Annotated in this window: 55 protein-coding genes (2 of these 55 cut by a window edge); 13 read left to right on the forward strand and 42 right to left on the reverse strand. The window is 56.1% G+C overall.

What is annotated here, in order from left to right; all coding sequences use genetic code 11:
- The 4 genes from aphA to dnaB form a co-directional block, all read right to left on the reverse strand.
- Nucleotides 1-259 carry the beginning of an acid phosphatase AphA gene (gene aphA / locus E3U32_RS00790; protein ID WP_134347311.1) on the reverse strand. Its footprint begins 455 nt before the window's first position, so only the first 259 of its 714 coding nucleotides appear in the window; its start codon is at nt 257-259; the stop codon falls past the left edge of the window.
- Between the two features lie 205 nt (nt 260-464).
- Nucleotides 465-1658 carry an aromatic amino acid transaminase gene (gene tyrB / locus E3U32_RS00795; protein WP_134347312.1) on the reverse strand — a complete coding sequence of 398 codons (1194 nt, stop codon included), beginning with the start codon at nt 1656-1658 and terminating at the stop codon, nt 465-467.
- 119 nt (nt 1659-1777) lie between these two features.
- On the reverse strand, nt 1778-2857 hold the full coding sequence (alr, locus tag E3U32_RS00800; protein WP_134347313.1) for an alanine racemase: 1080 nt from the start codon (nt 2855-2857) through the stop codon (nt 1778-1780).
- A gap of 16 nt (nt 2858-2873) precedes the next feature.
- Nucleotides 2874-4286, reverse strand: coding sequence for a replicative DNA helicase (gene dnaB / locus E3U32_RS00805; RefSeq protein ID WP_023310046.1), 1413 nt, complete (start codon nt 4284-4286; stop codon nt 2874-2876).
- 66 nt (nt 4287-4352) lie between these two features.
- Here dnaB and E3U32_RS00810 point away from each other — a divergent pair, with 66 nt between their 5' ends.
- The gene (locus E3U32_RS00810) at nt 4353-5336 is read left to right on the forward strand and encodes a quinone oxidoreductase (RefSeq protein WP_134347314.1); all 984 of its coding nucleotides are present in this window, start codon (nt 4353-4355) and stop codon (nt 5334-5336) included.
- Nucleotides 5337-5519: 183 nt separating this feature from the next.
- Here the strand turns inward: E3U32_RS00810 and pspG are convergent, their stop codons facing one another.
- The 4 genes from pspG to E3U32_RS00830 form a co-directional block, all read right to left on the reverse strand.
- Nucleotides 5520-5762 (reverse strand): envelope stress response protein PspG, encoded by a 243-nt coding sequence (gene pspG, locus E3U32_RS00815; protein ID WP_023310044.1) that lies wholly within the window; start codon nt 5760-5762, stop codon nt 5520-5522.
- A 136-nt stretch (nt 5763-5898) separates the two neighbouring features.
- On the reverse strand, nt 5899-6894 hold the full coding sequence (gene dusA / locus E3U32_RS00820) for a tRNA dihydrouridine(20/20a) synthase DusA (RefSeq protein WP_134347315.1): 996 nt from the start codon (nt 6892-6894) through the stop codon (nt 5899-5901).
- 82 nt (nt 6895-6976) lie between these two features.
- Nucleotides 6977-8287: a conjugal transfer protein TraF gene (locus E3U32_RS00825; RefSeq protein WP_134347316.1), complete on the reverse strand. Its 1311-nt coding sequence runs from the start codon at nt 8285-8287 to the stop codon at nt 6977-6979.
- A 172-nt stretch (nt 8288-8459) separates the two neighbouring features.
- Complete coding sequence (locus E3U32_RS00830) at nt 8460-8948, reverse strand: cupin domain-containing protein (RefSeq protein ID WP_134347317.1); 489 nt, start codon at nt 8946-8948, stop codon at nt 8460-8462.
- Between the two features lie 115 nt (nt 8949-9063).
- Between E3U32_RS00830 and zur the strand changes: the two genes are divergently transcribed.
- Nucleotides 9064-9576 (forward strand): zinc uptake transcriptional repressor Zur, encoded by a 513-nt coding sequence (gene zur / locus E3U32_RS00835; protein ID WP_134347318.1) that lies wholly within the window; start codon nt 9064-9066, stop codon nt 9574-9576.
- A gap of 67 nt (nt 9577-9643) precedes the next feature.
- Here the strand turns inward: zur and E3U32_RS00840 are convergent, their stop codons facing one another.
- The 4 genes from E3U32_RS00840 to E3U32_RS00855 all read right to left on the reverse strand — a co-directional run bounded on the left by E3U32_RS00840 (nt 9644) and on the right by E3U32_RS00855 (nt 12460).
- Nucleotides 9644-9853 (reverse strand): CsbD family protein, encoded by a 210-nt coding sequence (locus E3U32_RS00840; protein ID WP_014830284.1) that lies wholly within the window; start codon nt 9851-9853, stop codon nt 9644-9646.
- Nucleotides 9854-9973: 120 nt separating this feature from the next.
- Nucleotides 9974-11311, reverse strand: coding sequence for an MATE family efflux transporter DinF (gene dinF, locus E3U32_RS00845; RefSeq protein WP_134347319.1), 1338 nt, complete (start codon nt 11309-11311; stop codon nt 9974-9976).
- 63 nt (nt 11312-11374) lie between these two features.
- Nucleotides 11375-11983, reverse strand: coding sequence for a transcriptional repressor LexA (gene lexA / locus E3U32_RS00850; protein ID WP_024906710.1), 609 nt, complete (start codon nt 11981-11983; stop codon nt 11375-11377).
- A gap of 108 nt (nt 11984-12091) precedes the next feature.
- Nucleotides 12092-12460 (reverse strand): diacylglycerol kinase, encoded by a 369-nt coding sequence (locus E3U32_RS00855; protein ID WP_028017941.1) that lies wholly within the window; start codon nt 12458-12460, stop codon nt 12092-12094.
- Between the two features lie 154 nt (nt 12461-12614).
- On the opposite strand from E3U32_RS00855, the gene plsB reads away from it, so the two are divergent.
- The gene (plsB, locus tag E3U32_RS00860) at nt 12615-15035 is read left to right on the forward strand and encodes a glycerol-3-phosphate 1-O-acyltransferase PlsB (RefSeq protein ID WP_134347320.1); all 2421 of its coding nucleotides are present in this window, start codon (nt 12615-12617) and stop codon (nt 15033-15035) included.
- Nucleotides 15036-15153: 118 nt separating this feature from the next.
- Here the strand turns inward: plsB and gntU are convergent, their stop codons facing one another.
- From gntU to E3U32_RS00885, 5 genes are all read right to left on the reverse strand, one after another.
- Complete coding sequence (gene gntU / locus E3U32_RS00865) at nt 15154-16494, reverse strand: gluconate transporter (protein WP_023310036.1); 1341 nt, start codon at nt 16492-16494, stop codon at nt 15154-15156.
- 3 nt (nt 16495-16497) lie between these two features.
- Nucleotides 16498-17025: a gluconokinase gene (gene gntK, locus E3U32_RS00870; RefSeq protein WP_008503362.1), complete on the reverse strand. Its 528-nt coding sequence runs from the start codon at nt 17023-17025 to the stop codon at nt 16498-16500.
- Nucleotides 17026-17151: 126 nt separating this feature from the next.
- On the reverse strand, nt 17152-18147 hold the full coding sequence (gene gntR, locus E3U32_RS00875; RefSeq protein ID WP_021242747.1) for a gluconate operon transcriptional repressor GntR: 996 nt from the start codon (nt 18145-18147) through the stop codon (nt 17152-17154).
- A 101-nt stretch (nt 18148-18248) separates the two neighbouring features.
- Nucleotides 18249-18944, reverse strand: coding sequence for a pirin family protein (locus E3U32_RS00880; RefSeq protein WP_014171990.1), 696 nt, complete (start codon nt 18942-18944; stop codon nt 18249-18251).
- 123 nt (nt 18945-19067) lie between these two features.
- Nucleotides 19068-20105 carry an oxidoreductase gene (locus tag E3U32_RS00885; RefSeq protein ID WP_134347321.1) on the reverse strand — a complete coding sequence of 346 codons (1038 nt, stop codon included), beginning with the start codon at nt 20103-20105 and terminating at the stop codon, nt 19068-19070.
- 255 nt (nt 20106-20360) lie between these two features.
- Here E3U32_RS00885 and yhhY point away from each other — a divergent pair, with 255 nt between their 5' ends.
- On the forward strand, nt 20361-20849 hold the full coding sequence (gene yhhY / locus E3U32_RS00890) for an N-acetyltransferase (RefSeq protein WP_134347322.1): 489 nt from the start codon (nt 20361-20363) through the stop codon (nt 20847-20849).
- A gap of 86 nt (nt 20850-20935) precedes the next feature.
- Here the strand turns inward: yhhY and ggt are convergent, their stop codons facing one another.
- Nucleotides 20936-22678: a gamma-glutamyltransferase gene (gene ggt / locus E3U32_RS00895; RefSeq protein WP_134347362.1), complete on the reverse strand. Its 1743-nt coding sequence runs from the start codon at nt 22676-22678 to the stop codon at nt 20936-20938.
- A 126-nt stretch (nt 22679-22804) separates the two neighbouring features.
- Here ggt and E3U32_RS00900 point away from each other — a divergent pair, with 126 nt between their 5' ends.
- A complete protein-coding gene (locus tag E3U32_RS00900) occupies nt 22805-23182 on the forward strand; it encodes a DUF2756 family protein (protein ID WP_134347323.1) in 378 nt (125 codons plus the stop codon).
- Here E3U32_RS00900 and ugpQ read toward each other — a convergent pair.
- The 10 genes from ugpQ to livK all read right to left on the reverse strand — a co-directional run bounded on the left by ugpQ (nt 23166) and on the right by livK (nt 33233).
- The gene (ugpQ, locus tag E3U32_RS00905; protein ID WP_134347324.1) at nt 23166-23912 is read right to left on the reverse strand and encodes a glycerophosphodiester phosphodiesterase; all 747 of its coding nucleotides are present in this window, start codon (nt 23910-23912) and stop codon (nt 23166-23168) included. The two genes, E3U32_RS00900 and ugpQ, sit on opposite strands and share 17 nt — an antisense overlap.
- Entirely contained in the window at nt 23909-24979 is a 1071-nt protein-coding gene (locus tag E3U32_RS00910; RefSeq protein ID WP_134347325.1) for a sn-glycerol-3-phosphate import ATP-binding protein UgpC, read from the reverse strand. Before E3U32_RS00910 ends, ugpQ begins: the two co-directional genes overlap by 4 nt.
- Before the next feature lies 1 nt (nt 24980).
- On the reverse strand, nt 24981-25826 hold the full coding sequence (gene ugpE / locus E3U32_RS00915) for a sn-glycerol-3-phosphate ABC transporter permease UgpE (RefSeq protein ID WP_028015153.1): 846 nt from the start codon (nt 25824-25826) through the stop codon (nt 24981-24983).
- Nucleotides 25823-26710: a sn-glycerol-3-phosphate ABC transporter permease UgpA gene (gene ugpA / locus E3U32_RS00920; protein ID WP_134347326.1), complete on the reverse strand. Its 888-nt coding sequence runs from the start codon at nt 26708-26710 to the stop codon at nt 25823-25825. Before ugpA ends, ugpE begins: the two co-directional genes overlap by 4 nt.
- Before the next feature lie 102 nt (nt 26711-26812).
- On the reverse strand, nt 26813-28129 hold the full coding sequence (ugpB, locus tag E3U32_RS00925; RefSeq protein WP_134347327.1) for a sn-glycerol-3-phosphate ABC transporter substrate-binding protein UgpB: 1317 nt from the start codon (nt 28127-28129) through the stop codon (nt 26813-26815).
- A 268-nt stretch (nt 28130-28397) separates the two neighbouring features.
- Entirely contained in the window at nt 28398-29111 is a 714-nt protein-coding gene (livF, locus tag E3U32_RS00930) for a high-affinity branched-chain amino acid ABC transporter ATP-binding protein LivF (protein ID WP_134347328.1), read from the reverse strand.
- A 1-nt stretch (nt 29112) separates the two neighbouring features.
- On the reverse strand, nt 29113-29880 hold the full coding sequence (gene livG, locus E3U32_RS00935; RefSeq protein ID WP_134347329.1) for a high-affinity branched-chain amino acid ABC transporter ATP-binding protein LivG: 768 nt from the start codon (nt 29878-29880) through the stop codon (nt 29113-29115).
- On the reverse strand, nt 29877-31154 hold the full coding sequence (locus E3U32_RS00940) for a high-affinity branched-chain amino acid ABC transporter permease LivM (protein WP_134347330.1): 1278 nt from the start codon (nt 31152-31154) through the stop codon (nt 29877-29879). The genes livG and E3U32_RS00940 overlap by 4 nt, the downstream gene beginning before the upstream one ends.
- Nucleotides 31151-32077 carry a high-affinity branched-chain amino acid ABC transporter permease LivH gene (gene livH / locus E3U32_RS00945; RefSeq protein WP_134347331.1) on the reverse strand — a complete coding sequence of 309 codons (927 nt, stop codon included), beginning with the start codon at nt 32075-32077 and terminating at the stop codon, nt 31151-31153. The genes E3U32_RS00940 and livH overlap by 4 nt, the downstream gene beginning before the upstream one ends.
- A gap of 46 nt (nt 32078-32123) precedes the next feature.
- Nucleotides 32124-33233: a high-affinity branched-chain amino acid ABC transporter substrate-binding protein LivK gene (livK, locus tag E3U32_RS00950; RefSeq protein WP_024906696.1), complete on the reverse strand. Its 1110-nt coding sequence runs from the start codon at nt 33231-33233 to the stop codon at nt 32124-32126.
- Nucleotides 33234-33657: 424 nt separating this feature from the next.
- On the opposite strand from livK, the gene panM reads away from it, so the two are divergent.
- On the forward strand, nt 33658-34047 hold the full coding sequence (gene panM / locus E3U32_RS00960) for an aspartate 1-decarboxylase autocleavage activator PanM (protein ID WP_023310021.1): 390 nt from the start codon (nt 33658-33660) through the stop codon (nt 34045-34047).
- Nucleotides 34048-34123: 76 nt separating this feature from the next.
- Here the strand turns inward: panM and E3U32_RS00965 are convergent, their stop codons facing one another.
- The 6 genes from E3U32_RS00965 to ftsY all read right to left on the reverse strand — a co-directional run bounded on the left by E3U32_RS00965 (nt 34124) and on the right by ftsY (nt 41114).
- Entirely contained in the window at nt 34124-35224 is a 1101-nt protein-coding gene (locus E3U32_RS00965; protein ID WP_166790897.1) for a branched-chain amino acid ABC transporter substrate-binding protein, read from the reverse strand.
- Between the two features lie 196 nt (nt 35225-35420).
- Nucleotides 35421-36686 carry a 4-aminobutyrate--2-oxoglutarate transaminase gene (locus E3U32_RS00970; protein ID WP_134347333.1) on the reverse strand — a complete coding sequence of 422 codons (1266 nt, stop codon included), beginning with the start codon at nt 36684-36686 and terminating at the stop codon, nt 35421-35423.
- 136 nt (nt 36687-36822) lie between these two features.
- Complete coding sequence (gene rpoH, locus E3U32_RS00975) at nt 36823-37680, reverse strand: RNA polymerase sigma factor RpoH (RefSeq protein WP_010436497.1); 858 nt, start codon at nt 37678-37680, stop codon at nt 36823-36825.
- Nucleotides 37681-37931: 251 nt separating this feature from the next.
- A complete protein-coding gene (gene ftsX, locus E3U32_RS00980; RefSeq protein ID WP_023326488.1) occupies nt 37932-38987 on the reverse strand; it encodes a permease-like cell division protein FtsX in 1056 nt (351 codons plus the stop codon).
- Nucleotides 38980-39645 (reverse strand): cell division ATP-binding protein FtsE, encoded by a 666-nt coding sequence (gene ftsE / locus E3U32_RS00985; RefSeq protein ID WP_134347334.1) that lies wholly within the window; start codon nt 39643-39645, stop codon nt 38980-38982. The genes ftsX and ftsE overlap by 8 nt, the downstream gene beginning before the upstream one ends.
- 2 nt (nt 39646-39647) lie before the next feature.
- Nucleotides 39648-41114, reverse strand: a complete 1467-nt coding sequence (gene ftsY / locus E3U32_RS00990; protein WP_134347335.1) for a signal recognition particle-docking protein FtsY — start codon at nt 41112-41114, stop codon at nt 39648-39650.
- Between the two features lie 127 nt (nt 41115-41241).
- Between ftsY and rsmD the strand changes: the two genes are divergently transcribed.
- Nucleotides 41242-41844: a 16S rRNA (guanine(966)-N(2))-methyltransferase gene (gene rsmD / locus E3U32_RS00995; protein ID WP_134347336.1), complete on the forward strand. Its 603-nt coding sequence runs from the start codon at nt 41242-41244 to the stop codon at nt 41842-41844.
- Nucleotides 41828-42109, forward strand: a complete 282-nt coding sequence (locus E3U32_RS01000) for a DUF1145 family protein (protein ID WP_010436509.1) — start codon at nt 41828-41830, stop codon at nt 42107-42109. The genes rsmD and E3U32_RS01000 overlap by 17 nt, the downstream gene beginning before the upstream one ends.
- Nucleotides 42110-42166: 57 nt before the next feature.
- Here the strand turns inward: E3U32_RS01000 and E3U32_RS01005 are convergent, their stop codons facing one another.
- Nucleotides 42167-42523 (reverse strand): DUF2500 domain-containing protein, encoded by a 357-nt coding sequence (locus tag E3U32_RS01005; protein ID WP_134347337.1) that lies wholly within the window; start codon nt 42521-42523, stop codon nt 42167-42169.
- A gap of 129 nt (nt 42524-42652) precedes the next feature.
- Here E3U32_RS01005 and E3U32_RS01010 point away from each other — a divergent pair, with 129 nt between their 5' ends.
- Nucleotides 42653-43279 (forward strand): lysoplasmalogenase, encoded by a 627-nt coding sequence (locus tag E3U32_RS01010; RefSeq protein WP_045909154.1) that lies wholly within the window; start codon nt 42653-42655, stop codon nt 43277-43279.
- A gap of 76 nt (nt 43280-43355) precedes the next feature.
- On the forward strand, nt 43356-45527 hold the full coding sequence (gene zntA / locus E3U32_RS01015) for a Zn(II)/Cd(II)/Pb(II) translocating P-type ATPase ZntA (protein ID WP_134347338.1): 2172 nt from the start codon (nt 43356-43358) through the stop codon (nt 45525-45527).
- A gap of 87 nt (nt 45528-45614) precedes the next feature.
- On the opposite strand, the gene ubiA is transcribed toward zntA, so the two are convergent.
- From ubiA to malK, 5 genes are all read right to left on the reverse strand, one after another.
- Nucleotides 45615-46484, reverse strand: a complete 870-nt coding sequence (gene ubiA, locus E3U32_RS01020) for a 4-hydroxybenzoate octaprenyltransferase (RefSeq protein WP_134347339.1) — start codon at nt 46482-46484, stop codon at nt 45615-45617.
- A gap of 12 nt (nt 46485-46496) precedes the next feature.
- Nucleotides 46497-46994 carry a chorismate lyase gene (gene ubiC / locus E3U32_RS01025; protein ID WP_023334136.1) on the reverse strand — a complete coding sequence of 166 codons (498 nt, stop codon included), beginning with the start codon at nt 46992-46994 and terminating at the stop codon, nt 46497-46499.
- Between the two features lie 180 nt (nt 46995-47174).
- Entirely contained in the window at nt 47175-48128 is a 954-nt protein-coding gene (gene malM / locus E3U32_RS01030) for a maltose operon protein MalM (RefSeq protein ID WP_134347340.1), read from the reverse strand.
- 111 nt (nt 48129-48239) lie between these two features.
- Nucleotides 48240-49565 (reverse strand): maltoporin, encoded by a 1326-nt coding sequence (locus tag E3U32_RS01035; protein ID WP_134347341.1) that lies wholly within the window; start codon nt 49563-49565, stop codon nt 48240-48242.
- A 71-nt stretch (nt 49566-49636) separates the two neighbouring features.
- The gene (gene malK, locus E3U32_RS01040; protein WP_134347342.1) at nt 49637-50746 is read right to left on the reverse strand and encodes a maltose/maltodextrin ABC transporter ATP-binding protein MalK; all 1110 of its coding nucleotides are present in this window, start codon (nt 50744-50746) and stop codon (nt 49637-49639) included.
- A gap of 370 nt (nt 50747-51116) precedes the next feature.
- On the opposite strand from malK, the gene malE reads away from it, so the two are divergent.
- The 3 genes from malE (at nt 51117) to malG (ending at nt 54877) form a co-directional block, all read left to right on the forward strand.
- A complete protein-coding gene (malE, locus tag E3U32_RS01045) occupies nt 51117-52307 on the forward strand; it encodes a maltose/maltodextrin ABC transporter substrate-binding protein MalE (RefSeq protein WP_134347343.1) in 1191 nt (396 codons plus the stop codon).
- A gap of 120 nt (nt 52308-52427) precedes the next feature.
- On the forward strand, nt 52428-53972 hold the full coding sequence (gene malF / locus E3U32_RS01050) for a maltose ABC transporter permease MalF (RefSeq protein WP_134347344.1): 1545 nt from the start codon (nt 52428-52430) through the stop codon (nt 53970-53972).
- Nucleotides 53973-53986: 14 nt separating this feature from the next.
- Nucleotides 53987-54877, forward strand: coding sequence for a maltose ABC transporter permease MalG (gene malG, locus E3U32_RS01055; protein WP_134347345.1), 891 nt, complete (start codon nt 53987-53989; stop codon nt 54875-54877).
- Nucleotides 54878-54974: 97 nt separating this feature from the next.
- Here malG and psiE read toward each other — a convergent pair whose 3' ends face one another.
- On the reverse strand, nt 54975-55385 hold the full coding sequence (psiE, locus tag E3U32_RS01060) for a phosphate-starvation-inducible protein PsiE (protein ID WP_000202963.1): 411 nt from the start codon (nt 55383-55385) through the stop codon (nt 54975-54977).
- Nucleotides 55386-55547: 162 nt separating this feature from the next.
- A protein-coding gene (locus tag E3U32_RS01065; protein ID WP_134347346.1) for a YjbH domain-containing protein crosses the window boundary here: on the reverse strand, nt 55548-56731 show its 3' portion. 913 nt of this gene lie beyond the right edge of the window; 1184 of the gene's 2097 nt are visible here — the last part of the coding sequence; its start codon lies beyond the right edge, outside the window; it ends in the stop codon at nt 55548-55550.

A 56731-nucleotide genomic window follows, 5' to 3' on the forward strand; every position in this document is an offset into this window, starting at 1 on the left:
TTTTTTTGCCGCGCCAGAAACCCGGGCTGGAGAACAGAACGGTATCGTCAATGTCGAAGCCCACGGCCATTGGCGGGCGACCCATCAGGCTGTTTTCGATTTGGGCCACGGAAACCCAGTGAATGGGTGCCTGCTCGGCAAGAATCGCGGCGGTGGTGCCGGTGTAAAGCGGCGTGGGTGCGGAAGCACGCGCGACGACAGCACTGTTAAGCGAGAACAATAAGCAGGCGGCGCTGAGCGCCAGTGTGATCTTGCGCATATTTTCCCCTGAATATTCAGTTTGTTATCGTTTTATTTTGAGCGAATGGTCAAAAAACTCTCCGACCATAACCCCAGCGGAAGATGAAGGGAAGGAGTTTTTACTTATGAGGCTGAATAAAAAGAAGAAGATCACAAAGTACCGGGCAACGTTCTTGTGCGGCCTGATGCCCTCTCCCACAGGGAGAGGGCTGGTGAGTAAGCACTTACATTACAGCAGCAAACGCCTGCGCCACGCGATGAACGTTACCGGCATTCAGGCCCGCCACGCACATACGTCCGCTGGCAATCAGGTAGACGCCGAACTCTTCACGCAGGCGATCGACCTGAGCAGCGCTTAGGCCGGTGTAGCTAAACATGCCGCGCTGTTTAAGCAGATAGTCGAAGTTGTGTCCCGGTACGGCCTCTTTCAGCACGTTAACCAGCTCCTGACGCATGGACAGGATGCGTTTACGCATGGCCTCCACTTCCGCAAGCCAGTTAGCTTTCAGCTGTTCGTCACCGAGCACGGTCGCCACAACCTGCGCACCAAAGTTTGGCGGGCTGGAGTAGATGCGGCGCACCGTCGCCTTCAGCTGACCCAGCACGCGGCTGGCGGCTTCGGCGTCCTCACACACCACGGACAGCCCCCCGACGCGTTCACCGTACAGGGAGAAGATTTTAGAGAAAGAGTTACTCACCAGTGCAGGGAGCCCGGCGCTGGCAACGGCGCGAATCGCGTAGGCATCTTCTTCCATACCCGAGCCAAAGCCCTGATAGGCAATGTCGAGGAATGGGATCAGATTACGCGCCTTCAGAACCTCAATCACGGCATCCCATTGGGCATTCGTGAGGTCCGCACCGGTCGGGTTATGGCAGCACGGATGCAGCAGGACAATACTGCGCTCCGGCAGGGTATTCAGTTTTTCCAGCAGCGCTTCAACGCGCACGCCGTTGGTTTTGCTGTCGAACCACGGATAGGTCCCCACCTTAAAGCCTGCGCCTTCAAAAATCGCAACGTGGTTTTCCCACGTTGGGTCGCTGACCCACACGCCCGAATCCGGGAAATATTTCTTCAGGAAGTCTGCACCCACTTTTAGCGCACCCGAGCCACCTAACGTCTGGATGGTAGCCACGCGTTTTTGCGCGAGCACCGGGTGATCGGCGCCAAACAGAAGAGGCGCAATGGTGCTGCGGTAGGTATTTAATCCTTCCATCGGCAGGTAGAGCGATGCGCCGTGTGGAGCGGCGTTCAGGCGCGCTTCGGCTTCGGCAACGGCCTGCAGCTGGGGAATAAAACCTTCGTGGTTATAATACAAACCGATGCTGAGGTTCACTTTATCGCTGCGAGGATCTTCTTTGAAACGCTCCATTAAGGAGAGAATAGGGTCGCCGGCATAGGCGTCAACTTTCTGAAACACGCGATGAATCTCCGGAATTCGATGAGGCAGGAATTTCAACAATAAACCGGAAGTGGGAGAAGATCGAGAGGATGTTAATAAAGTTGAAGTGAGGTGAATGACCTCACTTCATTGGCGGTTCAATCTATGTACTTCATCGCCACCCGTGACGTCAGGCGCGTGATAAGTTCGTAAGCACTCACTTTTGTAATTTCAGCAATACGTTCAACAGGCAAACCCTCGCCCCACATCACCACATCGTCGCCGGGCTTATCCTGGGCTTCAGGTCCCAGATCGACGCAAATCATGTCCATCGCCACGCGGCCCACAATCTGCACCTCGCGACCGTTGACCAGAACCGGCGTACCCGACGGCGCTGCGCGCGGATAGCCGTCGCCATAGCCCATCGCCACTACGCCCAGGCGCGTATCGCGTTCACTGGTCCATGTGCCGCCGTAACCCACTGGCTCACCGGCTTTATGCTCGCGCACGGCGATCAGGTTAGAGACAAGGGACATCACCGGCTGGAAACCGAAATCTGGCCCCCAGGATTTGCCCTCCAGCGGCGACACGCCGTAAAGAATGATGCCCGGGCGAGCCCAGTCGAAGTGCGACTGAGGCCACAGTAAAATACCGCCGGATGCCGCAAGGGACCGCATCCCCGGCTTGCCTTCGCAGAAGGTAGTAAAGATATCCAGCTGCCGCTCGGTCTCTCCGCATTCGGGCTCATCGGCGCGGGCAAAGTGGCTGACAATATTCACCGGCTGGCGCACGTTTTTGCACTGGCACAAACGCTGATAAAACGCCTCCGCGTTTTCCGGACGCACGCCCAGACGGTGCATGCCCGTATCGAGCTTCATCCACACGGTTACCGGCTCGCTCAGCTCGGCGGTCTCGAGCGCGGCGAGCTGCTCTTCGTTATGCACCGCCGTGTGAAGATGCTGGTCAGCAATGGTCGGCAAATCTGTGGCTTCGAAAAAGCCTTCCAGCAGCAGAATGGGTTGAGTAATCCCCCCCGCGCGCAGGCGGAGAGCTTCTTCAAGACGGGCGACGCCAAAAGCGTCGGCATCGGGGAGCGTTCGCGCGGTCTCAAGAAGACCGTGTCCGTAAGCGTTCGCTTTCACGACTGCAACGAGCTTGCTGGCGGGTGCCAGTTCACGCAGACGTTGCAGGTTGTGTCGCAGAGCGCGGCGGTTGATAACTACTGTTGCCGCTTGCATTTGAATTCCTTAGAAATTACTCATCATCGTATTGAGGACCGGCATAGTTGTCGAAACGCGACCACTGTCCGTTAAAGGTCAGACGCACCGTCCCGATCGGGCCGTTACGTTGTTTACCAATAATAATTTCGGCGATCCCTTTCAGGTCGCTGTTCTCGTGATAAACCTCATCACGGTAGATAAACATGATTAAGTCGGCATCCTGCTCGATGGAGCCGGATTCACGCAGGTCGGAGTTGACCGGACGCTTGTCGGCACGTTGTTCCAGAGAGCGGTTGAGCTGCGATAGCGCCACCACCGGCACGTGCAGTTCTTTGGCTAACGCCTTGAGCGAGCGGGAAATCTCTGCGATCTCCAGCGTACGGTTGTCGGAGAGCGACGGCACGCGCATCAGCTGAAGGTAGTCGATCATGATAAGACCGATACCGCCGTGTTCACGGGCGATACGACGCGCGCGGGAACGAACCTCCGTCGGCGTCAGGCCCGAGGAGTCATCAATATAGATGTTACGTTTTTCCAGCAGAATACCCATGGTACCGGAGATGCGCGCCCAGTCTTCATCGTCCAGCTGCCCGGTACGAATGCGAGTCTGATCCACGCGGGACAACGATGCCAGAGAACGCATCATAATCTGCTCGGAGGGCATCTCGAGACTGAAGATTAAAACCGGCTTATCCTGCAACATCGCCGCGTTTTCAACGAGGTTCATCGCAAAAGTGGTCTTACCCATCGACGGACGCGCAGCGACGATAATCAAATCCGACGGCTGCAGGCCAGCGGTTTTCTTGTTCAAATCGTCATAGCCGGTGTTCACGCCGGTCACACCATCGTGCGGCTGCTGGAACAGCTGTTCGATACGGGCAACGGTGGCATCAAGGACATCGGCGATGTTTTTTGGGCCTTCGTCTTTATTGGCACGGCTTTCGGCGATTTTAAAGACGCGGGACTCGGCAAGGTCGAGCAGGTCTTCGCTGGTGCGACCCTGCGGATCGAACCCGGCTTCGGCGATCTCGTTCGCCACCGAAATCATCTCGCGGACAACGGCACGTTCGCGCACGATGTCGGCGTAAGCGCTGATGTTCGCCGCACTAGGCGTGTTTTTTGACAGTTCCGCCAGATAGGCAAATCCACCGCAGCTGTCGAGTTGCCCAAGACGTTCCAGCGATTCCGCGAGCGTGATCAGGTCGATTGGGCTGCCCGACTCCTGCAGACGCGCCATTTCGGTAAAGATATGGCGGTGCGGGCGGGTGTAGAAATCTTCCGCCACGACGCGCTCGGCGACGTCGTCCCAGCGTTCGTTATCCAGCATTAAACCGCCCAACACCGACTGTTCCGCTTCAATCGAGTGCGGCGGGACTTTTAACCCTGCGACCTGGAAATCACGCTCGCGAGGTTCAGTCTGTTTGTTGAAGGGTTTGTTTCCTGCCATAGTGAATGGAGTTACCGAGATAAAGAGTGGGTCGAAAGATTACCATATTTTTCTGACGGAGGGAGCATGGCAACGCGCATTGAATTCCAGAAACACGGTGGACCAGAGGTGCTTAAAGCGGTGGAGTTTACCCCCGCCGCACCTGGCGAAAATGAAATCCAGGTTGAAAACAAAGCGATTGGCATTAACTACATCGACACCTACATTCGCGGCGGTCTCTACCCACCTCCGTCGATGCCAAGCGGGCTGGGAACGGAGGCGGCTGGCGTGGTCATCAAAGTTGGCAGCGCCGTTAAACATATCAAAGAGGGCGACCGCGTGGTGTATGCGCAGTCTGCCCTGGGGGCTTACAGCTCCGTTCATAACGTCCCGGCGGACAAAGCCGCCCTTCTGCCTAATGCCATCTCTTTTGAACAGGCTGCCGCCTCATTCCTGAAAGGACTGACCGTCTTTTACCTGCTGCGCAAAACCTATGAAATCAAACCCGACGAGCAGTTCCTGTTCCATGCCGCTGCGGGTGGCGTGGGGCTGATCGCCTGCCAGTGGGCGAAGGCGCTGGGCGCGAAGCTTATCGGCACCGTAGGCAGCGCCCAGAAAGCACAGCGTGCGCTGCAGGCCGGTGCATGGCAGGTCATCAACTACCGTGAAGAGAGCATTGCTGAACGGCTAAAAGAGATCACGCACGGTCAAAAAGTGCGGGTCGTGTATGACTCGGTGGGGAAAGATACCTGGGAAGCCTCGCTGGACTGCCTGCAGCGCCGTGGTCTGATGGTGAGCTTCGGGAATGCGTCAGGCGCGGTAACCGGCGTTAACCTGGGCATTCTGAACCAGAAGGGTTCTCTGTATGTGACACGCCCTTCCCTGCAAGGATACATCACCAACCGGGAAGAACTGATTGAGGCCAGCAACGAGTTGTTCTCGCTGATCGCCAGCGGCGTCATTAAAGTGGATGTGGCTGATGCGCAGAAATACGCGCTAACCGATGCGCAGCGCGCGCATGAGGTGCTGGAGAGCCGGGCAACGCAGGGGTCGAGCTTGTTGATTCCATGAGCCCAAAAAGAAATTGGGCTTCCCTGAGGAAGCCCTTTCTTTTTTTAGTTCGGCTGTATGTAGGGTACAGCTCGATGAATTCTTTAACGGCAGTCATAGTGACAGATTCGATAAGTAAATCCTATTCTGTTCTAAGCCCCGCTGCCGGAAAAGTTACAAGTATGTGACGAACCCCTCAATACCTTAGTAACGAAAACGGTTATTGCGCTGATAACTGGGCACTTTTGGCGCTTTAATCGCCCGAATCACCCACACCACCGCAATGGCCAGCAGTAACCACGGCAGCAGCTTGATCGTCAGGGCAAACAATCCGCCAATAAACATAACCACCGTCGCCACAACGATAGCCGCCAGAATGCCGAGCAGCGAAACGCCTGTCGCTAACAGCATGACAAAGAAGCCAATCACAAAAAGTAGTTCCAGCATGATGCTCTCCCACGAGTTCCCGAGTAATGCAGTAAGCATTACAAGATCCATGCCAAAGCTAACATCTTGTTCTTAAAGAAAAACGCCCCGCGAGAATTCGCAGGGCGTGGTGAATTTGACGACTTTTTAGCGTAACTTATCGTTTATCCGCGACCAGACGCAGCGCGTGCTCCAGCACCTCAATATCGGCTCCGGCTTTATGAGCGTTCTCGCTTAGATAGCGACGCCACTGGCGCGCCCCGGGGATCCCCTGGAACAGGCCGAGCATATGGCGGGTGATATGGCCGAGATACGTACCGTTGCTCAACTCGCGCTCAATGTACGGATACATCGCTCTCACCACCGCAACCGGATCGCTGTCTGTCCCTTCAACGCCAAAGATTTCACGATCGACCGTCGCCAGAATACCTGGATTCTGATACGCCTCACGCCCGACCATGACGCCATCCATATGCGCCAGATGCGCTTTGGCCTCTTCCAGCGACTTGATGCCGCCGTTAATCGACATCGTCAGGTGCGGGAAATCACGCTTCAGCTGGTACACGCGAGGATAGTCCAGCGGCGGAATTTCACGGTTCTCTTTCGGGCTCAGGCCAGAAAGCCAGGCTTTGCGCGCGTGAATGATAAACATCTCGCATTCACCCTTGCCGGAAACCGTATTGATAAAATCGCACAGGAATTCGTAGCTGTCCTGGTCGTCAATGCCGATACGGGTTTTAACCGTCACCGGAATGGAGACCACGTCGCGCATCGCCTTGATACAGTCCGCAACCAGCTGCGCGTTCCCCATCAGGCAGGCACCAAACATGCCGTTTTGCACGCGATCGGACGGACAGCCAACGTTCAGGTTGATCTCGTCGTAGCCGCGCGCTTCTGCCAGTTTCGCACACTGCGCGAGCGCGGCCGGATCGCTACCGCCCAACTGCAGGGCAACCGGATGCTCTTCTTCGCTATAGGCCAGGTAGTCTCCCTTCCCGTGGATGATTGCGCCCGTGGTCACCATTTCGGTGTACAGCAGCGTATGGCGGGAGAGCTGACGCAGGAAGTAGCGACAGTGTCTGTCCGTCCAGTCGAGCATTGGCGCAATGGAAAAACGGTGTGCGGGAAAAGCAGTCTGTAATTCTGACGACATGGCGAAGTTTTAAGCATCTGGTGGAAAAGGGGCGCTACTATAGCACAAAGAAAAGCCGGAGGCGCAGCGCCTCCGGTGGACTTTAGAACGTCATGCTCAGCTGAGCCCCTGCGCCCCAGGTTTCGTCTTCACCGTACAGACCCATCAGGTCAACATGAACGGTGCTAAACGGCGCGAAACCAACGCCGCCGGTAAAGACATTGCTGTCGTTACCCTTCACGTCCGCGCGATAACCCGCACGCACTGCCAGCCAGCTCAGCGGCGTAACCTCAGCACCGACGCCAACATACTGTGAGGTATCTTCGCTCTTGAAGCCTTTGGTTTCCGTCAGATCGCCATCAGCAGTCAGCGTCACCAGATCGTTATGCCAGGCGGCACCGGCGGTCACCAGTGGACGGATCTGATAGGTATCTTTATAGCTCACCACTTCCCCGGTACGCCCGTTGCGAATACGGATGTCTTTGGTATCGATATCACGCGACATCAGGTTTTGTCCGCTCACGCCGACCGTCCAGTTTTCGCCGAAATCAGCCGCAATACCGGCATCAACGTTAAAGCCCGTATCGTCTGTGCGATAGCGGCTGTCGTTCCACTTATTACTGTCGTAATCGTAGATTGAGGTGGTGTAGTTATAGACCCAGGTTTTTTGCAGTTTTGGCGTCACGCCCACGGAAACTGGAATGCCGCCAAGATCGAACTGACGAGCAACAGCAACGCCGTAGTCGGATACAATTGCCGCCCGGCCAGAAGCCGTTGAGTTGAGGTTTTTGGTGATTTGATCCGTGCCTCTTATCGCAGCGTCCAGAGCAACGCCGGCCGCTACCGCATCGCTTTTTTGTATACCGCGCAGATAATCAATGTCTTGTTGATCGATAGACGAGCTCACCCGACCATGGGCATAGCCTTTCGCCATAAAGGCCACAGAAAGCACGTCGTTAGGGATACTTACGGCAATGCCAGCCCCTGCCGTCGCGCGTGCGGTTTTGCCCTTGAGATAGTCCAGCTCATCGGCAAGATCTTTTGCTGCGCCCTGGAACTGGTTAATAGAACCCAGCGGATTAGTGATGATTTCAATCGGCGTAAGATTATCCACCACGTATTTATAGTGGTTAATTTTGTCGTTGATATTATCAATCTCATCCTGAAGATTGTCTTTATCTGTGATCTGCGCGCCGACCGAAGGCAAGATAACCGTCACATCATCGTCCGGTTTTGCCTTTGCCAGCAGCGCGGGGTTGATTAACGCCCCACTGCCATAGCTCCCGGAGGCAACGCCAGTGCCACCCATTGCGTCGCTACGTGATTCTGTCCAGGTATTGGCTGCTCCCGCCTGATTTGCCATAAACAAGGAGACAGCGATACTCACCACCGAAAATTTAAAATTTTTGTTCACAGTATGCCCGTTATAGTCTGTTATGAAATAACCCCTGTCTGTTATCACCCAAACAGGAACGAACTATTGCTGTGAATAAGTAGTAAAAGACCCGCTATTTCTATCCCTAAGTAAAACTCCCTTACGGCCTGTTATAATTTGTGACGGCCCTCAATATTTATAGAAGAGGAAATTATTTTTTCCCAGGTTTTCCATCATGCGGTCCAAAAAACTGGGGAGGATGGTCGACCCAGCGATCCTCACGCGTGGCGGCATACACGGGGTTGAGCGGGTAGTAGATGCGGTTGTGCTTCTTGTTGGCCTCGCCAACGACCAGTAACCGAACCTCTTCATCCGTATTGTTGATAAAGGTATGGCAGATACCGGTTCCGGCGGGAAACCCTACGCTGTCGCCCGGTTCAAGTTTCCACAAATAGCCATTAATCCAGGCTTCAGGGTAGCCTTCAAGCACGTAAATGAACTCTTCTTCGTCGCTTTCCGCATGGGGATAGGACGTTCTGCGTCCTGGCGGCAAACGCTCATGATGGATGCCAATGCGCCCGAGCCCAAGCTTGCGAGCGAGCGGTGCACCGATAGCAAACAGCTCATCACTGTCTGGATAGGTCGAATCATCCGCGCCTTCTACGTCGCGCCAGTGCCGAATACAGTCAGGTCTTTTCATTGTTTATTTCCCGGTTTGCGATGGGTCAGGTATAGCACAGACTGGCGGATCTCGGTGTTTTTACCAGAACATGATAAAGTGAGGGTTTTCCGTCCTATAACATCCGGGGTGCTAAATGGATAAGTCCACAAAAGAGCTGTTAGCGCAGGCCGAAAAGCTGTGCGCGCAACGCAATGTGCGCCTGACTCCGCAGCGCCTTGAAGTCTTACGTCTGATGAGCCTGCAGCAGGGCGCCATCAGTGCCTACGACCTGCTCGACCTGCTTCGCGAAAGCGAGCCGCAGGCGAAGCCACCGACGGTCTATCGCGCGCTGGATTTCCTGCTGGAACAAGGGTTCGTGCATAAAGTGGAGTCCACAAACAGCTATGTGCTGTGCCATCTGTTCGATCAGCCAACGCATACATCGGCGATGTTTATCTGCGATCGCTGTGGAGCGGTGAAAGAAGAAGGCGCGGAAGGCGTGGAAGACATTATGCATTCGCTGGCCGCTAAAATGGGCTTTGCCCTGCGTCATAACGTGATTGAAGCACACGGGCTGTGCTCAGCGTGCGTGGAAGTGGAAGCCTGTCGTCATCAGGATGCATGTCAGCACGACCACTCTATTCTCGTGAAGAAAAAGCCGCGTTAGCAGCAAAAGCAAAGGCGGCTCATGGCCGCCTCAGAGTGTACTTCCTTGTACTTCGGGTATAGCCCGGTTACCAGCGGTAGTCGTTGCGTTTTTCCCAGTCGCCCACTTCTTTTTCCGCCTGGTCTTTTGCGTAGCCGTAACGCTCCTGGATTTTACCGACAAGCTGATCGCGTTTACCTTCAATGACGGTCATATCGTCATCAGTCAGCTTACCCCACTGTTCTTTCGCTTTACCTTTGAACTGCTTCCAGTTGCCGCCGATTTCGTCTTTATTCATCATCGTGTCCTCTTAGTTAAGCGTCGGGTCGTAACGTCCGTTACGTTCTTTTCTGCTGGACGTAATGATTATTGTAGTTAAGGATTCGGCAGTTGGTTTCATATTCGGAATCTTTAACCGTCACGATATATCGTGACGCGAGGGGAACCAGGTATTGTTCCGCCAGTGGCGCCGCCAGATAAAAGCCAGCGATATCCCCCGCAGCGAGAGGAAGACGGCAAGGGCCAGCCATAAACCGTGGTTACCAAGCCACGGGAGCGTCAGCAGCGTCAGGCCAAACCCTGCCGCAGCGACAGCCATGCTGTTACGCATTTCGGCTCCGCGCGTCGCACCAATAAACATGCCGTCCAGGAGATAACACCAGACGCCGACCACCGGTAAAATCACCTGCCAGATAAGGTAATGGCTCGCCAGCTCGCGCAGTGAAGAAAGAGAGGTGAGTAACGCAACGATCTGCTGGCCAAAACAGGCGTAAACCAGACCAAACGCCAGCGCGACCAGTCCCGACTGACGGCAGGCTGCCCGCCAGACATCCTGGAGCTGCCCGCTTTCGCGCGCACCGTATGCCTGTCCAGAATGCGCTTCAACCGCATAGGCAAAGCCGTCCAGTGCGTAGGCAGTAAAGGTCAGGAGCGTCATCAATACCGCGTTGACCGCGACAATTTCTGGCCCCAGCCGGGCCCCGAAAACCGTCAGCGCGCCGAAACAGAGTTGAAGAAGCAGCGAGCGCAGCATGATGTCACGGTTGAGCGCCAGCAGCTTACGGATATTCCCACGCCATGCGGTTTTAAGCAGCGCAAGGGAGATCCCGCGCATCGCCAGAACACGCCAGACCATCCACAGACCAATAATAAAGGTCCCGTATTCTGCAATCGCAGTCGCCAGTGCCGCCCCCTGCACGTTCATGTGCAGGCCCATCACCAGCCAGATATCCAGCACAATGTTGAGAAGGTTACCCACCACCAGCAGAATCACTGGCGCACGGGCATACTGTACGCCCAGTAGCCACCCCAGCAGGACCAGGTTTGCCAGCGAGGCGGGCGCGCTGAGCCAGCGGATTTCAAGGAAACGTCGCGCCTGCTCCAGTACCGCCTCGCTGCCGCCCACGATATGGAGCGCAAGGTCAATCAGGGGAGCGCGCAGTAAAACGATTAACGCACCCGCACCAAGCGCAAGTATCAGCGGCTGCACCAGCGCGCGAGCCAGACGCAACGGATCTTTTGCACCATAAGCCTGTGCGGTAAGTCCGGTGGTACTCATGCGCAAAAAGAGCAGCAACATAAACAGGAAGCTCGTTGCCGTCGCGCCAATGGCCACGCCGCCAAGATAAACAGGGGAATCAAGATGACCAATAACAGCAGTATCGACCAGACCCAGCAAGGGCACGGTGATGTTGGAGAAAATCATCGGCAGAGCAAGACGCCACAATGCCTTATCTGATGCCGTCAGCAGTGACATGAAAAATACCGGGAGCAGGAAATGAATCAGGCTACAGCGGAGCCGTAGCCTGTCAGGAAGAGATTAGAGCCATTCACCGTTGCGAATGACCCCAACCGCCAGTCCTTCGATAGAGAAATTATGCTCACGGAGATCCACCACAATCGGGGAGAACTCATTGTTTTCAGGCAACAACTGGACGGTGTTACCCTGTTTTTTAAGACGCTTGACGGTGACTTCGTCATCGATGCGTGCGACCACAACCTGGCCATTGCGCACATCCTGCGTTTTGTGAACCGCCAGCAGATCGCCGTCAAGAATGCCGATGTCTTTCATCGACATACCGCTTACGCGCAGCAGGAAATCAGCGCTCGGTTTGAACATGGCTGGATCGACCTGGTAGTGGCCTTCAATATGCTGCTGTGCCAGTAAAGGCTCACCTGCAGCAACACGCCCCACCAGCGGAATGCCCGTCTCTTCTTCCACCAGCAGGCGGATACCGCGGGACGCGCCCGAAACAATCTCAATCACGCCCTTACGCGCCAGCGCTTTCAGGTGTTCTTCGGCAGCATTCGGAGAACGGAAGCCCAGACGCTGAGCGATTTCCGCACGCGTGGGTGGCATACCCGTCTGGCCGATATGATCCCGGATGAGATCAAACACCTCTTGCTGCCTGGTCGTTAACGCTTTCATTCCGCCCCCTGGGTGTATATACAGTTATGCTGTGAGTATATACAGTCAAAGGCGATTTTGGAACCAAAAACTGCACAAAAAACCAGGGACTTAATTATTCCTCGAGGCTCATCGGAAATGTGACCAAAGCAGCGTGACCCAGGTGATAACGGCGGTGATAATCGCCAGCAACACGGCAGCAGAGCCCATGTCTTTTGCCCGGCCAGAGAGCTCGTGGAAATCAGAACCTATACGGTCAACAACAGCCTCAATAGCGCTATTAAGAATTTCCACTATCATCACCAGAAGCACGGAGCCGATCAGAAGAACGCGTGTTATCGCATCAATATCAAGGAAACAAGCGATAATCACCGCGATGATAGCGGCGACGCCTTCCTGGCGAAAGGCGGCTTCATTGATCCACGCGGCACGGAAACCTTTCCAGGAATAGCCGGCGGCTTTGATGATTCGGGTTAACCCAGTGGTATTATTGGCCATTAAAAGAACCTTTTATTGGAAATAGCGTCAGTAACTACAGGAGCAGCGCGTTTCGCTGCCGCCTTAAGTATGACGGGTAACAACAGAAATTTTGCGCGCTTTCTGTTATCCTTGCGCCGCAATTGCATTATTAACCAGAGGCTTTACATCGTTTATGTCCGGCTGGCCACGAATTTACTACAAATTACTTAATTTACCATTAAGCATCCTGGTAAAAAGCAAGTCTATCCCAGCAGAACCCGCGCTGGAATTGGGGCTCGATACGTCACGTCCTATTATGTACGTTTTGCCTTATAACTCGAAGGCAGACTTACTGACGCTTCGCGCCCAGTGTCTGGCGCATGATTTACCTGACCCGCTTGAACCGCTGGAAGTTGACGGCACTCTGCTGCCGCGCTACGTGTTCATTCATGGTGGACCTCGCGTGTTTACCTATTACACGCCAAAAGAAGAGTCCATCAAGCTGTTCCATGACTATCTGGACCTGCACCGCAGCAATCCTGACCTGGATGTGCAGATGGTGCCGGTATCGGTGATGTTTGGTCGCCGCCCGGGTCGTGAAAAAGGTGAAGAGAATCCACCTCTGCGCATGCTTAACGGCATCCAGAAGTTCTTCGCGGTCTCCTGGCTGGGACGCGACAGCTTTGTGCGCTTCTCTCCTTCCGTTTCGCTGCGTCGAATGGCGGACGAGCATGGCACCGACAAGATCATCGCGCAAAAACTGGCGCGCGTGGCGCGTATGCACTTCGCTCGTCAGCGTCTGGCTGCCGTTGGGCCGCGTCTCCCGGCGCGTCAGGATCTGTTCAACAAGCTGTTGGCTTCCAAAGCGATTGCCCGCGCCGTTGAAGACGAAGCGCGCAGCAAGAAAATTTCACATGAGAAAGCGCAGCAGAACGCCATTGCGCTGATGGAAGAGATCGCAGCGAACTTCTCTTACGAGATGATTCGCCTTTCCGATCGTATTCTCGGCTTTACCTGGAACCGCCTCTACCAGGGCATCAATGTTCATAACGCCGAGCGTGTACGCCAGCTGGCGCATGACGGTCATGAAATTGTCTATGTTCCCTGCCACCGCAGCCACATGGACTACCTGCTTCTTTCTTATGTGCTCTATCACCAGGGGCTGGTACCGCCGCACATCGCTGCCGGTATCAACCTGAATTTCTGGCCAGCAGGTCCGATTTTCCGCCGCCTGGGCGCCTTCTTTATCCGTCGTACCTTCAAGGGCAACAAGCTCTACTCCACCGTTTTCCGCGAGTATCTGGGCGAGCTGTTCAGCCGCGGTTATTCCGTTGAGTACTTCGTCGAGGGCGGTCGTTCACGTACCGGACGTCTGCTCGATCCGAAGACCGGCACGCTGTCGATGACCATTCAGGCCATGCTGCGCGGCGGGACTCGCCCTATCACGCTGGTGCCAATCTACATTGGCTATGAGCATGTGATGGAAGTGGGTACTTACGCGAAAGAGCTGCGTGGGGCGACCAAAGAGAAAGAGAGCCTGCCGCAGATGCTGCGTGGCTTGAGTAAGTTACGCAACCTGGGCCAGGGCTACGTGAACTTTGGCGAGCCGATGCCGCTCATGACGTATCTGAACCATCACGTACCGGAGTGGCGCGAGTCCATCGATCCTATCGAAGCGATTCGTCCGGCCTGGCTGACGCCAACGGTTAACGGCATTGCGTCCGAGCTGATGGTGCGCATTAACAACGCCGGTGCGGCTAACGCCATGAACCTGTGCTGTACGGCGCTTCTGGCTTCGCGTCAGCGCTCGCTGACCCGTGAACAGCTCACAGAGCAGCTGGATTGCTATCTGGATATGATGCGCAACGTGCCGTATTCGGTTGATTCAACCGTGCCTTCTGCGACCGCCAGTGAGCTTATCGATCACGCGTTGCAGATGAACAAGTTTGAAGTCGAAAAGGACACGATCGGCGACATCATCATTCTGCCGCGTGAGCAGGCAGTGCTGATGACGTACTACCGCAACAACATCACCCATATGCTGATGCTGCCGTCGCTTATGGCGGCCATCATCACCCAGCATCGCCGCATCTCGCGTCAGGAGCTATTGCGTCACGTTGATACGCTCTATCCGATGCTGAAAGCGGAGCTGTTCCTGCGCTGGAGCAAAGATGAGCTGGCAGGCGAGCTGGATAAACTGACGGAAGAACTGCGTCGTCAGGGGCTGATCACCGTCACGGATGAAGAGCTGCACATCAATCCGTCACGCTCCCGTACCCTGCAGCTGCTGGCAGCCGGTGCGCGCGAAACGCTGCAGCGCTACGCCATTACGTTCTGGCTGCTGAGTGCAAACCCGTCGATCAACCGCGGTACGCTGGAAAAAGAGAGCCGGACGCTGGCACAGCGCCTGTCTGTTCTGCACGGCATTAACGCCCCTGAATTCTTCGACAAAGCGGTCTTCAGTTCTCTGGTTCTGACGCTGCGTGACGAAGGCTTCATCAGTGATACGGGCGATGCCGAGCCGGAAGAGACGCTGAAGGTATACCAGATGCTGGCAGAGCTGATCACCTCGGATGTGCGTTTGACGATTGAGAGCGCCACTCAGGACGAGTGACAATAAAATGCCGGGAGGTGGTTTCACCTTTCCCGGCCTGTCGTTCTGCATAATATAAAGGCCCGGTAAGCGCTAACGCTACCGGGCCTTATTTTTAAGCCTTATTAACTCACCGCATTTAGCTCAGCAGCGTAAAGGCAATCATCCCGACAATCGCACCCGTCGTGCCGAGGATGGTTTCCATCAGCGTCCAGGTTTTCAGGGTTTGTGCTTCGGTGGCGCCGGTGAATTTACCGAACAGCCAGAAGCCTGCGTCGTTAACGTGGGAGACCACAATCGAACCGCCTGCGATACAGATAGACAGCGCGGCCATCTGCGCACCAGAGTAGTTCAGCTGTTCAATCACCGGCATCACCAGACCCACGGCGGTTAAACACGCCACAGTTGCGGAACCCTGGATGATACGCACCGCCGCAGCCAGCACAAAGCAGGTTACCGCAATCGGCAGACCCATACCGGTCAGCGCTTCACCCAGAGCCGGGCCCACGCCAGAATCCACCAGTACCTGCTTGAACACGCCGCCTGCACCGATCACCAGCAGGATAATCCCCGCAGGCTGCAGCGCTGCACCGCAGATCTCCATCACCCGGTCTTTCGGCATCCCCTGACGCATCGCCAGGCCGTAAATCGCCACCAGACAGGCCACCAGGATCGCCGTGAACGGGTGACCGATGAACTCAAACCACTCGTAGGCAGAAGACCCTACCGGCACAAAGCGTGCGGCGATGGTTTTCAGACCCACGAGAACCAGCGGCAGCAGGATCAGCGACAGGCTGAAGCCGAAGGATGGCATTTTGCCTTCGCCCAGGTGCGGCTCGGTGACGTCATCCGGAATGTGCAGCTCAACGTAACGGCTGATGAAGTTGCCCCACAGCGGGCCGGCAATAATCATCCCCGGGATCGCCGCGCACAGGCCAATCAGAATCATCCAGCCAAAATCAGCGTGCATCTGGGAGGCGAGCAGCATCGGCGCGGGTCCTGGCAGCAGAAACGCTGCGGCTGCCGCCACGCCCGCAAACAGTGGAATAACCAGCTTCACGAGGTTAGTGCCGGTATGGCGCGCCATGGAGAACGCGACGCTTATCAGCAGCACAACGGCCACTTCGAAGAACAGCGGCAGCGCGCAGATCAATCCCGCCAGACCTATCGCGTAGTGCGCGCGGCTGTGGCCAAAGGATTTCAGCATTTTGACGGCAATCTGGTCGACTGCGCCCGTCTCGTGCAAAATCTTGCCAAACATCGCGCCAAGTGCGACCACAATCGCCAGGAAGCCCAGCGTGCCTCCCATCCCTTTTTCCATCGTCGCAGCGATCTTGTCGAGCGGCATCCCAGAAAAGAGACCTGCACCGATAGAAACCACCATCAAAGCAACAAAGGCGTGCATACGTGCCTTCATCACTAAAAACAGCAGCAGCAATACGGAACCCACTGCTGTCAAAACTAGCGTTAATGTACTCAAAACTTACTGCCTTTTATTAATGACCTCGATGGTGCTGGCTACAACACCTTCCAGTGACTGATCGATATCAACCACTAAGACGTCTTTCTCATCTTCACCCGGCTCCTGCAGCGCTTCGAACTGCGTCACCAGCATCTGAGTTTTGAAGAAGTGACCTTTACGCGCCTTCAGGCGGCTTTCAATCACCTCGAAGTCCCCTTTCAGGTAGATGAAAGAGAGGTTCGGATTGCCGTCACGCAGCAGGTCGCGATAGGTTTTTTTCAGCGCAGAGCAGACAATAAGGGAGACTTTGTTGGTGCGCTGCATGGCGAACGCGGCGTCATTCAGCGCCTGCAACCACGGTTTGCGGTCGTCGTCGTTCAGCGGCTCGCCGGAGGCCATTTTCATGATGTTGCTGCGCGGATGGAGGAAGTCACCATCCAGAAACGCAGCCTGGAGTTGATGCGCCACTTCGCTGGCCACGGCTGATTTCCCGCTACCGGAAACGCCCATCAGGACGTAGACGTGGTGATCATGATTAGTCGTGCTCAAAGGGTGTCCCTCAGTCAATTGTTACGGGTAACAGTTATCGGTAACATTGTCCTGCCGGGGCAAAAGAGAAGCAATATCCAAACGTGCGCGAAGTGAATAAGTGTGAGCTACTTCAAATTTGTCAGTTCAAATAGATCCACCCGGTGACAAGGTGAAACCTAAATCTAACATTTTCGGGGTAACCGTCTCGCCACGAATGCGCGCCAGCAGGCGTTCTGCGCCAATACGGCCCATACGTTCACGCGGGGTCAGGACGCTTGCCAGACGTGGCTCCATCACCTGTCCAATGTCGTGGCCGTGGAAACCGGCGATCGCCATATCATCAGGGATCTTCAGCCCCAGACGCTGACACTCAAACGCCGCGCCGACCGCAAGGTCATCGTTGGTACAGAAAATACCGTCCAGTTGCGGATACTCGCGTCGTGCCTGACGCATCAGCTCAATACCCGACGTATAGGAAGAGGATTGCTCCACCATCACGCTGTACGGGGTTAAGTTCGCGTCGAGCATTGCCTGCTCGTATCCCTTCTGTTTGATGATAGTACGTTCATCAAGACGCGCACCCAGATAGGCGATATGACGATGCCCGCGGGCGATAATTGCCGCCGTCATCTGACGCGCCGCTTCGAAGTTATCAAAGCCCACGGCGATGTCGAGGCACGGCGACTGGCTGTCCATCAGCTCCACCACCGGAATGCCGGCGACTTCAATCATTTTGAGCGTGCGGGCAGTGTGGGTACGTTCGGTTAAAATCAGGCCGTCAATGTTCCAGGAAAGCATGGACTCCAGACGTTCTTCTTCCAGTTCCGGCTTATAACCGTAGTGGGCGAGCATGGTCTGATAACCAAAAGCGTCAGTGACGCTTTCAATACCGCGCAGGACTTCGGCGAAAACCTGGTTGGTTAAGGAAGGCAGGAGGACCCCCACCGCACGGCTGGTCGCATTGGAGAGAATATCGGGTGCACGGTTGGGGATATAACCCAGTTCATCAAGGGCAGCGGCAATCTTGCCACGTAACGCCACGGAAACCTGTTCCGGGTTACGTAAAAAACGGCTGACCGTCATTTTGGTCACACCGACGCGATCGGCGACATCCTGAAGTACGGGGCGTTTCTTTTTCATCGTCCTGAGAAATCTTGAAGTGAGAGATTTTCTCAGTTTATCACGGACAAAGCCCATCCTTCCCCTGTCATAGGGAAGGATGGGCATTTATTTATGATTTATTACACCGGCGGCAGGTCAAACAGCAGAATTTCACTTTCGCTGTCGGCATGAACGGAGAGCGCCTGCTCATCCCAGATAGCCAGACCATCGGCGGTTGTCGCTTTGGTGCCGTTGATGGACACTTCACCTTTCACCACCTGGATCCACACGCGGCGGTTAGCGGCAATCTGATGCACAGACTGTTCATCTTTCGCCAGCGCCCAGCGGTACAGTTCCATATCCTGATGTACTTTCAGGGAACCGTCACGCGCATCCGGGGACAGTACCAGCTGTTTGCCCTGTTTCGCATCGAAGCGGCGCTGCTCGTAGCGTGGCGTGATACCGGTTTCTTCTGGAATGATCCAGATTTGATACAAGTGCAGTTTTTCCGTTTTGCTCGGGTTGTACTCGGAGTGACGCACCCCGGTACCCGCGCTCATAATCTGGAACTCGCCCGCCGGAACCTGCTCTTTGTTGCCCATGCTGTCCTGGTGCTCCACCGCCCCTTCCAGCACATAGGTCAGGATTTCCATGTCTTTGTGCGGGTGGGTGCCGAATCCCTGGCCTGCATCAATCACGTCGTCGTTAATGACGCGCAGTGCGGAGAAGCCCATGAAGTTCGGGTCGTAGTAGTCGGCAAACGAGAATGAATGCCATGAGTCCAGCCAGCCATGATTCGCGTGACCACGTTCGTTTGCTTTGCGTAAGTAGATCATTGTTTTCACCCTCAGTTCGTTTCGATGGAGTAAGTGTGGACGCAAACCGTCTGGGATCATAGAGGGTGAAAATTGACTCCTCTGTTCAAAAATTATGAACAAGCGCAGAGGAGCCATTTTTGCTTATTTCGCGAGGGTTACCGTGGCAGGAGAAGCCTGTTCGAAGGCCCGTTCGAGGATTTCAAGATTGGTCAGAACGTCAGATTCCTTGACGTAATTCGGCGTACCATTGGTGAGGGTCTCAAACAGCGCATCATAGACGCGACCATAGTCGCCAGTTTCCGGTTTCAGCGTTTCTTTGACCGTCACGCCCTCGTCGTTCACATACTCCAGCACGCCAACGGAATCATCCGCCGCAAATCCCGGCTCACCCGGCATGATGTTGGCCTTCAGGCTGGTCTCCTGCTGGTCAATACCGTACTTAATGAACGAACCTTTGGCGCCGTGAACGATAAATTTCGGATAGTCGATTTTCACCAGATGGCTGGTCTTGACGATGGCTTTGAGGTCGCCGTAGAACAGCTGCGCTTCAAAGGTATCGTCCGGGTTGGCTTTATTCCGCAGGCTGCGGATGTCATAAGCGACATGATCCGGGCGGCCAAACAGGGAGATGATCTGGTCCATGGTGTGCACGCCCAGCCCGTAGAAGGAACCATCCTGCGGCAGCCCGGGCTGGGTTTCAACCACCGGGCGGTAGTAGTCGAAGTGACTTTCAATTTCCACAATGTCGCCCAGCTTGCCGCTTTCAATCGCTTTTTTCGCCGTCAGGAAGCAGCTGTCAAAGCGACGGTTCTGATACGGCGTAACGGTCAGTCCTTTGCTTTTCGCCAGCGCGAACAGCGCTTTCGCTTCCGCGATAGTCGGGGTGAAGGGCTTTTCTACCAGCACGTTTTTGCCCGCTTCGAGCGCGCGTTTCGCATAGTCAAAATGGCTGTCCGCATGAGTGCAGACAATAACCAGTTTAACCTGCGGGTCGCCCAGTACCTCATCGAGATCGCTGGTGAAATGAATATGGGAATACTGCGGGTATTGCTCTTCCGGCTTCGCGCGGCGGCGGTAGATATGGGCCACATGCCAGGTATCTTTACGGTGAAGAACGTACGGAAGGTGGTAACGCGTGGTGCTTTTGCCAAATCCAATAAATGCGCAATGTAGTGTCATGGCTCAGTCCTTTTTAAGGTTACTGAGTCTAACCATAACAAAAAAAAAGCCAGCTAGAAGCTGGCTAAAGTAATACTGGAAGCAATGTGAGCAATGTCGTGCTTTCAGGTTCCCGTAGCGGTCTTCCTGAATGCAGAGCAATAATAATCATTCTCATTCGCACTTGTCCAATACTTTTTGCAAAAAATAGCGGTTGACTCAAATTTTAAAGTCATTGATGTTGGAAGGGACCTTTAACTGACTGAGGAATAAGGAATGAGTGAGATAGTGATACGCCACATCGAACCCAGCGATGCAGAAGCTTTGCGTGACATCATGTCGCATCCTGATGTGTATCACGACACGCTACAGCTCCCTCATCCCTCAATGGAAATGTGGCACGAACGCGTTGCGACAAAACCAGGCCGACGCCATCTTGTTGCCTGTCTGGAACAGCGCGTCATTGGGCATATGGCGCTGGACGTGATGGAAAACCCGCGTCGCAGCCACGTTGCCACATTCGGCATAAGCGTGGCTGCGGATATGCAGGGTCGCGGCGTAGGCCGCAGGCTCATGAGCGAAATGATTAACCTGTGCGACAACTGGTTACGCATTGAACGTATCGAACTGACGGTCTTTGCCGATAACCCAGCGGCAGTTGTACTCTATAAAAATTTTGGGTTTGAAATCGAAGGGACCGGCAGGAAATTTGCCCTGCGCAACGGCGAGTATGTGGACGCGTATTATATGGCGAGAATGAAGTAGTTATTTGCCGGGTGGCGGCTTCGCCTTACCCGGCCTACGTTCGTGCAGTTGTAGGCCCGGTAAGCGCAGCGCCACCGGGCAATATATCAATATCCCGCCGTCAAATCATCCACCGAACGCGGATCCGATGCCCCAAACAGCGCCCCGTCCGGCCCCACCATAATGCTCTGGGTGCTGCCCATCGCCTCTTTCACCGCCACCTTCTGCCCGCGCTGCTCAAGCAGTTTGATGGTATCCGGGCTAAACCCCTTCTCGACGCGCAGCTCATCCGGCAGCCACTGGTGGTGGAAACGCGGGGCATTGGTCGCTTCGGCGACGTTCATCCCAAAGTCGATACTGTTCACCACCATCTGCAGCACGGTAGTGATAATACGGCTACCGCCCGGGCTACCGGTCACCAGCCAGGTTTTACCATCTTTCACCACGATAGTGGGCGACATGGATGACAGCGGGCGTTTCTTCGGCCCTACTGCATTTGCATCGCCACCCACCAGCCCGTAGACGTTCGGCACGCCCGGCTTGGCCGAAAAGTCATCCATCTCGTTGTTAAGCAGAATGCCGCTGTTGCCCGCCACAATCCCGGTACCAAACGTGGTGTTGAGCGTGTAGGTCACCGCCACCGCGTTACCGTCTTTATCTACAACAGAGAAGTGGGTGGTCTGGTTACTTTCATACGGCGCCAGCTTGCCGGGGCGGATCTCGCTCGACGGTTTGGCCTTGTTGATGTCAATCTGATCGGCAATGGATTTGGCATACGCCTTGTTGGTCAGCGCCTGCCACGGCACCTTCACGAAGTCCGGGTCACCGAGATATTCCGACCGGTCGGCGTAGGCGCGTTTTTCCGCTTCCGCCATCACCTGCATGGCATCCGCACTGCCGAAGCCGAACTTGTGCATATCGAAGTTTTCGAGAATGTTGAGGATCTGCACGATGTGAATGCCCCCGGAAGACGGTGGCGGCATGGAGAACACTTCGTAGCCACGGTAGGTTCCGCTAATCGGCTCGCGCTCCACCGCTTTGTATTCCGCCAGATCCGCTTTGGTGATGAGTCCGCCGTTCTTTTGCATCTCTTCAGCAATCTGGTCTGCAATCGCCCCCTTGTAGAAGGCGTCCGGGCCGTGCTCCGCAATCAGCTCCAGGCTTTTGGCAAGGTTCTTCTGCACCAGCTTGTCGCCCTTCTTCAGCGGCTCGCCGTCTTTCCAGAAGATCGCTTTGCTGTTTTCATGATTCGGAATGACTTCGCTGCCGTAGGTTTTGAGATCGTCCGCCAGCGCATCGTTTACCACAAAGCCGTCGCGCGCCAGCTTGATGGCAGGCTGCACCACTTTATTCAGCGGCAGAGTGCCGTATTTTTCCAGCGCCAGAGAGAAGCCTGCGACGGTGCCCGGCGTGCCGGTCGCTAGATGCGAGGTCAGGGATTTTTTGCTGTCAGGGTTACCCTGATCGTCAAGGAACATATCGCGGGAGGCCTGAGAAGGCGCCATTTCGCGGAAGTCGATGGCGGTGGTTTTCCCGTCTTTGGTACGCAGCATCATAAAGCCGCCGCCGCCCAGGTTCCCCGCCTGCGGGTGCGTCACCGCCAGCGCGTAACCGACGGCGACCGCCGCGTCCACCGCGTTACCGCCCTCTTTGAGAATATCGACACCCACTTTGGTTGCCAGCGCATCCACCGATGCCACCATGCCATGCGTTCCACGCACGGGATGAAAAACATCTTCCTCCACGCCGTAAGAGACCGGAGGAGCCGCTGGCGGGTTGGCCGCCACGCTAAATGTGCCGCCGGCCATCAGCGCGGCGATCGCTACCCAGCGCAAAAACGTTGGTTTCATCATTATTGTTCTCCAGGTGATGGGGTCCATATTCCCCGCTTAAGCCTGGTTCACAACTCCTAAAAAATCATCGTCATGGTGAAATCAGGGTAAACTTAAGAGAGACCTCAAAAGGAGGAAATGACAATGAAACGCTTACTGATTCTTACGGCGCTGATCCCGTTTGCCGCGCTCGCACAGCCACTGAACACCATAAATAACCCGAACCAGCCGGGTTATGTTATCCCGAGCCAGCAGCGTATGCAGACCGAGATGATGAGCCAGCAGCAACAGCAGAAAGGGATGCTGAATCAGCAGTTGAAAATGCAAACCCAGATGCAGCAGCAGAGTCTGCAAAATCAGATGAACACCAACACCCAGCGCGTGCAGCAGGGACAGATACGTGAACAGCCGCTGCCCAATAAAAACGGCGGGATGTTAGGCGGCATGACGTCGTCAGGCAGCGGACAGCAGCATATGCTGCCGCCGCAGTCGAATGGCAGTATGCTTAATCCGCAGAACTAAAGTCCGGGCCGATGACGTCAATCGCATCGGTACAGATACTGTCCACGCCCCAGCGCAGCAGCTCGGCCGCGCGCTGGGGTTTGTTAACGGTGTAGACCAGAATATGCAGACCCGCGTCTTTCAGCATCCTCACCCGCGCCTCATCCAGCAGCTTGTGATTGAGATGGATAGAGACACACGCTAAGCGTGTCGTCAGCTCGCGCCAGTCCTCGCGCCACTCGTCCAGCAGCAGCCCACGCGGCAGCGCCGGCACGGCCGCCTGTGCCGCTTCCAGCGCGTCAATTTCAAACGACGACAGCAGCGGTGCCGTCATCCCTTCCCACAGCTCACGCGCGGCCAGCGCGATGACTTTGCCCGTCAGCGGCCCAGTACCGGTGGTCGGTTTGATTTCGATATTGGCCATCATGCCGTGCTGGCGACAGCGGTCCGCCACTTCCGCCAGCAGCGGCAGCGGTTCGCCTTTGAATTCGCCGCTGTACCAGCTTCCGGCGTCCACTTTCAGCAGATCGCGCCACGGCAGTTCCCCCGCCACGCCCCAGCCGTTGCTGGTGCGTTCGAGGTTATCGTCATGCAGCAGAAAGATTTCGCCGTCTTTCGACAGCTTGGCATCGAACTCGATCATCGTGTGGCCGTAGCGCGCGCCCGTGTCGATGGCCGCCAGGGTGTTCTCCGGTGCCAGTTTACCGCCGCCACGGTGGGCGACGATATGGGGATAAGGCCAGTTGCTCATACTCGTTGTCCTGTTTCACCGTCAAATAAGTGCAGGTGATTTTCCGGCAGGTGCAGCCACAGCGTACTGCCTGCTTTAGGGCGTTCCTGATGCGGCAGACGCACCACCAATTTTTGCTCGCCCCAGCGTCCGTGCGCAAGGTTATCTGCACCCAACATCTCCAGCGTGTCCATCACCAGCGGCACGCCGCCGTCCGCCTGAGAGGTTAAACCGATATGCTCCGGGCGGATACCGAGCGTCATCTTACGCCCGGCGTAGCCACGATAGTACCAGTTGATGGGCAGTGCCATCCCGCTTTCCAGTTCAAAGTGGGTGCCCGCGCTGCTGATCCGTCCTTCCAGCAGGTTCATTGCCGGGCTGCCGATAAAGCTCGCCACAAAGCGGGTGGCCGGTTTCTCGTAGACCTCCACCGGGGTGCCAATCTGCTCGGCGATGCCTTTGTTCATGACCATCACGCGCTGGGCGAGCGTCATCGCTTCGACCTGATCGTGGGTCACGTACAGGGACGTGGTTTTCAAACGGCGATGCAGCTGCTGCAGTTCAAGGCGCATCTGCACGCGCAGTTTGGCGTCGAGGTTAGAGAGCGGCTCGTCGAACAGGAACACCGCCGGATCGCGCACGATGGCGCGGCCCATCGCCACGCGCTGGCGCTGTCCGCCGGAGAGTTCGCGCGGGCGGCGCTTGAGCAGGCCGTCCAGCTCCAGAATGCGCGCCGCTTCTTTCACGCGCTCGTCGATGTGGCTTTTGCCCATTCCGCGAATTTTCAGCCCCCAGGCCATGTTCTCTTCCACGCTCATGTGCGGATAAAGCGCATAGTTCTGGAACACCATCGCGATGCCTCTGTCTTTTGGCTCCATCTCGGTGACGCGCTGGCGGTCAATCCAGATATCCCCGGACGTCACGCGCTCCAGCCCCGCCACCATGCGCAGCAGGGTGGATTTGCCACAGCCGGACGGGCCGACCATCACGATGAATTCCCCGTCCGCCACGTCGAGCGTGAGCGGCTGAATGACCTGGGTTTTGCCGTCCCAGCTTTTGGTTACTGCCTGAAGTTTTAAACCTGCCATCTTATTTCTCGCTATCGACCAGGCCACGGACAAACGCACGCTGCATGGCTAAAACAATGACTACGGGTGGGATAAGGGTGAGCAGCATCGCCGCCATCACCTGGTTCCAGAGGGTGGTGCCTTCGCCGGTGGCGATCATGCCTTTGATGCCCGCCACGGCGGTGCCGAGGTTGACGTCCTGGATAATCAACAGCGGCCACAGGTACTGGTTCCAGCCGTAGATAAAGGTGATCACAAACAGCGCCGCGAGGTTGGTTTTCGACAGCGGCAGCACAATGTCGCGGAAAAAGCGCATCGGCGAGGCGCCGTCGATGCGCGCGGCTTCAATCAGCTCGTCCGGCAGGGTCATAAAGAACTGGCGGAACAGGAAGGTAGCGGTCGCTGAGGCCATCAGCGGCAGGGTTAAGCCCGCGTAGCTGTCGAGCATCTTCAGATTGGCGATCACTTCCACCGTCGGGAAGATACGTACCTCCACCGGCAGCATCAGGGTGATGAAAATCATCCAGAAGAACAGGTTGCGCAGCGGAAAGCGGAACCAGACGATGGCGAAGGCCGAGAGCATCGACACCGTGATTTTGCCGACGGTTATGCCAAACGCCATGATGAAGCTGTTGAGCATCATCAGCCAGAACGGTGCGCTGTTGGCCCCCACGCCCTGCGTCCAGATGGTCTTCATGTTCTCAAACAGATGCCCGCCGGGGATCAGCGTCATCGGCGTATCGAACACGGCTTTGGTGTCCAGCGTGGCGGCAACAAAGGCCACGTACAGCGGGAACAGGATGACGATGATCCCTAAAATCAGCATGGTATGGCTGAAAATCGTCAGCCCGCGACGGTTCTCAATCATTGGTAGCGCACCTTACTTTCAACATAGCGGAACTGCACCACCGTCAGGATGATAACGAGGAACATCAGCACGACCGACTGCGCGGCGGAGGCGGAAAGATCCAGACCGGCGAAACCTTCGCGGTAAATTTTATAAATCAGCGTCGTGGTGGCCTGAACCGGGCCGCCCGCGGTGGCGGCGTCGATCACCGGGAAGGTGTCGAAGAAGGCGTACACGAGGTTGACCACCAGCAGGAAGAAACTCACCGGAGCGATTAGCGGCAGCGACAGCCTGAAGAAGCGACGAATGGGCCCAGCGCCGTCAATCGCCGCTGCTTCCACCAGCGAACGCGGGATGGACTGCAGCGCGGCAAAGAAGAACAGGAAGTTGTAACTGATCTGCTTCCACACCGAGGCGAACACCACCAGGAACATCGCCTGGCCGCTGTTCTGGGCGTGGTTCCAGTCGTAGCCTAGCTCTGCCAGGAAATGGGTGATCAAACCGCGGCCAGGGTTAAACAGGAAGATCCACAGCACGGCGGCGACGGCAGGGGCAACGGCGTAAGGTAGCAGCATCAGCGTTTGATACAGACGGCTGCCGCGCACCACGTAATCCACCAGCGCGGCGAAAAACAGCGAGGCGACAAGGCCACTCACGGTAACCAGGGTGCTGAATTTGATCGTCGTCCAGAAGGCGTCGAGGTAGTAGCTGTCGTGCCACAGGGCCGCGAAGTTATCCAGGCCCACAAACTGGCTGGACAGCCCGAAAGGATCGACGCTTTGTACCGAGTACCACAGCGCTTCGCCCGCAGGCCAGATAAAGAAGATAACGGTGATGACCAGCTGTGGCGCGACCAGAAGATAGGGCAGCCAGCGGGAACGGAACACCGGACGGGATGATGACATTGAGATTTGGTTCCTGAACAATGCCGGGTGGCGGCTACGCCTTACCCGGCCTACATGTGGCACGTCGTAGGCCCGGTAGGCGCAGCGCCACCGGACATTTTTTTACGATTTGGTCGACTGCTCAAAGCGACGCAGCAGCTGATTCCCGCGCTCTACCGCTGAATCCAGCGCCTGCTGTGGTGTTTTCTTACCGGTCCACACGCTTTCCAGCTCTTCATCAACGATGGTACGGATCTGCGGCATGTTGCCCAGACGCAGGCCTTTGGTGAACGGCAATGGTGGCTTGTTCAGCATTTGACGCGTCGCGATATCCGCGCCCGGGTTTTTGCTGTAGAAACCCTGCTCGCGGGTCAGGTCATACGCGGCTTTGGTGATCGGCAGGTAGCCGGTCTTCTGGTGCCATTCGGCAGCATTTTCCGGCTTCGCCAGGAAGTCGAGGAACTCGGCTACGCCTTTGTAGGTGCCCTTGTCTTTGCCCTGCATCACCCACAGGCTCGCCCCGCCGATAATCGCGTTCTGCGGCGCGCCCTTCACGTCAGCATCGTAAGGCATCATGCCCACGCCGTAGTTGAATTTGGCGTAGTGGCGGATATCGGCCAGCGAGCCGGAAGAGGCGGTGGTAATGGCGCAGTCACCGTTGTAGAACTTCTCGGTAGATTCGTCTTTACGCCCGAAGTAGCTGAAGTCGCCCTTCTTATTCAACTCTTCCAGCAGGGCGATATGCTTCACCTGCTCAGGCTTATTGAACTCCAGCACTGCATCGGTGCCGTCGAAACCGTTGTTTTTGGTCGCAACCGGCAGGCCGTGCCAGGCGCTAAAGTTCTCAATCTGGATCCAACCCTGCCAGCCGCTGGCGTAACCGCACTTCATCCCCGCCGCTTTCAGCTTCGCGGTGTACTCGGCCAGATCCTGCCAGGTTTTTGGCGGCTGCTCCGGGTCTAAACCGGCTTTTTTGAAGGCGTCTTTGTTGTAGTACAGCACCGGTGTAGAGCTGTTAAACGGCTGTGACAGCAGATGCCCGGTTTTGGAATCGGTGTAGTAACCCGCCACGGTTGGCACGAACCGGGATTCATCGAAGTTAATGCCCGCTTCTTTGAACACTTCATAGACCGGCTTGATGGCTTTGGAGGCCATCATGGTCGCAGTACCCACTTCATAAACCTGTAACAACGCAGGTGCGTTACCGGTACGGAAGGCGGCAATACCCGCGCTCAGGCTCTGCTCGTAGTTACCTTTGTACACCGGCACAATTTTGTAATCCGGATGGGTGTCGTTGAAACGCTGCGCCAGGGAGTCAACTTCTTTACCCAACTCCCCTTCCATGGAATGCCAGAACGGAATGGTGGTGACAGCCATTGCGTTCGTCGCAAAAGCCAGACCCAGTGCCAGACCCAAAGCTGTGTGTCGTAACGATGTCATTGTCATCTCTCTTATTGTGCCGGATGCGCGATATCACGCGTTTTATGCTCGCGAGGTAACATGACATGCTCGAATGACAGAAAAATAACTGTTTGTTTACAGATAAGTGACAACAAGACGTCAGGGGGATGATGGTTGTGTGAAGGGGTTGGGGTGTAGTTGGGTGCGGTCTGGTGCCCTCACCCCGACCCTCTCCCACAGGGAGAGGGAGAAAACCGATCGGTTCCCTCTCCCTGTGGGAGAGGGTTAGGGTGAGGGGGAAATGCAATTAACCGCCTAAATACGCACTCCGCACCGCCTCATTAGCCAGCAGCGCGTCTCCGGTATCGGAGAGCACCACGCGGCCGTTCTCCAGCACGTAGCCACGGTCAGCGAGCTTCAGCGCCTGGTTGGCGTTCTGCTCGACGAGGAAGATGGTCATCCCCTCTTTACGCAGCTGCTCGATGGTGTCGAAAATCTGCTGGATGATGATCGGCGCAAGACCCAGCGACGGTTCATCCAGCAGCAGCAGTCGCGGCTGGCTCATCAGCGCTCGGCCGATCGCCAGCATCTGTTGCTCACCGCCGGACATGGTGCCCGCACGCTGAATGCGGCGCTCCCACAGGCGCGGGAAGAGTTCATAGACCCACTTGATACGGGTCTGGTACTGATCGCGGTGGGCGAAGAACCCACCCATCGCCAGGTTCTCTTCCACCGTCATACGGGAGAAGACGCGACGCCCTTCCGGAACAATCGCCACCGCCTCACGCATGATTTTGGCTGTCTGCCAGTCGGTAATGTCTTTGCCATCGAACACAATCCGCCCGCTGGTGGCGCGCGGGTCGCCGCACAGGGTGCCGAGCAGCGTGGTTTTGCCCGCGCCGTTGGCCCCAATCAGGGTGACGATTTCACCCTGATTGATATGCAGGCTGACGTCGTGCAGCGCCTGGATCTTGCCGTAGTGCGCATTGACCTTGTCGAACGTTAACATCGCTTTTTCCATCTTATGCCTCACCAAGGTATGCGCGGATCACGTCCGGGTTGTTGCGGATCTCTTCCGGCGTGCCGTTCGCCAGCGGCGTGCCCTGGTTTACAACGTAGATACGGTCCGAAATGCCCATCACCAGCTTCATGTCATGCTCAATCAGCAGAATGGTGGTGTCGTGACTATCGCGCAGCTCGGCAATCAGCTCGTCCAGCTCTTTGGTCTCTTTCGGGTTAAGCCCTGCCGCCGGTTCGTCGAGCATCAGGATTTCCGGTTGCGTGACCATGCAGCGCACAATTTCAAGACGACGCTGATCGCCATACGCGAGGTTGCTCGCCTGGCGGTTAGCGTGCTGCAGCAGGCCAATTCGGTCGAGCCAGGTGGCGGCGCGATCAAGCGCTTCATCCTGCGCGCGGCGGAAGGCCGGGGTTTTAAGCAGGCCGGAGAACAGCCCGGTTTTCAGCTGCTGATGCTGTGCCACCAGCAGGTTCTCAATCACCGTCATCTCGCGGAACAGACGAACGTGCTGGAAGGTACGCACCACGCCCATGCGCGCAATCTGCTGACCCGGTAAACCTTCGAGGTGCTGGTCGCGCAGCATGATGGTGCCGCCCGTCGGCTTGTAGAAGCCGGTCAGGCAGTTGAAGACCGTGGTTTTCCCCGCGCCGTTCGGGCCAATCAGGGAGACAATCTCTTTCTTGTGCAGATCCAGTGACACGTTGTTGACCGCCAGCAGGCCGCCAAAACGCATCATCAGGCCGTTAACGGATAATAAAGGCTGACTCATGCCTGCTCTCCTTTTGCCTGGGTGCGTTTCAGCTTCAGCTGTGGACGGGTCATCGGCAGCAGGCCCTGTGGACGCCAGATCATCATCAGCACCATCAGCCCACCCAGCATCAGCATGCTGTACTCGTTAAAGTCTCGCATCAGCTCGCGGGAGACCACCAGCAGAATGGCAGCAAGGATAACGGCAAACTGCGAGCCCATCCCACCGAGCACCACAATTGCCAGCACGAAGGCGGATTCGGCAAAGGTGAACGATTCCGGGCTGACGAAGCCCTGGCGCGCGGCAAACAGCGTCCCGGCGAAACCGGCAAACGCGGCGCTGATGGTGAACGCGGTCAGCTTGATGCGGGTCGGGTTCAGGCCCAGGGAACGGCAGGCGATCTCATCTTCACGCAGCGCTTCCCACGCGCGGCCCAGCGGCATGCGCAGCAGACGGTTAATCACGAACAGGGTAATCACCACCAGCAGCAGCGCCACCAGATAGAGCCAAATCACGCGGTCGGACGGGTCATACTTGACGCCGAAGAAGTTACTGAAGGTGTCCCAGCCGCCTTCGCGGGCAGAACGGCTGAACTCCAGGCCGAAGAAGGTCGGTTTCGGGATCTGGCTGATGCCGTTCGGGCCGCCGGTCACTTCGGTGTTATTCAGCAGCAGGATACGGACGATTTCGCCAAAGCCTAAGGTCACAATCGCCAGGTAGTCACCGCGCAGGCGCAGCACCGGGAAGCCAAGCAGGAAACCGGCGGCGGCAGAGACCAGCCCCGCCAGCGGCAGACAGGTCCAGAAGCCGAGGCCGTAATAGTGGTTCAGCAGCGCAAAGGTGTAGGCACCGATGGCGTAGAAGCCGCCGTAGCCCAGCACCAGCAGGCCAGAGAGCCCTACGACCACGTTCAGACCGAGACCGAGAATCACGTAGATCATGGTCAGGGTGGCGATATCTACGGTTCCACGCGACACCACAAACGGCCACGCCACGGCAGCCACCAGCAGCGCCACGAGGAACAGCTTTTGCTTAACGGTAGAACCGTCGATTGCCGGCAGCACGAATTTCGGCCCGGAGACGTTTTTCAGCGTCTTCTGGAACAGTGGACGCAGCAGCTGGAAAAGGAACACCACGGCGGTACCGATAAACACCCACTGCCAGCGGATGTCGGGGGCGGTATCTACTACCAGCTTAGTGCCGTCCAGACCTAACTGGACGCCCATAAAGACGCCCGCCAGCACGAAGAACATGGCGGCAGAGAGCAGCGCCATTGCAAAATGCATCGGTTTCATACTTTTTCTACCTCCGGACGGCCCAGAATACCGGTAGGCATCACCAGCAGAACCAGAATCAGCAGGGCAAACGACACCACATCTTTATATTCCGTGCTCAGGTACGCCGAGGAAAGCGCTTCCGCCACGCCCAGGATCAGGCCACCGATCATTGCGCCCGGAATACTGCCGATACCGCCCAGCACCGCCGCGGTGAAGGCTTTCATCCCAGCCATAAAGCCAATGTATGGGTTGATCACGCCGTAGAACTGGCCGAGCAGGACACCCGCCACCGCCGCCATCGCTGCGCCAATCACGAAGGTCAGGGCAATCACGCGGTCGGTGTTGATGCCGAGCAGGCTAGCCATCTTCAGATCTTCCGCGCAGGCGCGGCAGGCGCGTCCCATACGGGAGTAGCGGATGAAAATGGTCAGGGCGAGCATCGCAATAAAGGTCACCACCCAGATAACCAGCTGCATGGTGGTGATAGACGCAGAGAAGTTTTCGCTGGCCCCCACAATCCACTGGCCGTTAAACAGGCTTGGCAGCGCCACGTCGCGCGAACCTTCGGTCAGGCTGACGTAGTTTTGCAGGAAGATAGACATACCGATGGCGGAGATCAGCGCAATCAGACGCTTGGAGCTGCGCACCGGCCGGTAAGCCACGCGCTCTATGCTCCAGCCGTAGGCGCTGGCAATCACAATCGCGCCGACAAACCCGGCGGCGACCAGCAGCCAGCTGCTGTCGATGCCCATCATCATCAGCGCGGCAATAATCATAAAGGAGACATAGCTACCGATCATGTACACCTCGCCGTGGGCGAAGTTGATCATGCCGATAATGCCGTAAACCATCGTGTAGCCGATGGCGATCAGTGCATAGGTGCTTCCCAGCGTGACGCCGTTAAACATCTGCTGCAGGAAATAGAGAAACTGCTCGGACATATGCAAACCTTTTTATACCCGCCCGTCAGTCCGGGCGGTGGGATAATTATTTGGCGGCCGAGGACGAACCGTCGGCGTGCCACTTAAAGACACCAAACTCAAATCCCTTCAGATCGCCTTTCTCATCCCAGTTCAGCGGCCCAATCACGGTGTTCGCCCCGTGTGCTTTTAAATCTTTCACCAGATCCAGCGGTTCTTTACTGCCGGAGCGATCCAGCGCGGTGGCCAGAGACTGTACGGCCGCGTAGGTGATCCAGACGTACGGACCACTCGGATCTTTCTTCTGCGCCTTGAGCGCATCCACGATAGCCTTGTTGGCCGGATCCTGGTCATAGCGTTTTGGCATCGTCACCAGCATGCCTTCGGCAGAATCACCCGCAATGTTAGACAGGGAGGCATTGCCCACGCCCTCTGGCCCCATAAACTGGGTTTTCAGACCGGTCGCGCGCGCCTGGCGCAGCATCTGACCCATTTCCGGATAGTAGCCACCGTAATAAACGAAGTCGATGTTCTCTTTTTGCAGACGGGCGATCAGCGCGGAGAAGTCTTTCTCCCCGGCGGTAATGCCGTCGAAGAAGACGATGTTCGCGCCGCCTTTTTTCAGGCCATCCTGCACGGAACGCGCCAGACCTTCGCCGTACTGCTGTTTGTCATGAATAATGGCAATGCGCTGCGGCTTGACAGTTTCGAGGATGTATTTCGCCGCGGTTGGCCCCTGGGAGGAGTCCAGACCGGCGGTACGCATAATGTGCTGGTAGCCGCGCTGGGTCAGCTCAGGGTTAGTTGCACCTGGGGTGATCATCAGAATGCCTTCGTCTTCGTAGATATCAGACGCGGGCTGGGTGGAGGATGAGCACAGATGGCCGATCACATACTGGATGCCATCGTTGACGATTTTGTTGGCGACCGCGACGGCCTGTTTAGGATCGCAGGCGTCGTCATATTCCACGCCCACCAGCTTGTCGCCTTTGATGCCACCTTTAGCATTGATGTCTTTGATGGCCTGGCGCGCGCCGTTGAACTCCATGTCGCCCCACTGGGCAACAGGGCCGGACATCGCACCCACAACCGCAACTTTAATGTCCTCCGCCATAGCGGCATGCGAGATCGACAGTGCGACCATCCCCGCGATTAATGTCTTCGCGTTCCTTTTCATCTCTGAATCCCCATTCGTGATGTCGTGTTTATATTTTGTTTTATTATGGTTAAAAAGCATTCTGTACTTTTAATGAACAACGCTATTTTTACCAGTGCCTTTAATGGTTTAGCGCAGTTTTTTATCAAAAACCAGACTAAAATCTCTATTTTTCAGGCGATTAAGCAAAGATAATATTCTGAAATCAGGCAGAGATAAACAAATAAAAGCGCAGTTTGCAGCATAAAATAACGGTACAATGCGCCGAATAAATCACTGCCGATCAGGTTAAAATTCTGCTTATTTTTCGATCCATGTGTTTTCAAACTGCCCATTGCGTTGCCAAAAAACTAATCACCTGGCGAATGACAATAAAAAGAGGAAGCCGCTGAGTGAATAAATTGAGTACACTGCCCTTACTCAATTTGATTTGGACATGTAGCTAATGAAACTGACTATCGTGCGTCTGGTGACCTTTAGCGACCAGGATCATATCGACCTGGGCAAAATCTGGCCGGAATATTCCCCTTCGTCGCTACGCGTCGATGAGACCCACCGCATTTATGCCGCGCGTTTTAACGAGCGCCTGCTGGCTGCGGTTCGTGTGACCCTGAGCGGTACAGAAGGGGCGCTGGACTCACTGCGCGTACGTGACGTCACCCGTCGTCGTGGCGTGGGCCAGTATTTAATTGAAGAAGTGATCCGCGAAAACCCGAGCGTAACCTCCTGGTGGATGGCTGACGTGGGCGTGGAAGACCGCGGCGTAATGGCAGCGTTTATGCAGGCGTTAGGGTTTACGGCGCAGGAGAGTGGGTGGGAGAAGCGCCAGGGCTGATGTGTGCGGCCTGATGCCCTCACCCTTGCCCTCTGAGAAAACATTAAAAAAGGCAACTTACGTTGCCTTTTTGCTTTTATTTGGCGTCTGTCGCCGTGCCGTTAGCATGCCAGTCAAACACGCCGAACTCGAAGCCCTTCAGATCGCCCTTCGCGTCCCAGGAGAGTGGCCCCATTACGGTCTCGACGGTATTCGCTTTCAGCCAGGTGGCAATCTCAGCCGGATCGGCTGACTGGTTCAGACCCGCCTGCAGAGACTGCAGTGCCGCGTAGGTGGTCCAGACGAACGCGCCGCTTGGATCCTGTTTCTTCGCCTTGATGGCATCAACGACAGGTTTGTTCGCAGGCACCTGGTCGTAGTTCTTCGGCTTGGTCACCAGCAGACCTTCCGCAGACTCACCCGCGATGTTAGACAGGGAAACGTTCGCCACGCCTTCTGGTCCCATGAACTGGGTTTTCAGACCGGCAGCACGCGCCTGACGCAGGATTTGGCCCATTTCCGGGTGATAACCGCCGTAGTAAACGAAGTCAATATTCTCTTTCTTCAGACGCGCAACCAGCGTGGAGAAGTCTTTCTCACCAGCGGTGATCCCGTCGAAGAACACGATATCAGCTTTCGCTTTCTTGAGGTTGTCCTGCACCGAACGCGCCAGGCCTTCACCGTACTGCTGCTTGTCGTGAACGATGGCAATGCGCTTCGGCTTCACTTTTTCAACGATGTATTTCGCCGCGGTTGGACCCTGGTCAGAGTCCAGACCGGTGGTGCGCAGCGTCAGCTTATAGCCGCGCGCGGTCAGCTCCGGGGCAGTCGCTGCCGGGGTGATCATCAGAATACCTTCTTCTTCGTAGATGTCAGACGCGGGCTGAGTTGAGGAAGAGCACAGGTGACCGATAACGTATTTGATCCCGTCGTTCACCACTTTGTTCGCGACCGCGACCGCTTGTTTCGGGTCACAGGCATCATCATATTTTACGATCTGCAGTTTTTCGCCTTTGATACCGCCCTTAGCATTAATGTCTGCAACCGCCTGTTCTGCGCCGGTAAACTCCTGGTCACCGTACTGCGCTACCGGACCGGACATTGCGCCAACAACAGCCACTTTGATGTCTGCCTGAGCCATGGTGCTGAATGCCAACGCGATACATCCTGCCAGTAACGCTTTACCCTTCATGTTCATCCTGAGATTCCCCATTATTATGGTTATTACGATTGTTGTGATGTTGTTGTGTAGCGCTTTATTTCAGTTATAGGTATACCACTCGCGCTTTTTCAGCATACTCTGCTAAAACATACCCCATTTTTATGATTTTGGAATAGCAAATTTGAAATGAATATATGATAAGCCCGGCAGGAATTTCGCCGGGCTTCTGGCTTTAACGTGTCAGCGACGCGGAGATAATGTCCAGCGCCTGGCGGAACTGCGCTTCGGGGATAGTCAACGGATACAGGAAACGAATAACGTTGCCGTAGACGCCACAGCTCAGCAGCAGCAGACCTTCCTGCAATGCGCGATCCTGTACCTGGCGGGTAAATTCCGGAGAAGGATGCCCCGTCTGCGGGTCGTTAAACTCCACCGCCACCATGGAGCCCTGCGCGCGAATATCAGCGATATACGGGCAGTGTTCCTTCGCTTTGTTCAGCACTTCCACCAGGTGATGCCCAAGGTGCGCCGAGCGCGTGCAGAGATCTTCTTCATCAATCACGTCCAGCACGGCATGCGCCGCCGCAATCGCCAGCGGGTTCCCCGCATAGGTACCGCCCAGCCCGCCTGGTGCAGGGGCATCCATCACCTCAGCACGGCCCGACACCGCAGAGAGCGGCATTCCGCCCGCCAGGCTTTTCGCCATGGTGATCAAATCGGGCTTCACGCAGTGGTGTTCCATCGAGAACAGCTTGCCGGTACGGGCGAAACCGCTTTGCACCTCGTCGGCAATCAGCAAAATACCGTGGGTGTCGCACAGGGCGCGCAGCGCCTGCATAAAATCAGCAGGGGCGATGTTAAACCCGCCCTCGCCCTGAACCGGTTCGAGAATAATTGCCGCGACCTGGTCGGGTGCAATATCCGCTTTAAAGATGCGCTCCAGGCTCTTTAGCGCTTCCGCCGTGCTGACGCCATGCAGTTCATTCGGATACTGGGCGTGATACACCGAACCGGGGAAGGGGCCGAAGCCAAGCTTGTAGGGAGCGACTTTGCCGGTCAGCGCCATGGTCATAAAAGTGCGACCATGGAACGCGCCGCCGAAGGTGATAAGGCCTGGACGTTTGGTAAAGGCGCGGGCAATTTTTACGGCGTTTTCGACCGCTTCTGCGCCCGTAGAGAAGAACGCCGTTTTCGCCGGGCCGTCAATTGGCACGCGTGCGTTGAGGCGTTCAGCAAGCGACACATAGCCTTCGTACGGCACAATCTGGTAGGCCGTATGGGTAAAGGCGTGGAGTTGTTTTTCGATAGCGGAAATGATTTTTGGATGGCGATGGCCGGTATTCAGCACCGCGATCCCCGCGGCGAAGTCGATGTACTCATTGCCCTCGACGTCCCACACCGTGGCGTTTTCGGCTTTATCAGCATAGAAGTTACACATCACGCCGATGCCGCGCGGCGTCGCCTGTAAACGCCGGTCGTGCAGTTCGTTATTTTTCACCCTGTCCCCCTGAGAAATTCACCTGCTTAGCGCATCTGTAAGTGTTTGCCAGGGGGAGGGAATTCGCCAGAGCGGGAGATAAAAAAACAAAAACCCCCGAATTTGCATTCGAGGGTTATCGGGGACTTCGCGGAAATTACGCTTCGATAGCGGCGCGAAGTTTTTTCATGGCGTTCTTTTCAAGCTGACGGACGCGTTCCGCAGAAACGCCGTAGCGGTCGGCCAGCTCCTGCAGCGTGGACTTGTTATCTTCGTCCAGCCAGCGGGCACGGATGATGTCCTGGCTACGTTCGTCGAGGCCTTCCATCGCAAAGGTCAGCTTGTTCGCCGCCTGGTCTTCCCAGTTATCTTCTTCAATGCCGTCAGCAAAGTTAGAAGTCTTATCCTGCAGGTACAGGACCGGGGCCATCGGCTGGCTGTCGGATGCGTCGTCGTCGGAAGACATGTCAAAGGTCATGTCCTGCGCGGCCATGCGGGATTCCATCTCACGAACGTCTTTGCTGGATACACCCAGCTCGCGCGCCACCATTTCGACTTCATCCTGATTGAACCAGCCCAGACGCTGCTTGGTTTTACGCAGGTTGAAGAACAGTTTGCGTTGCGCTTTTGTCGTGGCAACTTTCACAATACGCCAGTTACGCAGCACGTATTCATGAATTTCTGCTTTGATCCAGTGCACGGCGAAAGAGACCAGTCGCACACCCACTTCCGGGTTAAAGCGACGTACAGCCTTCATCAGGCCGATGTTACCTTCCTGAATCAAGTCCGCCTGCGGCAGGCCGTAGCCCGAGTAGTTACGAGCAACGTGAACAACAAAGCGCAGGTGAGACAGGATCAGCGTCTTAGCTGCTTCCAGATCGCCCTGGTAATGCAGCTTTTCAGCAAGCTCCTTTTCTTCCTCGGCCGTCAACATCGGCCAGGTGTTCGCAGCCCGGATGTAAGACTCCAGGTTACCAACAGGGGCTAAAGCTAAAGTTTGCATTTCTTTGGTCATTCATTCCTCTCAATGTTTCTTCTGGTCCAGGCTGTCCCCGTCAGGCAACAACCATGCCAAAGCGTTTGAGCAACGAGATTAGCATTCACTCTTTTATCAGACAGTGATTTTATCCACAAGTTCCAGGTGCAACGGTGAATAAATTACGCACAAATTGTGACATGGAGATGATAACAGGGGAAGAGACAACAGGGACGCTTTCCCTGCAGAGCGAACATCTCGGTGCAGGGAAAGATTATATCACGCTTTTATTAGTCGGGAGTAAAGTGACGTAAATGTTGAACGGTTGCCAGCCAGGCTGCCACCCACCCAATCATTGAGCAAACCAGCAGCAGTAACAGGCACTCATCGAACCCTAAGCCGCTGATATCAAACTTCGTTCCGAAAACCTGCGCCACTTCAGTTACAGCCGACGAAAGCCGCATCACCAAAATTTCTGACAATATCAGTGAAAGAAATGCGCCGGAAAAACCGAGCAGTGCACCGCCGTAGAGGAACGGTCGAAGGATGAATCCATCCGTCGCACCAATCAGTTTCTGCACGTTGATGGTATCGCGACGGGCGAAGATGCTCAGGCGCACGCTGTTACCGATGACCAGGAACACCGCCGCCACCATCAGCACGCCAATCATCGCCGCAACGCGTCCGACCAGCCCGGTCAGCGCGGCAAGACGTGCGAACCAGCTGTCATCCATGCGCACTTCATCAATGCCTTTAATGCGTGTAATGCGATCGCGCAGGGTGTTAAGCGAATCGGTCCCCTGGAAATCCAGTTTCGGGATCACCACCGCCACCGCGGGCAGCGGGTTCTCTTCGAGCATATCCAGCGCACCGCCAAAGCCTGACCAGTTACGGAACTCGCCCAGCGCGTCTTCACGTGAGAGATAATTGACCTTCTCCACGCCCTGCTCGGCCTGAATTTGCCCGACCACCTGCGCCGCGGCGTTATCGTCGAGCGCTTTATCCAGATAGACCGTGATCTGCGGGGACGGATAATACTGCGAGGCCGCCTGGTTGACGTTTTTATAGACCATATAGCAGACGCTTGGCAGCGTGAGGGAGATGGCGATCACCATCACCGTCAGGAACGTCGCCAGCGGTTTGCTTTTCAGGTCCTGCAGGGCACCGTGGAACGCGTAGCGCACCTGCTCGTTAAACACGTTGGTTTTACGGGAGGCCGGCTTTGGCGCGGCCTTCTGGCGCTTCGGCGCATTACGATTGCCGTCACCACCGCCCTGCGGCTTACGGAAACGGTCAAACCGGTTCCCGAACTGCCGAATCTGGTTTATTGCATCACGCTTATTCACCGAGGCCTCCGTGCAAATGACCGTCGCTCAGGGTCAGCATGCGGTACGAACGACGGGAAATGAGCCCGATGTCGTGCGTCGCCATCAATACGGTGACCCCCACGCGGTTAAATTCCTCAAACAGACGCAAAATGCCTTCTGACAGGGCATCGTCCAGGTTACCGGTAGGTTCATCCGCCAGCAATACCGCCGGCTTGTTCACCACCGCACGGGCAATGCCCACGCGCTGCTGTTCACCGCCGGAGAGCTGGATCGGGAAGTTCTTCGCTTTGTCCAGCAGCCCGACCTTATCCAGCGCCGCAGAGACGCGACGGCGGATATCATCATAGCTGGCACCGGCAATAATCAGCGGAATGGCCACGTTATCGAAAACGGTGCGATCCATCAGCAGGTGGTGGTCCTGGAAAATCATGCCGATCTGACGACGCAGGAACGGCACTTCGCGGTTTTTCAGGCGACTGATCTCATGACCACCGAAAAAGATTTTCCCGGCGCTTGGCCGCTCAATCCCACAGATAAGCTTGAGCAGGGTACTTTTCCCTGCGCCGGAATGGCCGGTCAGGAATGCCATCTCGCCCGGCTGCAGGTGAAATGTCACCCCCTGCAGCGCTTGTCTCCCACCGAGATAGGCCTTGCTGACGTGTTCAAAGCGAATCATTGTTAGTCCTCTCGGGCAAATAATGCCTCAATAAAGTCGTCCGCTTTAAACGGACGTAAATCCTCAATACGCTCGCCCACACCGATGTAACGGATAGGAATGCCGAACTGGTCGGCCACGGAGAAGATCACCCCGCCTTTCGCGGTGCCGTCCAGTTTGGTCAGCGCGATCCCCGTCAGTCCTACCGCTTCATTGAACAGCTTCGCCTGGCTGATGGCGTTCTGTCCGGTGCTGGCATCGATAGTCAGCATAATTTCATGCGGCGCGTCTTCGTCCAGCTTCTTCATGACGCGAACGATTTTCTTCAGCTCTTCCATCAGGTGCGATTTGTTCTGCAAACGCCCTGCGGTATCGGCAATCAGCACGTCCACGTTGCGCGCCTTCGCGGCCTGGATGGCGTCGAAGATTACGGACGCGGAATCCGCACCGGTATGCTGGGCAATCACCGGAATGTTATTGCGCTGGCCCCAAACCTGAAGCTGCTCAACCGCCGCCGCACGGAAGGTATCGCCCGCCGCCAGCATCACCGATTTGCCCTGCTGCTCGAACTGACGCGCCAGCTTGCCGATGGTGGTGGTTTTACCCACGCCGTTCACGCCAACCATCAGAATAACAAATGGCGTTTTGCCTTCAATATTAAGCGGTTCGTCAACTTTTGCGAGAATTTCGCCCATCTCGTCTTTCAGCAGGCCGTACAACGCCTCGGCGTCGCGCAGCTGCTTGCGGCTCGCCCCTTCGGTCAGGTTGGCGATGATCTTACGGGTGGTTTCCACCCCAACGTCCGCAATCAGCAGCTGCTCTTCCAGCTCTTCAAACAGATCGTCATCGATCTTTTTGCCGCGGAACAGACTGATAAATCCGGAACCTAAGTTTTCTTTGGTTTTGAGCAGGCTGCGCTTCAGGCGGGCGAAGAAACCTTCTTTGGTCGGTTTTTCCTGTTCCTGAACAATCTCTTCTTCGGTCTGCTCTGGCTCTTCCACCGGCACGACGATAACCGCTTCTTCAGCGGCTTCCGCCGCCAGCGCCTGGGCTTCCAGCTCTTCGTCGGTCAGCTCGGGTTCGTTTTCTGTCTCTTCTTCTACCGCCTCAACAATTTCAACGGTTTCCGCTTCGGCCTGCCACTCTTCGGCTGCAACCTCTTCAGCCTTCACCTCTTCCGGCAGCGGCAGCTCTTCATGTTCAATAACGGCCTGCGGCGCTTCGGGGATCTCTTCAACCACAACCGGTTCGGGCTTCTCGCTCTCCTGAACCTGTTCAGTGAACTCAACCACCTCTTCAGCGAAAGATTCAATCTCTTCTTTGCTGTGCGCCGTTTCTTCCGCTTCGACAACCGCGGCGGTTTCTACAGGCGTTTCAGGCTGCGACTGCTCTTCAACGGCTTGTTGCTCTTCGGTTTTCTGTTCTGTTTCTTGCTCTTTTTCACCGAAGCCCAGCCAGGAAAAGAAGCCACGTTTTTTTTGTTTTGCCATCTGCGACTACACTCCTCGCGGCGCTATATACATGGAAGCTAAAAAAATGATGAAATAGTCTAACACTTTACTAAATTGACATCACCGCCCGCAATCGCAGGCCAATTGTTAACAGAGCTTTCCTGAGATGAAGAAACCCAACCGCGCCCCGGCCGGTCAAATTCGTATTATCGGCGGTCAGTGGCGAGGCCGGAAATTACCGGTGCCGGACAGCCCCGGTTTGCGCCCCACCACCGACCGCGTGCGCGAAACGCTGTTTAACTGGCTGGCCCCGTCAATGGTAGACGCCCACTGCCTCGACTGCTTCGCCGGAAGCGGCGCTCTCGGGCTGGAAGCGCTGTCGCGCTATGCCGCCAGCGCCACGCTGCTGGAGATGGAGCGCGGCGTTGCGCAGACCTTGCAGCAAAATCTGGCGACGCTGAAAGCGAACAACGCGAAAGTGGTGAACACCAACACGCTGAGTTTTCTTGCACAGAAGGGCACGCCGCATAACGTGGTGTTTGTTGACCCGCCGTTCCGCAAGGGGCTTCTGGAAGAGACGCTATCCCTGCTGGAGCAAAATGGCTGGCTGGCGGATGACGCATTAATTTACGTTGAAAGTGAAGTGGAAAACGGTCTACCGCCAGTTCCCGCTCACTGGGATCTGCACCGTGAAAAAGTCGCAGGTCAGGTCGCTTATCGTCTGTATCACCGTCAGGCTCAAGGAGAATCCGATGCCGGTACTGATTAATCTAGGACGTTTGTTGATGCTGGGCGTCTGGGCGTTTTTAATTCTCAACCTCGTGCACCCGTTCCCGCGCCCGATGAATATTTTTGTTAACGTCGCGCTGATTTTCACGTCGTTCATGCACGCCCTGCAGATGGTGATGCTGAAAAACGGTCTGCCAAAAGACGGCCCGCAGATGACGGGCTGGCAGCAGCTTCGCGTCTTTATTTTCGGCGTGTTTGAACTGCTGGTGTGGATGAAGAAGTTTAAGGCGCAGGTGAAGAAATAAGCAGCCTGATGCCCTCACCCTAACCCTCTCCCACAGGGAGAGGGGATCGATCGCGCATTATTCCGCCCTGAACCCCTCAAACCGCGACCCTTTGTAACTCAGCGTCCCTTTCTCCCCCACCGTCAGCTGATGGTACTGCTGCGCCTCCAGGCGGAAGGTCATCTCCAGGCCGCCCGTTTCCGGCTTAAAGCTCGCTTCATAGCGCATAGCAGTACCCGCAGGCGTAACCTGCTGTTGCCGCGAACGGCGGTCGTTCAGGGCTTTCTCGCGCTTATTGCTCACGATGACGCGCTTTTGCATCAGCGGCGCGGCGTCGTTATCCGCCTTCTCGCGGCGCTGCTGCACGAAACGGAACGAAGCGGCAATAACGATAATCGCCACCACGATAATGAAAAACAGCGGCATCTTGCTCATTCTAAAATCCCATAAGATTATGCGGAAATCAGGATACCTTGCCTTCCCCGCCATTGCCAAACGCCCGCCCGCGTCACTACACTGGATCAGAAACTGATTATTCAGACTTAACAGATACAGGGAGTTAATATGCTTTGGTCATTTATCGCTGTCTGTTTTTCCGCATGGCTTTATGTCGATGCGTCGTACCGTGGTCCCACCTGGCAGCGCTGGCTGTTTAAACCCGTCACGCTGTTGCTGCTCCTGCTGCTTGCCTGGCAAGCGCCTATGTTTAACGCCGTAAGCTATCTGGTCCTCGCCGGGCTGTGCGCATCTCTGATTGGCGATGCCCTGACTCTACTACCGCGCCAGCGTCTGCTGTATGCCGTAGGGGCATTTTTCCTGTCGCATCTGCTGTATACGATCTACTTCGCCAGCCAGATGACGCTTTCGTTCTTCTGGCCGCTGCCGCTGGTCCTGCTGGTGATTGGCGCCCTGCTGATTGCGGTGATCTGGTCACGTCTGGAAGAGATGCGGTTGCCGGTCTGCACGTTTATTGCCATGACGCTGGTGATGGTCTGGCTGGCAGGTGAACTGTGGTTCTTCCGGCCAACGGCCCCGGCGATGTCCGCATTCTTCGGTGCAGCGCTGCTGTTGATCGGGAATATCGTGTGGCTGGGTAGCCACTATCGCCGCCGTTTCCGGGCGGATAACGCAATTGCCGCTGCCTGTTACTTCGCCGGGCACTTCCTGATTGTGCGTTCGCTGTATATCTAAATAACGCTTGACTCTGGAGTCGACTCCAGAGTGTATGCTGCGGTTAATGAGAAAATTATCATTGCCGGAGACTGCCATGTCGACTCCAGAAACACCAAAAAAAGTTCCTCAATTCTCGGCACTTAAGCTCAGTCCGGTTCCGTCGAAAGACGACTGCTGCTGCGAAGGCGCGTGCGAAACACAAACTCAACCGCTTCCTGAAAGCGGCAACCGCTACAGCTGGGTGGTCAACGGTATGGACTGCGCGGCCTGCGCCCGTAAAGTTGAAAATGCGGTAAAACAGGTGCCGGGCGTCAGTCACGTTCAGGTGCTGTTCGCCACCGAAAAGCTGCTGGTCAGCGCCGATAACGACGTCAGCAAACAGGTGGAAGCCGCGGTGAGCAAGGCGGGCTATAGCCTGCGTAGCGAAACCGCGCCTGCGGAAAAAACGTCATCCCTGCAAGAAAATCTGCCGCTTATCACCCTCATCATCATGATGGCCCTGAGCTGGGGGCTGGAACAGATTAACCACCCGTTCGGCAATCTGGCGTTTATCGCCACCACCCTGGTCGGGCTGTTCCCGATTGCCCGTCAGGCGCTGCGCCTGATGAAAAGCGGCAGCTGGTTCGCCATCGAAACGCTGATGAGCGTGGCCGCCATCGGCGCGCTGTTTATTGGCGCAACGGCAGAAGCGGCGATGGTGCTGCTGCTGTTCTTAATCGGTGAACGCCTTGAGGGCTGGGCTGCCAGCCGCGCACGTAAAGGGGTCAGCGCGTTAATGGCCCTGAAACCTGAAACCGCCACGCGCGTGTTAAACGGCACGCGTGAAACGGTCGCCATCAGTACGCTGCGCCCAGGCGATGTGATTGAAGTGGCCGCAGGGGGGCGACTGCCTGCGGACGGTGAGTTGCTCACCGCCACGGCAAGCTTCGACGAAAGCGCCCTCACCGGGGAGTCCATTCCGGTGGAACGCGCAGTGGGCGAAAAAGTACCTGCAGGTGCCACCAGCGTCGACCGTCTGGTGCAGCTTAAGGTTCTGTCCGAACCGGGCGACAGCGCCATTGACCGTATCCTGAAGCTGATTGAAGAGGCCGAAGAACGCCGCGCGCCGGTTGAACGCTTTATCGACCGCTTCAGCCGGATCTACACGCCCGCCATTATGCTGGTTGCTCTGCTGGTTACCGTCGTGCCGCCGCTGTTCTTCGGCGCGCCGTGGGAGGGCTGGATTTATAAAGGGCTGACGCTGCTGCTGATTGGCTGCCCGTGCGCGCTGGTCATCTCCACCCCGGCGGCCATTACGTCCGGGCTGGCGGCAGCGGCACGTCGCGGCGCGCTGATTAAGGGCGGCGCGGCGCTGGAGCAGCTGAGCCAGGTCCAGCACATCGCCTTCGATAAAACCGGCACGTTGACCGTCGGCAAGCCGCAGGTGACCGGCGTTTATTCGCAGGATATCAGTGAAAACGAACTGCTGACGCTGGCCGCCGCCGTCGAACAGGGGTCAACCCACCCGCTGGCGCAGGCGATTGTGCGTGAAGCGCAGGCGCGCGGGCTGAACATCCCCGCGGCAACCGCCCAGCGGGCGCTGGTCGGGTCGGGTATTGAGGCCACCGTAGGCGGTAAAAAGGTACTGATTGTCGCGGCGGGTCACGCCACTGCCCCACAGGTAGAGGCATTAGAGAAGGCCGGACAGACGGTCGTTGCCGTCATGCAGGACGGCGTCGCGAAAGGGATGCTGGCGCTGCGCGATACCCTGCGTGACGATGCAAAAGAGGCCGTGGCGGCGCTGCATCAGCTGGGGATTCAGGGTGTGATTTTAACCGGGGATAACCCTCGCGCGGCGGCGGCCATTGCCGGTGAACTGGGGCTCGAGTTTAAAGCCGGATTGTTGCCTGCCGACAAGGTCACCGCGGTCACGGAATTGAACAAGCACGCCCCGCTGGCGATGGTTGGTGACGGCATTAACGATGCGCCAGCGATGAAGGCGTCCACCATTGGCATTGCGATGGGCAGCGGTACCGACGTAGCGCTGGAGACCGCCGACGCGGCATTGACGCATAACCGTCTGACCGGGCTAGCGCAGACCATCGCACTTGCGCGCGCGACGCGGGCCAATATCCGGCAGAACATCGGCATCGCGCTGGGGCTAAAGGGGATTTTCCTGGTGACCACGCTGCTGGGCATGACCGGGCTGTGGCTGGCGGTGCTGGCGGATACCGGGGCAACGGTGCTGGTCACGGCGAACGCGCTCCGGCTGCTGCGTCGCCGGTAAAAAAAGCCCGGTGGCGCTAACGCTTACCGGGCCTACATGTCCTGCTAACGCGTAGGTCGTGTAAGGCGAAGCCGCCACCCGACTTTTTTATAAGAAATAGCTCATCGCCAGGCCTAAAAACAGTACCAAACCGACGTAGTTATTGTTCATAAACGCTTTAAAACAGGCGTCACGTTCACGCTTAGCGATCAGCTTCTGCTGATAAGCAAACAGCAGCCCCGCCACCAGCACTGACCAGTAAAACTCCCAGTTCAGCCCGTTCAGGCGACCGATCGCGACCATCAAGGCCAGTACAGCGACCTGCAGAATACCGATAATCAGCTTGTCCTGACGGCCAAAGAGGATGGCGGTTGATTTGATGCCAATCTTCAGGTCGTCGTCGCGGTCAACCATCGCGTACTGGGTATCGTAGGCCACGGCCCAGAGAATGTTCGCCAGGAACATCAGCCAGCAGCTGAGCGGTAACGACTCGCTGACCGCGGCAAACGCCATCGGAATCGACCAGCCAAACGCCGCGCCCAGCACGACCTGCGGCAGGTGGGTGTAGCGCTTCATAAATGGATAAACCCAGGCCAGTGCCAGCGCCGCCACGGAAAGCAGAATGGTCATGGTGTTCAGGGTTAACACCAGCAGGAAGGAGAGCAGCACCAGAACGATGAACAGCACGCGGGCTTCTTTCCCGGTCACCTGCCCGCTGGGCAACGGACGACCGGCGGTACGTTTTACATGACCGTCGAATTTGCGGTCGGCATAGTCATTGACTACGCAGCCCGCCGCACGCATCAGCCAGACGCCGGCAACGAACACGCCGAGGATCCACAGCGGCGGCACGCCCGGCGTGGCGACCCACAGCGCCCATAAGGTCGGCCACAGCAACAGTAGCGCGCCAATAGGTTTATCGGTGCGCATTAAGCGGTGATAAGCCAACAGCTTACTCTGCGTCAGGCTCCACTCCATTTTTTCTTCCTCTTAGTACAACGGCGATGCCGGTAAAAAAAGCTCCGTCAGAATTAACGGTTTACCGCTCAGGCGAAGGCGGGAACGACGCCCCCACAGTTCGGCATCACGACCAATTTCAATAAAATCTCGGGTAAGCTCAGACGAGGTGAAGAGGTAACGCCCCAGCGGCGTTTTCCCCAGACGCTGCAGCGCCAGCTCTGGCCCGGAAAGGGTGGACTCGGGCACCACCGTCCGACCGGCAAGCCACGGCTCACCGTCAGCACAGAGTAAAATTTCACGCAGCCAGTAGCGTGGCTCCTGCGGCAGCAGCGGCAGCTCGCTGGCGATCTCATCGCCGGAGACAAACCCTTCCTGAATCAGGGTCACCGTGACCGTTTTACCCTGTTGCTCAAAACGTTTCGTCATGGAATCTTCCAGCAACAGCCAGTCAAGCTGCTGCGGATCAAGCGCAGGTATTTGGTCGAAATAGCGCAGCGCACGCAGTTGCGTTAGCGCGGGGTGTGACATGCCAGACTCTCCGATACATAACGTACTGGCATTGTATCGCAGAAACGCGGATTGAGGGGGGCCAAACGTTATTTAACGATCGCTATTGCAACAGGGGCGCAACAACCAGGCCGGGACGAAAAAAAGTGCGCCCACTCAGGCGCACCAAACGACTAACAAATCAGCACTGTGGGGAAACGGTTACCCCTTGCCTTTTACACTGCTGATAAAGGTGGAACGGGCAGTGGTTGAACCTAAACGTTCGGCTTCATCAAGCAGTTTCAGCGCTTTATCGACATCGCCGCGCTTCACCGCCTGCTTAATGGCGTTGTTGAAGTACTCTTCGGTGTCATTCAGTACCGGCTCAGCTTTCTTCGCCGGGGCTGGCGCTGCGGTCGCTACCGGTGCGGCTGCCGTGGCAACTGGCGCGGCATAGGCAGGTGCAGCGGTATTCCCCACGGTCACCGGGCCTGGGCCAGACGAGCCAAACAGTGGGCCAACGAGTACGCTGGAGGCGCTGTTGGTGGAGACTTTCAGTTTGATCAGGCCATCAGTGGTGTGGCGGGCAATCGGGTCCGGGATATCTGGTGCGGCATTACCTACGCCTTTGGCATAGGCCTTCGCAGGGTCAAGCAGCGTTGTGGTTTGCTGCAAATCTTTTTCAGTTGTGAAGACGAGTACATAAATTTTCTGCTGACCCAGCGCAGGCGTCAGTCGCATCACCCCTTCCAGGCGGTCTGCACTCATGACGCCCGGTGCCTGATAGGTGAAATATTCACTCGGGAAGAATGCTGAAGGCGTCATGTTCTGATCAAGAATAAGCACGTTTGGCGCAAAGACGCTGGTCTGCTTATTAACTTCACTGGTGAGCGTCAACGTCAGTTCCCCAATATTTGCAGGCACGCTGTATGCAACCACGGGACCACTGATACCCGGGACATTAAGCGGCTGCCCGCCCGTCGACAGCTGGGTCGTTTGGGCTTTAGATTGATCGACAGGCGTCCAGACCAGCTGTTGCAACGCAGCTGACGGAATGGCTGGCGCGGATGTTGTGTTTTGCGGAACGAAATTCACATTAGCGAGCGTTACGGCAGGCGCGCTGGCCAGCAGCCCTGCGGATAAACAAAGGGCAAGGAGAGTTTTGTTCATTTTCATTGTTATCACCTCAAAATGCACAGGTCAGCGGTAGCCAGGCAATAGCGCGCCTTCCCAAGGATTGAGGGGCTTTCGCCCCTCAGTTTGGTCATTACGTCAGATTAAGACGGATTACCACCAGATTTCCATCTGGGCGCCGAATGACCACTCATCGTTGTCACCACGGCTGTAGGTTGTGGCTTTGGTATCGCTTTTTGCAATGCCGTTGTCATAACCCCATTTCTCATCCCACTTCGCATAAGTTGCGAAGACACGGATCGCTGGACGGGACCAGATGCTGTTACCAGCCTGCCATTGCTGTGCAAGGGTAATTTTGTACTGATTGTTGGTATCGTCGGTTTTCTGCGACTTAACGTTGTCGTAGCCAACTTCCAGCAAGGTGCTCATGATTGGCGTCCATTTATACATTGGGCGCACACCCACGGTGTACCAGGTCGTACCGTTGTTGTCGTCACGATCGATATCCTGATACATGCCGACGTACATCAGATCCCAGCTGTCACCCAGAGAGATCGCACCGTGGTCGAGAATACGAACCAGGGAGCCATTGTTGTTAATATTGTTGTCTACAACACCAATTTCAGTGTCTTTGTTATAGTCTTTGCCGGTGAAGGAACCCTGCGGAATACCTTTGCCCTGAGTGGTCATTGCATCGGTAGCGTACTGAACGACAAACTTGTTGTAGCCTTTCAGCATGCTCTGGGTATGTTCAGCAGTGAACATCCAGCCATCTTTAGATGCGCCGTCAGCGAAGCTGTAACCGTCAGTTTTGTTAGCACGACCATAGTCAGCACCCAGTTCCAGCGTACCGCCCGGGTTGATTTCCATCTGCGCTAAACGCACATCGAAGACGTCGTTAGCGGTATCTTTGAAGTTATGATAGATATCGTTGCTGGTGAAGATGTAAGAGCCGCCAGCTTCCTGAGAACGGGTCGCGGCCAGAGACAGTTTACCGAAGCCCAGGTCGATGTTTTCAATACCCGCACCAGGACCAGAGATATCCCAGTAGTAGAAGTCGATCATGTGGACGTCATGACGCTGATAGAAGCGCTTACCGGCCCAGATAGTCGAACCAGGCAACCACTCAATCAGGTTTTTACCCTGCACGTTGGCTTCTCGGAACGCCGGGTCAGTGGCTTCCCAGTCGTTCTGCTGCGCCACGGAGTACGCTACGTTGGTGTCGAAGTAGAAGCTTTTATCGCCTTCTTTCCACACTTCCTGGCCGAGTTTCAATTCCGCATAGGTTTCACATTCGTTACCCAGACGGTATTTACTTTGAGCACCGGTTGCCTGGAAACATTGTTGTTCGCCGCCACTACCTGTCCAGCCGATACCGGAACGAGCATAACCATGGAAATCCACGGCCAGTGCCTGAGCGGACATTACGCCCGCTGCGACGGCAACTGCCAGAGGAAGTTTGCGCAGAGTAATCATCATTCTATCTCCTGAGATCATTGCTTTTCTTTGAACACTTCACCTGTCGGTTTCGTGTCTTCTTTTGGGATTGCTTAAACGCCTGGCTCTTTGTGCAACCGACGACATGCAGTGCCATCCTCACGGAACAGATGGCAACGCTCTGGCGGCAAGCCGATAGCGAATGTGGCACCCTCTTCTACCAACACCACGTCATTCTGGCGGTAGACCAGGTTCTGACGGATGGCGGGGATCTGGATATGAATCTGTGTTTCGTGACCGAGCTGTTCGACGACCTGAACGTCACCTTCCAGGGTCACATCGGCGATGTGGCTCGGGAGTAAATGTTCAGGACGAATACCCAGGGACATGTTTGCCCCGACCTGTACGTTGGCGCTGTCGACCGGCAGCCAGACCTGCTGACGGTTTGGCAGTTCCACCTGTACCTGTTCAATGGCTGTCGCGGTCACTTTGACGGGCAAGAAGTTCATCTTTGGCGAGCCAATAAAGCCCGCAACAAAGCGGTCTGCCGGGTAGTGATACAGCTCCAGCGGTTTACCCACCTGCGCCACGCGACCGGCATCCAGCACCACAATTTTGTCCGCCAGGGTCATCGCTTCGACCTGATCGTGGGTGACGTAAATCATCGTGCGGCCAAGGCGTTTGTGCAGACGGGAGATTTCAATGCGCATCTGGACGCGCAGGGCGGCATCCAGGTTAGAGAGAGGTTCATCGAGCAGGAACACGCGCGGCTCGGCGACAAGGGTACGACCAATCGCCACACGCTGACGCTGACCACCGGAAAGCGCTTTCGGTTTGCGCTCCAGCAGGTGCGCCAGCTGTAACACTTCCGCCACCTGCGTGACGCGCTGGTTAATGACCTCTTTTTTCGCGCCGGCCAGCTTCAGGCCAAAGGACATGTTCTCGGCAACGGAAAGATGGGGATAGAGTGCATAAGACTGGAACACCATACCGACGCCGCGTTCGGCAGGTGGGATGTCATTCATTCGGGTATCACCAATAAACAAATCGCCGCTGGTGATGGTTTCAAGACCGGCAATCATACGCAGCAGAGTAGATTTACCACAGCCTGATGGGCCAACAAACACCACGAATTCACCTTCGTTGATGTCCAGATTGATGTCTTTCGACACCACAACGTCACCCCAGGCTTTCGTTACATTACGCAGCTGTACGCTCGCCATGCCCTTCTCCCTTCGTTACAACCTGTCACCGACAGAAACATTCAAGATAAGTTCACTATGGGGTATCCATAACTTTCCTGAATCCTCCACCCCCCGGCTTTTTTATGGGGGAGGAGGCGGGAGGATGAGAGAGCAGGCTCTGCGACCGTCGCTGGCGGGCTGAGGCGAAATTCGTGAAGCGGCCTGCAAAATTCGGTGCGTTTTTGTGTGCGCCAGCACTCATAACTTAAATTTATGCAACAGAGATCACACAAACCGGGGGTGGGGCGTAGGGGTTGGGAGGATGGAAAGAGGATGTCAAATAAGGAGACTGAGTCACGTTGAACCACTGAAGTCATACCACGAGACATCACCAAAAAGGATGGCAGATATGAATATCAAGACTGGCGCACGCGTTTTCGCATTGTCCGCCCTTGCAGCAATGATGATTTCCGCACCGGCGCTCGCCAAAATTGAAGAAGGCAAGCTGGTTATCTGGATTAACGGCGATAAAGGCTATAACGGCCTGGCCGAAGTGGGCAAAAAATTCGAGAAAGACACCGGTATCAAAGTTACCGTAGAACACCCGGACAAACTGGAAGAGAAATTCCCGCAGGTTGCAGCAACCGGCGACGGCCCGGACATTATCTTCTGGGCGCATGACCGTTTCGGCGGTTACGCGCAGTCTGGTCTGCTGGCTGAAGTCACCCCAGACAAAGCCTTCCAGGACAAACTGTTCCCGTTCACCTGGGACGCCGTTCGCTATAACGGCAAACTGATTGCTTACCCAATCGCGGTTGAAGCCCTGTCTCTGATTTACAACAAAGACCTGGTACCAAACCCGCCGAAGACCTGGGAAGAGATCCCAAAACTGGATAAAGACCTGAAGGCGAAAGGTAAATCTGCGCTGATGTTCAACCTGCAGGAACCGTACTTCACCTGGCCGCTGATTGCTGCCGACGGCGGTTACGCGTTCAAGTTTGAAAACGGCAAATATGACGTGAAAGACGTGGGCGTAGATAACGCTGGCGCGAAAGCAGGCCTGACCTTCCTGGTTGACCTCATCAAGAACAAACACATGAACGCGGATACCGACTACTCCATCGCGGAAGCGGCGTTCAACAAAGGCGAAACTGCGATGACCATCAACGGTCCGTGGGCCTGGACTAACATCGACAAGAGCAAAATCAACTACGGCGTCACGCTGCTGCCAACCTTCAAAGGCAAGCCGTCTAAACCGTTTGTTGGCGTGCTGAGCGCAGGTATCAATGCCGCCAGCCCGAACAAAGAGCTGGCAAAAGAGTTCCTGGAAAACTACCTGCTGACCGATCAGGGTCTGGATGAAGTGAACAAGGACAAACCGCTGGGTGCCGTTGCGCTGAAATCCTTCCAGGATCATCTGGCGAAAGACCCACGTATCGCGGCAACCATGGATAACGCCCAGAAAGGCGAAATCATGCCGAACATCCCACAGATGGCCGCGTTCTGGTACGCCACGCGTACAGCCGTCATCAACGCTGCAAGCGGTCGTCAGACTGTCGATGCCGCGCTGAAAGATGCGCAGGGTCGTATTACTAAGTAAGCAGAAAAACGGCGGGTGGCGCTTGCGCTTACCCGCCCTACGACTACGGCACGATCCGTAGGTCAGGTAAGCACAGCGCCACCTGACGATAAGTTTTCACCGTTGTAGAGGAATAACCCCATGGATGTCATTAAAAAGAAACGCTGGTGGCAAAGCGACGCGCTGAAATGGTCAGTGATTGGTCTGCTCTGTCTGCTGGTGGCTTACCTTGTTGTTTTAATGTACGTACAAGGGGAATATCTGTTCGCCATCATGACGCTGATTTTAAGCTCTGCTGGCCTGTATATTTTCGCCAACCGTAAAGCCTATGCCTGGCGTTATGTTTATCCAGGCGTCGCCGGGATGGGGCTGTTTGTTCTTTTCCCGCTGATTTGTACTATCGCCATTGCGTTTACCAACTACAGCAGCACAAACCAGCTTGCGCAGGAACGTGCCCAGCAGGTCCTGCTGGACCGCTCTTACCAGGCCGGCAAGACCTTTAACTTCGGCCTGTATCCTGCCGGTAACGAGTGGAAGTTAGCGCTTACTGACGAAGCAAGCAGCAAATATTATGTCTCCGACGCGTTCAAATTTGGCGGCGAACAGAAGCTGGCCTTAAAAGAGGCCGCAGCGCTGCCGGAAGGTGAACGTGCCAACCTGCGCGTCATTACCCAGAACCGTCAGGCGCTGACACAGCTCACCGCCGTGCTGCCAGACGAAAGCAAAGTGACCATGAGCTCGCTGCGCCAGTTCTCCGGCACACAGCCGCTGTACACGCTAGCGGATGATGGCACGCTGACCAACAACCAGAGCGGCGTGAAATATCGCCCGAACAACGACATTGGTTTCTATCAGTCCATTACTGCCGATGGCAAATGGGGTGATGACAAACTCAGCCCGGGTTATACCGTGACCATCGGCTGGGACAACTTTACCCGCGTCTTTACCGATGAAGGTATCCAGAAACCGTTCTTCGCCATCTTCGTCTGGACGGTGGTCTTCTCGGTCCTGACGGTGATCCTGACCGTTGCCGTGGGCATGGTGCTGGCCTGCCTCGTGCAGTGGGAATCTCTCAAAGGCAAAGCGATTTACCGCGTGCTGCTGATCCTGCCGTATGCCGTACCGTCGTTTATCTCGATTCTGATTTTCAAAGGGCTGTTTAACCAGAGCTTCGGTGAAATCAACATGATGCTGAGCGCGCTGTTCGGCATCAAACCGGCCTGGTTCAGCGACCCCACGACCGCCCGCTCGATGATTATCATCGTGAATACCTGGCTGGGTTATCCGTACATGATGATCCTGTGCATGGGGCTGCTGAAAGCCATCCCGGATGACCTGTATGAAGCCTCGGCGATGGACGGCGCGGGTCCGTTCCAGAACTTCTTCAAGATTACGCTCCCGCTGCTCATCAAGCCGCTGACGCCGCTGATGATTGCCAGCTTTGCCTTTAACTTTAATAACTTCGTGCTGATTCAGCTGTTGACCAACGGTGGCCCGGATCGTCTCGGCACCACCACGCCGGCAGGCTATACCGACCTGCTCGTGAGCTACACCTACCGCATCGCCTTCGAAGGCGGCGGCGGTCAGGACTTCGGTCTGGCGGCGGCCATTGCGACCCTGATCTTCCTGCTGGTTGGCGCTCTGGCGATTGTGAACCTGAAAGCCACACGTATGAAATTCGACTAAGGAGGGCACAGAATATGTCTATGGTCCAACCCAAATCTCAAAAGCTGCGCCTCTTCGCGACGCACTTAGGCCTGCTGATGTTTATCGCGGCCATCATGTTCCCGCTGCTGATGGTTATCGCCATCTCCCTGCGTGCGGGTAACTTTGCGACCGGAAGCCTGATCCCGGATGAAATCTCCTGGGAGCACTGGAAGCTCGCGCTGGGCTTCAGCGTGGAACACGCGGACGGCCGCGTGACGCCGCCGCCGTTCCCGGTCCTGTTGTGGCTGTGGAACTCGGTGAAAATCGCTGGCATTACCGCCATTGGTATCGTGGCGCTCTCTACCACCTGTGCCTACGCCTTCGCCCGTATGCGTTTCCCGGGCAAAGCCACGCTGCTGAAAAGCATGCTGATTTTCCAGATGTTCCCGGCAGTGCTGTCGCTGGTGGCGTTGTATGCCTTGTTTGACCGTCTGGGTCAGTATGTGCCGTTTATCGGTCTCAACACCCACGGTGGCGTGATCTTCGCCTATCTTGGCGGTATCGCACTGCATGTGTGGACCATTAAAGGTTATTTCGAAACTATCGACGGCTCGCTGGAAGAAGCGGCTGCTCTGGATGGTGCCACCCCGTGGCAGGCGTTCCGTCTGGTGCTGCTGCCGCTGTCGGTGCCGATTCTGGCGGTGGTGTTTATCCTGTCGTTTATCGCCGCCATCACCGAAGTGCCGGTCGCGTCCCTGTTACTGCGTGACGTGAACAGCTACACCCTTGCCGTGGGTATGCAGCAATACCTCAACCCGCAAAACTACCTGTGGGGCGACTTTGCCGCGGCGGCCGTACTTTCTGCCATTCCGATTACCGTGGTGTTCCTGCTGGCGCAGCGCTGGCTGGTCAACGGCCTGACGGCGGGCGGGGTGAAAGGTTAAGTTTCATTTTGTTATGCCACTGCAACCCTCAACTTTAGACGTATTGTATTGACCCAACTTGTGACTGTTGTTAGGCGCTCTTCGGAGCGCCATTTTTTTATTCTCGCTTCAGCCGCTTCGAATTACACAGCCAGAGGGTGATCACCAGCAGCAGGATCGCCGCGGAGTAGATCAGCACATCAAGGGGAGATTTATGATCGACGATGATCAGCCGCACTATCGCGGTGATCCCAATGTAGACAAAATAACGTAGCGGGAAGTGAAAGCCTGACTGAAAATACTTCACAATCAGGGCGATAAATTCAAAGTAGAGAAAGTAGACCACCAGTCCTTCCACCAGCGCATATTTGCTGGTTTGCTCGGGGGCGAACAGCACATCCGCCAGATGCACCGTCTCTTTACCCAAAAAGACGACCAGTATCAGGCCAAGGCTCAGCAGACCGAGGTTCAGCACGGTCTGGAGGATTGTTGAGATAAACTCAACGCGCGGACGAGTCAGGGATGTCATACAGCACCTCATTCTCCAGGGCGAGGTTCCTGTATAACGCAAAAATGTGACGGGGATCTATATTTTTTGTTTATGTTTGGCGCATTCGCCCGGTGGCGCTGCGCTTACCGGGCCTACAAAAACCGTAGGCCGGGCAAACGCAGTGCCGCCCGGCGTGAAGCATTAGCGGAAGTTAATGTTCTTATCGCTGGTCATATCATACAGCTGGAACTTACGACCCAGCAGCTGGCCGCCGTCACGCGTCAGCGGCGTCCAGCCAATAGCCGCGCGGCTGCGGGTTGGGCCTGATGAGAAGAGATCCAGCGGAATTGACACATAGACCCCTTTGGTGAAGTCCCCTTCTCCGTACTCGTCCGGCGAGACGTTGGTGATCGTCGCATAGCCGCCTACCACCACGCCGCTGTCGAAGTGTTTAGAGATGTCCAGCGTGCCGCCCTTATCACCCGCCAGATACTGGCCGACGCTGGCTTTCACCAGCACGTCAGGTGCGAACGACGGTGTCCAGTAGGCGGTCAGATGGCCCGTTTTGACGCTGTAGTCGGTGAACTTCATCATGTCCTGCGCGCTGCGCCAGTCACGCTGCTTGACGTAGTTGGCATCAATACCAAACGCCCAGTTGCTGTCTACCGGACGATAAAGCACTTCTGCCCCGGCGCCGCCGTACATGGTTTCCAGATACCCGCCGTACACCTGGCCGTAGAAACCGTTGCCGAAGTACTGGAAGTAGTTGGCCTGCAGGTTATTCACATAGGCATTGTTCTGCACATATTCACGCACGCGGGTACGCACGCGCGGCAGCTTTGAGTCGTTCGGCGGGTTGGTGTAGTTGAACTTGTCGTAGTTGTTGGCGATGTTGCCAAACAGGCTACCGGTGGTCAGCAGGTGGTCGGTGAGCCACAGATCCGCCGTCGCCATCACGCCCAGCTGATACATGTAGAAGTTTTCAGGCCCGCCGACGGACTGGTTCAGCACCGGGTCGATATGGAAATCAAAGCGTGATTTATCGATATACCAGCCCTGTTCAGTGGTGTCCGGCACCACGGGCTCAACGCGTTTTTGCACCAGCTCAGTTTCATGCCCAAGCGGTTCGCCTTCCAGATGGCGCTTGAGGCTGGCGACGTCCGTTTCCGTCGTCACCTGCGGCAGGTTAAGACGGTTCTCCGTCACGCGGATCGTGCGGATCCCATCCGGGAGATCGTTCATGATGATCCGGTTGGCGCGCTCGATCCCTTCCCGCGAGTCGCGGTATTTTACCTGCTCGCCGGTAACGTACAGCGTATCGCCTTTCACCTGAATTTTCGGATCGGCCAGGCCGGCGTTGTATTTCAGCAGCGTCAGCTGGTTAG

This window comes from Lelliottia nimipressuralis, from assembly GCF_004402045.1.
Classification (GTDB): domain Bacteria; phylum Pseudomonadota; class Gammaproteobacteria; order Enterobacterales; family Enterobacteriaceae; genus Enterobacter; species Enterobacter chinensis.

Bases quoted from the DNA above. Each gene is read 5' to 3' on its own strand.
- ftsE (WP_134347334.1), bottom strand. From the start codon at position 39,645: ATGATTCGCTTTGAACACGTCAGCAAGGCCTATCTCGGTGGGAGACAA.
- livK (WP_024906696.1), bottom strand. From the start codon at position 33,233: ATGAAAAGGAACGCGAAGACATTAATCGCGGGGATGGTCGCACTGTCG.
- ubiA (WP_134347339.1), bottom strand. From the start codon at position 46,484: ATGGAGTGGAGCCTGACGCAGAGTAAGCTGTTGGCTTATCACCGCTTA.
- livH (WP_134347331.1), bottom strand. From the start codon at position 32,077: ATGTCCGAGCAGTTTCTCTATTTCCTGCAGCAGATGTTTAACGGCGTC.
- gntR (WP_021242747.1), bottom strand. From the start codon at position 18,147: ATGAAAAAGAAACGCCCCGTACTTCAGGATGTCGCCGATCGCGTCGGT.
- malK (WP_134347342.1), bottom strand. From the start codon at position 50,746: ATGGCGAGCGTACAGCTGCGTAATGTAACGAAAGCCTGGGGTGACGTT.
- ugpE (WP_028015153.1), bottom strand. From the start codon at position 25,826: ATGATTGAGAACCGTCGCGGGCTGACGATTTTCAGCCATACCATGCTG.
- E3U32_RS00885 (WP_134347321.1), bottom strand. From the start codon at position 20,105: ATGACACTACATTGCGCATTTATTGGATTTGGCAAAAGCACCACGCGT.
- E3U32_RS00910 (WP_134347325.1), bottom strand. From the start codon at position 24,979: ATGGCAGGTTTAAAACTTCAGGCAGTAACCAAAAGCTGGGACGGCAAA.
- malE (WP_134347343.1), top strand. From the start codon at position 51,117: ATGAATATCAAGACTGGCGCACGCGTTTTCGCATTGTCCGCCCTTGCA.
- lexA (WP_024906710.1), bottom strand. From the start codon at position 11,983: ATGAAAGCGTTAACGACCAGGCAGCAAGAGGTGTTTGATCTCATCCGG.
- E3U32_RS00900 (WP_134347323.1), top strand. From the start codon at position 22,805: ATGAAACGCTTACTGATTCTTACGGCGCTGATCCCGTTTGCCGCGCTC.
- E3U32_RS00940 (WP_134347330.1), bottom strand. From the start codon at position 31,154: ATGAAACCGATGCATTTTGCAATGGCGCTGCTCTCTGCCGCCATGTTC.
- ftsY (WP_134347335.1), bottom strand. From the start codon at position 41,114: ATGGCAAAACAAAAAAAACGTGGCTTCTTTTCCTGGCTGGGCTTCGGT.
- ugpQ (WP_134347324.1), bottom strand. From the start codon at position 23,912: ATGAGCAACTGGCCTTATCCCCATATCGTCGCCCACCGTGGCGGCGGT.
- E3U32_RS01000 (WP_010436509.1), top strand. From the start codon at position 41,828: ATGCCGGTACTGATTAATCTAGGACGTTTGTTGATGCTGGGCGTCTGG.
- yhhY (WP_134347322.1), top strand. From the start codon at position 20,361: ATGAGTGAGATAGTGATACGCCACATCGAACCCAGCGATGCAGAAGCT.
- ggt (WP_134347362.1), bottom strand. From the start codon at position 22,678: ATGAAACCAACGTTTTTGCGCTGGGTAGCGATCGCCGCGCTGATGGCC.
- E3U32_RS00880 (WP_014171990.1), bottom strand. From the start codon at position 18,944: ATGATCTACTTACGCAAAGCAAACGAACGTGGTCACGCGAATCATGGC.
- E3U32_RS00855 (WP_028017941.1), bottom strand. From the start codon at position 12,460: ATGGCCAATAATACCACTGGGTTAACCCGAATCATCAAAGCCGCCGGC.
- psiE (WP_000202963.1), bottom strand. From the start codon at position 55,385: ATGACATCCCTGACTCGTCCGCGCGTTGAGTTTATCTCAACAATCCTC.
- dnaB (WP_023310046.1), bottom strand. From the start codon at position 4,286: ATGGCAGGAAACAAACCCTTCAACAAACAGACTGAACCTCGCGAGCGT.
- plsB (WP_134347320.1), top strand. From the start codon at position 12,615: ATGTCCGGCTGGCCACGAATTTACTACAAATTACTTAATTTACCATTA.
- malM (WP_134347340.1), bottom strand. From the start codon at position 48,128: ATGAAAATGAACAAAACTCTCCTTGCCCTTTGTTTATCCGCAGGGCTG.
- livG (WP_134347329.1), bottom strand. From the start codon at position 29,880: ATGAGTCAGCCTTTATTATCCGTTAACGGCCTGATGATGCGTTTTGGC.
- E3U32_RS01010 (WP_045909154.1), top strand. From the start codon at position 42,653: ATGCTTTGGTCATTTATCGCTGTCTGTTTTTCCGCATGGCTTTATGTC.
- E3U32_RS00965 (WP_166790897.1), bottom strand. From the start codon at position 35,224: ATGAACATGAAGGGTAAAGCGTTACTGGCAGGATGTATCGCGTTGGCA.
- E3U32_RS00830 (WP_134347317.1), bottom strand. From the start codon at position 8,948: ATGAAAAGACCTGACTGTATTCGGCACTGGCGCGACGTAGAAGGCGCG.
- dusA (WP_134347315.1), bottom strand. From the start codon at position 6,894: ATGTCGTCAGAATTACAGACTGCTTTTCCCGCACACCGTTTTTCCATT.
- zur (WP_134347318.1), top strand. From the start codon at position 9,064: ATGGATAAGTCCACAAAAGAGCTGTTAGCGCAGGCCGAAAAGCTGTGC.
- ubiC (WP_023334136.1), bottom strand. From the start codon at position 46,994: ATGTCACACCCCGCGCTAACGCAACTGCGTGCGCTGCGCTATTTCGAC.
- alr (WP_134347313.1), bottom strand. From the start codon at position 2,857: ATGCAAGCGGCAACAGTAGTTATCAACCGCCGCGCTCTGCGACACAAC.
- rsmD (WP_134347336.1), top strand. From the start codon at position 41,242: ATGAAGAAACCCAACCGCGCCCCGGCCGGTCAAATTCGTATTATCGGC.
- ugpA (WP_134347326.1), bottom strand. From the start codon at position 26,710: ATGTCATCATCCCGTCCGGTGTTCCGTTCCCGCTGGCTGCCCTATCTT.
- zntA (WP_134347338.1), top strand. From the start codon at position 43,356: ATGTCGACTCCAGAAACACCAAAAAAAGTTCCTCAATTCTCGGCACTT.
- E3U32_RS00840 (WP_014830284.1), bottom strand. From the start codon at position 9,853: ATGAATAAAGACGAAATCGGCGGCAACTGGAAGCAGTTCAAAGGTAAA.
- dinF (WP_134347319.1), bottom strand. From the start codon at position 11,311: ATGTCACTGCTGACGGCATCAGATAAGGCATTGTGGCGTCTTGCTCTG.
- panM (WP_023310021.1), top strand. From the start codon at position 33,658: ATGAAACTGACTATCGTGCGTCTGGTGACCTTTAGCGACCAGGATCAT.
- E3U32_RS00810 (WP_134347314.1), top strand. From the start codon at position 4,353: ATGGCAACGCGCATTGAATTCCAGAAACACGGTGGACCAGAGGTGCTT.
- malF (WP_134347344.1), top strand. From the start codon at position 52,428: ATGGATGTCATTAAAAAGAAACGCTGGTGGCAAAGCGACGCGCTGAAA.
- livF (WP_134347328.1), bottom strand. From the start codon at position 29,111: ATGGAAAAAGCGATGTTAACGTTCGACAAGGTCAATGCGCACTACGGC.
- rpoH (WP_010436497.1), bottom strand. From the start codon at position 37,680: ATGACCAAAGAAATGCAAACTTTAGCTTTAGCCCCTGTTGGTAACCTG.
- E3U32_RS01005 (WP_134347337.1), bottom strand. From the start codon at position 42,523: ATGAGCAAGATGCCGCTGTTTTTCATTATCGTGGTGGCGATTATCGTT.
- E3U32_RS01035 (WP_134347341.1), bottom strand. From the start codon at position 49,565: ATGATGATTACTCTGCGCAAACTTCCTCTGGCAGTTGCCGTCGCAGCG.
- malG (WP_134347345.1), top strand. From the start codon at position 53,987: ATGTCTATGGTCCAACCCAAATCTCAAAAGCTGCGCCTCTTCGCGACG.
- ugpB (WP_134347327.1), bottom strand. From the start codon at position 28,129: ATGACATCGTTACGACACACAGCTTTGGGTCTGGCACTGGGTCTGGCT.
- pspG (WP_023310044.1), bottom strand. From the start codon at position 5,762: ATGCTGGAACTACTTTTTGTGATTGGCTTCTTTGTCATGCTGTTAGCG.